General features: G+C 40.6%; 49 protein-coding genes (1 of these 49 running past the window's edge). 25 read left to right on the top strand and 24 right to left on the bottom strand.

Annotation, left to right across the window (positions count from 1 at the left end; all coding sequences use genetic code 11):
* Positions 1 to 230, top strand: partial view of an SUMF1/EgtB/PvdO family nonheme iron enzyme gene (locus H5162_RS13650; protein ID WP_182778774.1) — the 3' portion only. It extends 1,453 nt beyond the left edge of the window; the window shows 230 of its 1,683 coding nt (coding positions 1,454-1,683); the start codon falls outside the window, past its left edge; the stop codon is at positions 228 to 230.
* Between the two features lie 117 nt (positions 231 to 347).
* Here the strand turns inward: H5162_RS13650 and H5162_RS13645 are convergent, their stop codons facing one another.
* The 7 genes from H5162_RS13645 to H5162_RS13615 form a co-directional block, all read right to left on the bottom strand.
* On the bottom strand, positions 348 to 2,267 hold the full coding sequence (locus H5162_RS13645) for a transcriptional regulator (protein ID WP_182778772.1): 1,920 nt from the start codon (positions 2,265 to 2,267) through the stop codon (positions 348 to 350).
* Positions 2,268 to 2,613: 346 nt separating this feature from the next.
* A complete protein-coding gene (locus tag H5162_RS13640; RefSeq protein ID WP_145238356.1) occupies positions 2,614 to 3,492 on the bottom strand; it encodes a TraB/GumN family protein in 879 nt (292 codons plus the stop codon).
* Between the two features lie 46 nt (positions 3,493 to 3,538).
* Entirely contained in the window at positions 3,539 to 4,987 is a 1,449-nt protein-coding gene (locus H5162_RS13635) for a sensor histidine kinase KdpD (protein WP_182778771.1), read from the bottom strand.
* Entirely contained in the window at positions 4,968 to 5,642 is a 675-nt protein-coding gene (locus H5162_RS13630; RefSeq protein WP_182731675.1) for a response regulator transcription factor, read from the bottom strand. Before H5162_RS13630 ends, H5162_RS13635 begins: the two co-directional genes overlap by 20 nt.
* Before the next feature lie 59 nt (positions 5,643 to 5,701).
* Entirely contained in the window at positions 5,702 to 7,666 is a 1,965-nt protein-coding gene (locus tag H5162_RS13625; protein ID WP_145238365.1) for an LTA synthase family protein, read from the bottom strand.
* Positions 7,657 to 8,031, bottom strand: a complete 375-nt coding sequence (locus tag H5162_RS13620) for a diacylglycerol kinase (protein WP_145238368.1) — start codon at positions 8,029 to 8,031, stop codon at positions 7,657 to 7,659. Before H5162_RS13620 ends, H5162_RS13625 begins: the two co-directional genes overlap by 10 nt.
* Positions 8,024 to 9,691 (bottom strand): phosphoethanolamine transferase, encoded by a 1,668-nt coding sequence (locus H5162_RS13615; protein WP_182731676.1) that lies wholly within the window; start codon positions 9,689 to 9,691, stop codon positions 8,024 to 8,026. Before H5162_RS13615 ends, H5162_RS13620 begins: the two co-directional genes overlap by 8 nt.
* A gap of 566 nt (positions 9,692 to 10,257) precedes the next feature.
* Here H5162_RS13615 and ilvG point away from each other — a divergent pair.
* From ilvG to can, 7 genes are all read left to right on the top strand, one after another.
* Positions 10,258 to 11,907 carry an acetolactate synthase 2 catalytic subunit gene (gene ilvG / locus H5162_RS13610; RefSeq protein ID WP_182778770.1) on the top strand — a complete coding sequence of 550 codons (1,650 nt, stop codon included), beginning with the start codon at positions 10,258 to 10,260 and terminating at the stop codon, positions 11,905 to 11,907.
* Positions 11,904 to 12,146, top strand: a complete 243-nt coding sequence (ilvM, locus tag H5162_RS13605) for an acetolactate synthase 2 small subunit (RefSeq protein WP_182731677.1) — start codon at positions 11,904 to 11,906, stop codon at positions 12,144 to 12,146. Before ilvG ends, ilvM begins: the two co-directional genes overlap by 4 nt.
* A 114-nt stretch (positions 12,147 to 12,260) precedes the next feature.
* A complete protein-coding gene (gene ilvD, locus H5162_RS13600) occupies positions 12,261 to 14,117 on the top strand; it encodes a dihydroxy-acid dehydratase (RefSeq protein WP_182731678.1) in 1,857 nt (618 codons plus the stop codon).
* 2 nt (positions 14,118 to 14,119) lie between these two features.
* Positions 14,120 to 15,670 carry a threonine ammonia-lyase, biosynthetic gene (ilvA, locus tag H5162_RS13595; protein ID WP_182759975.1) on the top strand — a complete coding sequence of 517 codons (1,551 nt, stop codon included), beginning with the start codon at positions 14,120 to 14,122 and terminating at the stop codon, positions 15,668 to 15,670.
* Positions 15,671 to 15,859: 189 nt separating this feature from the next.
* Positions 15,860 to 16,894, top strand: a complete 1,035-nt coding sequence (locus H5162_RS13590) for an ABC transporter substrate-binding protein (RefSeq protein WP_404936213.1) — start codon at positions 15,860 to 15,862, stop codon at positions 16,892 to 16,894.
* Positions 16,895 to 16,926: 32 nt separating this feature from the next.
* The gene (locus tag H5162_RS13585; RefSeq protein WP_182778769.1) at positions 16,927 to 18,123 is read left to right on the top strand and encodes a methyltransferase; all 1,197 of its coding nucleotides are present in this window, start codon (positions 16,927 to 16,929) and stop codon (positions 18,121 to 18,123) included.
* Positions 18,120 to 18,779 carry a carbonate dehydratase gene (can, locus tag H5162_RS13580; RefSeq protein ID WP_182731681.1) on the top strand — a complete coding sequence of 220 codons (660 nt, stop codon included), beginning with the start codon at positions 18,120 to 18,122 and terminating at the stop codon, positions 18,777 to 18,779. Before H5162_RS13585 ends, can begins: the two co-directional genes overlap by 4 nt.
* A 124-nt stretch (positions 18,780 to 18,903) precedes the next feature.
* Here can and H5162_RS13575 read toward each other — a convergent pair whose 3' ends face one another.
* From H5162_RS13575 to ubiK, 4 genes are all read right to left on the bottom strand, one after another.
* The gene (locus H5162_RS13575; RefSeq protein WP_182778768.1) at positions 18,904 to 19,701 is read right to left on the bottom strand and encodes a helix-turn-helix domain-containing protein; all 798 of its coding nucleotides are present in this window, start codon (positions 19,699 to 19,701) and stop codon (positions 18,904 to 18,906) included.
* A gap of 14 nt (positions 19,702 to 19,715) precedes the next feature.
* A complete protein-coding gene (gene map / locus H5162_RS13570) occupies positions 19,716 to 20,501 on the bottom strand; it encodes a type I methionyl aminopeptidase (protein WP_145238400.1) in 786 nt (261 codons plus the stop codon).
* Positions 20,494 to 20,700, bottom strand: coding sequence for a ParD-like family protein (locus tag H5162_RS13565; protein WP_145238403.1), 207 nt, complete (start codon positions 20,698 to 20,700; stop codon positions 20,494 to 20,496). Before H5162_RS13565 ends, map begins: the two co-directional genes overlap by 8 nt.
* A gap of 112 nt (positions 20,701 to 20,812) precedes the next feature.
* Positions 20,813 to 21,085, bottom strand: a complete 273-nt coding sequence (gene ubiK, locus H5162_RS13560) for a ubiquinone biosynthesis accessory factor UbiK (RefSeq protein ID WP_145238407.1) — start codon at positions 21,083 to 21,085, stop codon at positions 20,813 to 20,815.
* Between the two features lie 113 nt (positions 21,086 to 21,198).
* Here ubiK and rep point away from each other — a divergent pair, with 113 nt between their 5' ends.
* Positions 21,199 to 23,217: a DNA helicase Rep gene (rep, locus tag H5162_RS13555; protein WP_145238754.1), complete on the top strand. Its 2,019-nt coding sequence runs from the start codon at positions 21,199 to 21,201 to the stop codon at positions 23,215 to 23,217.
* A 47-nt stretch (positions 23,218 to 23,264) separates the two neighbouring features.
* Here rep and H5162_RS13550 read toward each other — a convergent pair whose 3' ends face one another.
* From H5162_RS13550 to elbB, 3 genes are all read right to left on the bottom strand, one after another.
* Positions 23,265 to 25,838: a diguanylate cyclase domain-containing protein gene (locus tag H5162_RS13550; protein WP_404936310.1), complete on the bottom strand. Its 2,574-nt coding sequence runs from the start codon at positions 25,836 to 25,838 to the stop codon at positions 23,265 to 23,267.
* 193 nt (positions 25,839 to 26,031) lie between these two features.
* On the bottom strand, positions 26,032 to 26,424 hold the full coding sequence (locus H5162_RS13545; protein WP_145238413.1) for a cytochrome c5 family protein: 393 nt from the start codon (positions 26,422 to 26,424) through the stop codon (positions 26,032 to 26,034).
* A gap of 191 nt (positions 26,425 to 26,615) precedes the next feature.
* Positions 26,616 to 27,266, bottom strand: a complete 651-nt coding sequence (gene elbB, locus H5162_RS13540) for an isoprenoid biosynthesis glyoxalase ElbB (protein ID WP_182735055.1) — start codon at positions 27,264 to 27,266, stop codon at positions 26,616 to 26,618.
* Between the two features lie 567 nt (positions 27,267 to 27,833).
* Here elbB and polA point away from each other — a divergent pair.
* Positions 27,834 to 30,569 carry a DNA polymerase I gene (gene polA, locus H5162_RS13535; RefSeq protein ID WP_145238419.1) on the top strand — a complete coding sequence of 912 codons (2,736 nt, stop codon included), beginning with the start codon at positions 27,834 to 27,836 and terminating at the stop codon, positions 30,567 to 30,569.
* Between the two features lie 136 nt (positions 30,570 to 30,705).
* Here the strand turns inward: polA and H5162_RS13530 are convergent, their stop codons facing one another.
* Both H5162_RS13530 and H5162_RS13525 read right to left on the bottom strand, forming a co-directional pair.
* A complete protein-coding gene (locus H5162_RS13530; protein ID WP_182735057.1) occupies positions 30,706 to 31,515 on the bottom strand; it encodes a lipase secretion chaperone in 810 nt (269 codons plus the stop codon).
* Positions 31,516 to 31,518: 3 nt separating this feature from the next.
* Positions 31,519 to 32,439 (bottom strand): triacylglycerol lipase, encoded by a 921-nt coding sequence (locus tag H5162_RS13525; protein WP_182735058.1) that lies wholly within the window; start codon positions 32,437 to 32,439, stop codon positions 31,519 to 31,521.
* Positions 32,440 to 32,876: 437 nt separating this feature from the next.
* Between H5162_RS13525 and H5162_RS13520 the strand changes: the two genes are divergently transcribed.
* On the top strand, positions 32,877 to 33,464 hold the full coding sequence (locus tag H5162_RS13520) for a YceI family protein (protein ID WP_145238428.1): 588 nt from the start codon (positions 32,877 to 32,879) through the stop codon (positions 33,462 to 33,464).
* The gene (locus tag H5162_RS13515; protein ID WP_145238431.1) at positions 33,464 to 33,985 is read left to right on the top strand and encodes a DUF1285 domain-containing protein; all 522 of its coding nucleotides are present in this window, start codon (positions 33,464 to 33,466) and stop codon (positions 33,983 to 33,985) included. Before H5162_RS13520 ends, H5162_RS13515 begins: the two co-directional genes overlap by 1 nt.
* On the opposite strand, the gene yihA is transcribed toward H5162_RS13515, so the two are convergent.
* A complete protein-coding gene (gene yihA, locus H5162_RS13510) occupies positions 33,986 to 34,648 on the bottom strand; it encodes a ribosome biogenesis GTP-binding protein YihA/YsxC (RefSeq protein WP_145238434.1) in 663 nt (220 codons plus the stop codon).
* A gap of 295 nt (positions 34,649 to 34,943) precedes the next feature.
* Between yihA and H5162_RS13505 the strand changes: the two genes are divergently transcribed.
* From H5162_RS13505 to H5162_RS13495, 3 genes are all read left to right on the top strand, one after another.
* Positions 34,944 to 35,576, top strand: coding sequence for a cytochrome c (locus H5162_RS13505; protein ID WP_145238437.1), 633 nt, complete (start codon positions 34,944 to 34,946; stop codon positions 35,574 to 35,576).
* Between the two features lie 756 nt (positions 35,577 to 36,332).
* On the top strand, positions 36,333 to 36,917 hold the full coding sequence (gene yihI / locus H5162_RS13500) for a Der GTPase-activating protein YihI (RefSeq protein ID WP_145238440.1): 585 nt from the start codon (positions 36,333 to 36,335) through the stop codon (positions 36,915 to 36,917).
* Positions 36,917 to 37,429: a DUF2489 domain-containing protein gene (locus H5162_RS13495; RefSeq protein ID WP_220493612.1), complete on the top strand. Its 513-nt coding sequence runs from the start codon at positions 36,917 to 36,919 to the stop codon at positions 37,427 to 37,429. The genes yihI and H5162_RS13495 overlap by 1 nt, the downstream gene beginning before the upstream one ends.
* Before the next feature lie 61 nt (positions 37,430 to 37,490).
* Here the strand turns inward: H5162_RS13495 and hemN are convergent, their stop codons facing one another.
* Positions 37,491 to 38,864 (bottom strand): oxygen-independent coproporphyrinogen III oxidase, encoded by a 1,374-nt coding sequence (gene hemN / locus H5162_RS13490; protein ID WP_145238446.1) that lies wholly within the window; start codon positions 38,862 to 38,864, stop codon positions 37,491 to 37,493.
* A 110-nt stretch (positions 38,865 to 38,974) separates the two neighbouring features.
* Complete coding sequence (locus tag H5162_RS13485) at positions 38,975 to 41,005, bottom strand: methyl-accepting chemotaxis protein (protein ID WP_182778767.1); 2,031 nt, start codon at positions 41,003 to 41,005, stop codon at positions 38,975 to 38,977.
* 126 nt (positions 41,006 to 41,131) lie between these two features.
* Between H5162_RS13485 and H5162_RS13480 the strand changes: the two genes are divergently transcribed.
* A complete protein-coding gene (locus H5162_RS13480; protein ID WP_182735061.1) occupies positions 41,132 to 41,905 on the top strand; it encodes an NADP-binding protein in 774 nt (257 codons plus the stop codon).
* On the opposite strand, the gene hutH is transcribed toward H5162_RS13480, so the two are convergent.
* From hutH to hutC, 3 genes are all read right to left on the bottom strand, one after another.
* Positions 41,902 to 43,434, bottom strand: coding sequence for a histidine ammonia-lyase (gene hutH / locus H5162_RS13475; protein ID WP_145238455.1), 1,533 nt, complete (start codon positions 43,432 to 43,434; stop codon positions 41,902 to 41,904). The genes H5162_RS13480 and hutH overlap by 4 nt on opposite strands.
* A 2-nt stretch (positions 43,435 to 43,436) precedes the next feature.
* Complete coding sequence (gene hutU, locus H5162_RS13470; RefSeq protein ID WP_182778765.1) at positions 43,437 to 45,110, bottom strand: urocanate hydratase; 1,674 nt, start codon at positions 45,108 to 45,110, stop codon at positions 43,437 to 43,439.
* Between the two features lie 102 nt (positions 45,111 to 45,212).
* Positions 45,213 to 45,920, bottom strand: coding sequence for a histidine utilization repressor (gene hutC / locus H5162_RS13465; RefSeq protein WP_145238461.1), 708 nt, complete (start codon positions 45,918 to 45,920; stop codon positions 45,213 to 45,215).
* A gap of 109 nt (positions 45,921 to 46,029) precedes the next feature.
* Here hutC and hutI point away from each other — a divergent pair, with 109 nt between their 5' ends.
* Positions 46,030 to 47,277 carry an imidazolonepropionase gene (gene hutI, locus H5162_RS13460; RefSeq protein WP_182731683.1) on the top strand — a complete coding sequence of 416 codons (1,248 nt, stop codon included), beginning with the start codon at positions 46,030 to 46,032 and terminating at the stop codon, positions 47,275 to 47,277.
* Between the two features lie 130 nt (positions 47,278 to 47,407).
* A complete protein-coding gene (locus tag H5162_RS13455) occupies positions 47,408 to 49,063 on the top strand; it encodes a GGDEF domain-containing phosphodiesterase (RefSeq protein ID WP_182731700.1) in 1,656 nt (551 codons plus the stop codon).
* A gap of 7 nt (positions 49,064 to 49,070) precedes the next feature.
* On the opposite strand, the gene H5162_RS13450 is transcribed toward H5162_RS13455, so the two are convergent.
* Together H5162_RS13450 and rraA are read right to left on the bottom strand one after the other, a co-directional pair.
* Positions 49,071 to 50,117: a formimidoylglutamase gene (locus H5162_RS13450; RefSeq protein WP_182778763.1), complete on the bottom strand. Its 1,047-nt coding sequence runs from the start codon at positions 50,115 to 50,117 to the stop codon at positions 49,071 to 49,073.
* Between the two features lie 3 nt (positions 50,118 to 50,120).
* The gene (rraA, locus tag H5162_RS13445; RefSeq protein WP_145238473.1) at positions 50,121 to 50,618 is read right to left on the bottom strand and encodes a ribonuclease E activity regulator RraA; all 498 of its coding nucleotides are present in this window, start codon (positions 50,616 to 50,618) and stop codon (positions 50,121 to 50,123) included.
* Positions 50,619 to 50,836: 218 nt separating this feature from the next.
* Here rraA and H5162_RS13440 point away from each other — a divergent pair, with 218 nt between their 5' ends.
* From H5162_RS13440 to H5162_RS13410, 7 genes are all read left to right on the top strand, one after another.
* Positions 50,837 to 51,376, top strand: a complete 540-nt coding sequence (locus tag H5162_RS13440; RefSeq protein ID WP_145238476.1) for a phosphatase PAP2 family protein — start codon at positions 50,837 to 50,839, stop codon at positions 51,374 to 51,376.
* Positions 51,373 to 52,401: an MJ1255/VC2487 family glycosyltransferase gene (locus H5162_RS13435; RefSeq protein ID WP_182735064.1), complete on the top strand. Its 1,029-nt coding sequence runs from the start codon at positions 51,373 to 51,375 to the stop codon at positions 52,399 to 52,401. The genes H5162_RS13440 and H5162_RS13435 overlap by 4 nt, the downstream gene beginning before the upstream one ends.
* Positions 52,402 to 52,517: 116 nt before the next feature.
* Positions 52,518 to 54,398 (top strand): methyl-accepting chemotaxis protein, encoded by a 1,881-nt coding sequence (locus H5162_RS13430; RefSeq protein WP_182778761.1) that lies wholly within the window; start codon positions 52,518 to 52,520, stop codon positions 54,396 to 54,398.
* 189 nt (positions 54,399 to 54,587) lie between these two features.
* Positions 54,588 to 55,028, top strand: coding sequence for a hypothetical protein (locus H5162_RS13425; protein WP_182735065.1), 441 nt, complete (start codon positions 54,588 to 54,590; stop codon positions 55,026 to 55,028).
* Between the two features lie 372 nt (positions 55,029 to 55,400).
* Complete coding sequence (locus H5162_RS13420; protein ID WP_182735066.1) at positions 55,401 to 55,790, top strand: hypothetical protein; 390 nt, start codon at positions 55,401 to 55,403, stop codon at positions 55,788 to 55,790.
* Positions 55,791 to 55,934: 144 nt separating this feature from the next.
* The gene (locus H5162_RS13415; RefSeq protein WP_182735067.1) at positions 55,935 to 56,627 is read left to right on the top strand and encodes a hypothetical protein; all 693 of its coding nucleotides are present in this window, start codon (positions 55,935 to 55,937) and stop codon (positions 56,625 to 56,627) included.
* A gap of 446 nt (positions 56,628 to 57,073) precedes the next feature.
* Positions 57,074 to 57,328: a hypothetical protein gene (locus tag H5162_RS13410; RefSeq protein WP_182778759.1), complete on the top strand. Its 255-nt coding sequence runs from the start codon at positions 57,074 to 57,076 to the stop codon at positions 57,326 to 57,328.
* The last annotated feature ends 343 nt before the right edge of the window (positions 57,329 to 57,671 follow it).

Raw genomic sequence — 57,671 nt, 5'->3', positions numbered from 1 at the left:
TTTACCAACTTGAATATCGTGTTGCAGCCGAACGAGATACCAAAGGATTTGACGTCTATAGTAATGAAAAAAAATTGGCTGAAAACCCAGTACTTAAAACCGGCGGTTACGATAAATGGCAAATTCAGCAAGGCTCTCTGGTTAAGTTGAAACAAGGTAAGAATACACTAACCCTAAAATCTCGCGACAATAATTGGAAACTGAATTGGTTATCCTTGAAAGCGAGTTAATACCTAGTTAGAAAAAGCAAAAACTACTTGGGTAGCTTTTTAGCGTGGCTCTTGAAATATGCTTGCTACCCTTACTAGCTCGATAAAAAAGAGCAAAAAAATTTTTAAATAGCGTTTTTAAAGATTAAGCGTAAGTAATTTATCTTTATTATAACGTCGCCAATTCTCACCCGCATGCTCAGTAATATATTGAGAATAGAAGTCGTAATTTTCAGAGTCATTGTTATCACTACATAATAACAACGCAACATCCAAACTCAGGTTTCTGTCACCAGAAAGTTGCGCTTGTTCAAAGGTGCGTTTTGCTAAGCGATTAAAGTCCTTTGTTTGTTTACTGGCTTGGGCAAATAAAGTTTTTAGATAAGAGTTTTGTGGACTATCAATAGATGTAGTCGTTACAGATAAATTATCAATCAATGCCTTGGCTTCCGCCAAGCGATTTTCATCAAGGTAATATTGTAGCAAACTCTTGCGGCTACTTTGCGCAACCCAGTGGTCAGGCGTTAATTTGGTAAAGTCGAGTACTTGTTTAAAATGAGGTTCTTTGTCTGCTGGTGTTTGGGCAAAAATAGCATAATGAAAGGGGATTTTAGCAAAGTGATATGGTGGCAAGTTATACGCTTTCATTTTACGTTCAGCTTGTTGTAAATAAAGGTATTGGTCTGTTGCTTGCTTATTTTTATAAGCTAAAACTGAAAGGTAAGTGAGAGCATCTAATTCACGCAGTATATCGTTAACCTGCAGTGATAATTGCGCGGATTTGAGCAAACTTGCTTTCACCGCATTGTAGTTTTTATTTTGGTGATCTAACCAAGATTGAGCAAACCAGGCATCTGCTAGGCGCTTAGCATCATTAATCTTTTTGAATTGAGAAATTGCGCTGGCGAGTTTTTCTGAACTGAGCTCAAACAATTCTTTTCTTGTTAAAATTTCACTTTGTAGTAATAGGGCGTTACCTAATTGTTGTGTGTTTTGTGCTTCAATAGCAAAATTAGCAAGTTTATCAGCCATTACCATGGCTTTTTCAAACTCTTCCATTTGAATATAAAGCATCGCCAACTTGCCTAAGTTAATAAAGTCGTTAGGTTTGCTTTTATGGGCGATAGATAACTTAGCCAGCCTTATTTCAAGTGACTGTGGTGACATTAATAAGTCATAAATGTAATCTTGTGATAAGTGCTGTATTAGCTTGCTTATCACTGCTTGATTGGAAGAACCTGTTAATTGTCCGCGCCAGTCCGTAATAGGACCTTTCAAGATAAAATCTAGATAGGTGAGTGAATTATAGGTACGTACGTTGGCGGTTAGTATCAGTGGATGCTTATCAGCAAGCTTTGGATATTCACTCTCAATCGATGTTTCAAAGTGCAAAGGGCTTAGTTGGGGTAGTTCTGTAAAATCAAAAAATTCATCATCAGCGAGCTTTATAGTGTTGTTACTAAGGCTTTGAGTAAAAGGTATATAAGCAATGCCAATTGCAGCAGGTGCGGCGACTTTATCAGAACTATGTGGGAATAGGATTAAGATTGCTGTGGCGAAAACAACCAGTAAACTTGTGAGCAAAGCATAAAATCCCATAGGCTTTTTTTCTGCAGGGCCAACTTTAAATATATCGCTTGAGTTTATGTCAGACGTTGCGTTAGCACCGATTTTTTGTGTCAATGGCATAGTTGCTATTGGCTTAGCTTTAATTGTAGTAGTCGTAATGTTTACAGATCGAGGCTCAGTTATTACTGCTGTTTGTATTTGGCTTGTATTCAATTGCCATTGATAACCACGCTTAGGGAAAGTTTTAATCGCGCTATTACCAAAAACAGCTCTTAGATGGCTAATATTTTGAAATACAGCCTGTTCAGACACCACTTTATCGTGCCAAACCTTAGTTAAAATAGCATCTTTACTAAAAACTTGTGTGGAATCAGAAAGCAGTAACGCCAATAGCTTAGCTTCATTAGGACGAATATCAATATCGTCGCCATTTTTGCTGAGTATTAAGTTGTTACTGTCGAATTCAAAATCTAAAAAAGTATATCGCATTATTTAAAGTATTTAGTTTGCTGCTACTATAATCCAACATCATCTTAACCGACCTAATGTTTAAAGGGGAGTATTTATCAATAGCGTGATGACAAGATTAACAGTTACATCATCATCAGCCTCAACTTATCTATGTATTCAAATAAAAGCCTTACCCATTTTGAATAAGTGCATGATTTCGACATGTTGAATTCAGAAATGAAAAAAACGTTCCTACATTTATCAACCAAATAGTAAGGTCAGATATCAGCTACACAACCTTAGCAGAAAGACCTGTCTATCTGCTAAGGAAGTTATATTTACTAATACTTAACAAGTAGCAAAAATAAATTGAGTATCTCTCTATTTATAAGCGAGTTACGCTAAATCCCTGATCTTGAAATTGCTTTAACAAACCGTGTTGTTCTGGCAAATGCAGGGCGCCTACGGCGATAAATAGTTTTTCTTTACCGATGCGAGGCGTGAGCTCTCTAACCCAATTATTGTTACGTTCAATCAGCATTACTTGTTCGCTGATCTCACCGTAGTTGCTGTCGTCAAAGCTTTCATTGTAATACTTAGTTAAGGTCGCCATATCACCATTTTTCCATGCATTAACTAAGCTAATAAAGTAGGTTTCAACGTCGGCAAGCTGTTCAAACGTTTCTTCAATCATTTCGTTACTTAACAACGATAGATTATTAAACATCTCCATTTGATATTCGAGAGTTTCTAATTCGCCAACTGGTATATTGTTGGTTTTTGTATAGGCAAGTACTTGCTTATCAATGCCATATTGATCGGAAAAACCAATATTTTGAAATTCGATTTGCAACATAGTAACCATTACGGCCCATGGCGCCATATTGTTAAACATCGCAATATCAATTGATTTGTTGCTGAAGTATTGGTCAAGCTTCTTATAGTTTTGTTCCGAAAGCTCAGTTTGCAGTGTTTTGCCATTTTTTAGCATCATAAAAGGCATTGAGCGGCGCTGCATTTCCATCGGGCTAATTGCACTAACATTGACTTCAACAATTACTTTATCACTGGCATCAAGCGCGTCGGTTACTTTTTTAGGTAGTCCTTTCATGGTGGCATCACCGACATGCACAGTGCCAAACAAATATGATTTAACACCATTTTTTTCTAATTGCCACAACCCAGGTTCACTGTGGCTAGCAAAACTAATACACAGTAAAAGGGATAAAATAAAGTAACTGCTAATACGCTGAGTGAGGTTCATAATTGTCCTTATTGGTTGGGTATATATCCATATTAAACCAATACGCTTAATTGGGTAACGTTAAAATTAATGCTAAGCGAGAGTTTGGCTTGTTTTTTGCGCTGATGGTAAAGTTATTGAGATTACATAAACTGTTCACTATCGCTAGTCCCAAGCCGTGGCGTTGGTTATTCGTTCGTGAGCTATCAAGCTGGTAAAGGGGGGCAAAAATAGCCTCTAGTTGTTGTTCACTTAAAGGCTTAGCTAAAGCGTTACATAGCGTGATTTTGGTGTGATATTCAGTTTGTTCGACCTGTAAGTTGATAGGTTGGGTGCTAAGCCCATAAAACAATGCGTTATCGAGCAAGTTAGATAAAATGGTATGCAGGCAAAATCGATCAGCGGTGATCATCAGCTCAGTTGCAACATTTAGCAGTAAGCGCTGCTTAATATCGGCATGTTTAAACTGCAGTTCATTGCTTAATTGCGTAATAAAGTCACTTAAATTAACGCTTTCTAAATTGAGCTCTACAGCGCTACTACCAGCGCGCTGTAATAGCAGCAAGTTATTGACGATGGTTTTCATACGCTGAGATATAGCCAATATATCGCTGGTATATGTGGCGCTAATACGCTCATCATCAGGGTAGCGCAGTGCCACTTCTGACAAGCTGATCAGCTCAGAAATTGGCGTTTTCAATTCATGGGCGATGTCGCTGGTTAGGCGTTTTTCATTTTGATAGAGCTGTTGATTGGTGGTAATAAATTTATTCAGCTCATTACGAATAGGTTCAATTTCCTCTACCTGAAAGTCACTTTTGATAGTTTGTGAGGCGCCAGTGATATCGAGTAATTTTATTTGTTCATTTAAGTTGTTCAGTGGAAAGAGGCCACGATTAACGATTCGAGTGACTAAATAACGTACTCCAAAAACTGCGATAATGCAGGTCAGAATAAAAACCACATCAATAATCAGCAATACTTTATTTAATGATGAAATAGGGGCTGCGATAGTTAAAACCATGGTCTTAAAATGACCGCTGCCGCGTGCTGCTTCGTCTTCTTGCTGGGCAATGAAGTGGCTGATCATGGCGCGACCCTCTTCACCGTTAGGCAAAGTGTAATCAATAATTTTAAATTCGTTAATGGGGATAGCGAAATTGGGTAAATCAATATTTTGATATAGTTGCAATGAATCTGATTTTTCAAACGTCTGTTGTTCGTGCCATAGCTGATAAAATTCGCTGGCATTAGCCTGCTCATATTCAGACATAAATTCGCCAGCAAAATCAAACTCTAGTTTGCCATTATGATCTTTTACTAAGGTTTTTAAATAATTAGATTTATTAGATAACGATTGATGAAATTGGTTTTCAACCCAAGAATCAACGCTCAAATCGACAGTTAAAAAAATAGTAACCAGAATAATCGACAGTACGGCACTAATATTATTGACGAGTTTACGCTTGATAGAGTGACGTTTAGTTTTTGGCAACTCAGTTTTGAGAAGCAACATAACCAAATCCACGTTTATTCTTAATTGGTAGTTCGCCGCCTAGTAGTCGTACTTTTTTGCGGATCGCTGAAATATGTGCTTCTAGGGCATTTTTTGACAGCATATCAAATTGGCCGACCACGGCTTCGCTGATCATCTCAAGGCCTAATACCCGTTCTTTGGCACTAAATAAGCACTCAATGATTTTATATTCGTTGCGAGTAAGGTTTATGGGTTGCTGCTGATAATGCAGTGTTTTTAAGCTCAAATCTAACACGCATTCACCTACACAGAGTGTGTTTTGCTGGTTTTGTAATTGGCCTCGCCGAGACAACGCCAGTACTCTGGCATGTAATTCTTCAAACGAAAACGGTTTCGTTAGATAATCATCAGCACCTTTCATTAAGCCGTTTATTTTGTCTTGTGCTTCAGAGCGAGCGGATAGAATTAATACCCGAGCTTGACTCGAGCTGCTACGCAGTGCTTTGAGAATACTCATGCCATCAACACTTGGTAGCATTAAGTCGAGAATGATTAAATCATAGTCGCCACACAGTGCCATACTTAAACCTTGTGAACCATCACCGGTACCGTCCACGGTAAAACCGAGATTATTAAGGCCTACGTCTAGGCTGCGCCTAAGCGGTTCAGAATCTTCGATTACGAGTATTTTCATGATCTTAACTTAATTAAATAACACGGTTTGCCTTGCTGCTTTAGCAAGGCATCAGTGCGTTAATGATACCAACCATTTTGATAGGCTAAGTTACCTAAATTGGCATGTGCCAGTGCTTTTTTCACCAATTGTGGATCGTTGCTGGTGGGCACTAATTTATCTTGTGTGTATATATAAGTGGTTGCTGGTTTTTGTGGTTGTAAAATTACGACCTTATTACCTTGACCACTATTACCGGTTATGTAGGCAAAGTTTTTATCGTATTGCATCATTGCGCGTTGTTTGTTATCAGCGATTGGCTGCGCAAGATCGCGACCTATCATCGGATGTTCACCACTGGCTCCAATTAAGGATAATAATGTTGTCGGAATATCAAGTTGGCTGGCAAGCTGATGGTCACGCTTGGCATTGATACCCTTGCCAAAAATAACCGCAGGAATACGAAAGTGCTCAATCGGCACTAAACTTGCGCCCGATACGCGCGAATCATGATCGGCAATCACTATAAAGACGGTATCGTCCCAGTAACTTGATTGCTTTGCTTTTTCGATAAAGGTGCCTAATGCATAATCGGCATATTTTGCCGCATTATTGCGAGTTTGTTTTTGCTTATCGTATAAGGTGATTTTATTATCTGGAAACTCATAAGGGCTGTGATTAGAGCTGGAAAATACCAAGCTAAAAAAAGGTTTACCTTGTTGTTGTAACTTAGTCAGTTCAATATCCGCTTGGTTAAAGAGATCTTCATCAGAGGCGCCCCATGAGCCATTAAAATCAATATTGGCAAAGTCATTACTATCTACAATGTGTTGAAAGCCATTACCCAAAAAGAAGCTTTGCATATTATCAAAGTGACTTTCACCACCGTAAATAAATTGGGTGTGGTAATTTTGTTTACTTAAAAAGTCAGCAATGGTAAAAAAATCACGTTGCGATTTATCAAGCTTTACTACTGCGCGAGAAGGCGTCGGGGTAAAGCCAGTGATAACAGCTTCTATACCACGTACTGAGCGTGTGCCTGTGGCGTATAAATTATCAAACCCCCAACCTTGCTGATAGAGCTTGTCTATATTAGGAGTTAAAGGTAAACCGCCTAAAGTACCTACATAGCGAGCACCTAAACTTTCTTGTAAAATGATGACTAGATTTTTGGGTTTCCCTTGATACGCCGCTTGATGAAAGGTTTTGGTTGGAGCGCTGGCATCGTTAAAAACAGCTTGTTCATTTTGCATACTCGCGCGCACTAAGGCTAATAATTCCTCTTCTGGTATTGCACCATAAAAGTCTTGGCTTGATTTTTCGTTACCGAGTTGTTTAATTGCAAAGGCTACGCTATACAATGAGTTAAGGCTAAGATCATTAAGTAAATGATCGGTTGAAAATGCCACCATTGCAGGGTTTAACGGTCGATGACCTAGTGAGTTACGTGCACCTAGAACGGTTAAGCACAGTAGGCTAATCACCAATAAGGAGTGTTTTATGATTGGCAACTGACAGTGGCTACGCCATTGGCTGGTAAAAACTTTTGTAGCCAGTTTAACTCCGACGATCAAGAATAGTAAAGTGGCGAATACTTCTATTTTATACCCTGCAAAAATCATTCGAGAGACTTCTTTTGGGTATATTAAGTATTCAATAAATAAGCGGTTTGGACGTAAGTCATATTCATTAATAAAGGTCGGAGTGATTACTTCAAAGAAGATCAACAGAGCAGCCATTAGCAGTAAATAGTATTTAATAATGCCACGGATAAGGTGCTGTTTAGAGATTAATGTGCTGATAATAATCAACAACAATGCCGGCATTAAAATATAGCTTAAGGTAGCCGTATCAACGCGCAAGCCGCCAATAAAAATATTTAGCCAAGCATGAGAGCTAAATACTCGCTCACCTTGCCATACACTTAAGCTAAAACGAGCCAGGGTTAACATAGTTAGCGATAAGCTAAAAAATGTTAGCAATACCCAGTATGGACCGAGTTTATTTTTTAGTTGCGCAACACTAAATCTATCAGTTATGCCCATAAAATAGCCCACCAAATAAGTGTGCTTATTAGCATCGCTATAAATACACTGGCAGAGGCAATATCTTTAGCCAGCCCAGAGAGTTCATGATGTTCTGTACCAATACGATCAACTACTACTTCAATCGCAGTATTGACTAATTCAGCGAACAGTACAAACAGCAAGCTGGCAATTAAAATAAGTTTATCGCTGGTGGGAATATTCGCCAGCCATGCAAACACTCCAAGTAATAAAAATAGCGCGAGTTCTTGCTGAAATGCAGCTTCAAATCGCGTCATCCATTTTAAGCCATTAAAAGTATGGCGTAAGGTAAATAAAAGGCGTAGTAGTCCTTGACGTTTGAGTACCGTTTTCGAATTATTCATTATTGTTCTTCACTTTGTTATTGATTGTTTTACAGTTACTTACTAAATCTAAAGGTAGTTCATAAGTTTTACTTTTGATGCCTATTAGACTTATTAATGTATGAAAAATATTGTCGTGAGAAGCTGCTTGTTGTTGATCAACACTCTTCAAGCAACTTTCTGTAATGCGTTGATTACCTTTGGCAGCCCATATATACATTGGGACATGTGTTTGGCCACTAGGAGCAAAACTATAGGGAAAGCCATGTAAGTAGGCGCCGTTTTCGCCGAGCGACTCACCGTGATCTGAAATATATACAAAGGTTTTATCAATATTGTCAGGTAAGTTATTCAGTTCGGTTAACATTAATGAGTTTACGTAGTCGCTATACGCTATGGTGTTGTCATAAGTATTAACTAACTGCTCAGTGCTACAGTTTTGTATATCACTGCGGTCGCAGGTTGGTGTAAATTGCTTAAATTGATCTGGGTAGCGTTGAAAGTAAGTGGGTCCATGAGAGCCCATCATATGCAATACAATGACCGTATTGGCTTGGCTTAGATTAGCTAGTTTACGTTTAAGTGGTGCTAGTAACGCTTCGTCATAGCAATGCTGTTGTTCACAAAGTGCAGAGTTATCTACCTTGATGGTAATGTTAGTAACGCGATTACAGACATTTTTACAGCCACTGTTATTATCAATCCACAACACATCAGCGCCAGCGCTTTGGGCTATGTCGAGAATGTTTTGCTGGTTATCAGCTTCGTTACGTGAGAACTCAGCTTGGCTTTGTCGTGAGAACATACAAGGAACAGATACTGCTGTTGCGGTTCCACAGGACACTACATTGTTCAGGTACGTTACTTTGAAAGGTCGAGTGAAGCGGTTGGTGTCGCGTGTATAACCTTGGTAAGCAAAATTTTCAGCACGTGCTGTTTCACCGACTACGATAACGGTTACTTGCGTGTGTTGTGATGCACTTAATACTGGCGTTGGGTCTAAAATTTGAAATGGTTCGTCAGAGACCAGCCATTGATCGCGAATATATTTATAGCCACTGCTTAAGTATTGAAATGGAATTAACTCTTTTTTTAATAATTGATTATTACGTCCGGTGGCGGCGTAGTCAGCATAAAAGCTCAACACAATTACGGCGATTAGAGCAAAGCAGCTAAGTACGAGTTTACTGCGACTTACCAGCTCTTTGGTTAGCGGACTAAAACGAATATTGGTTTTAATTAAAACCAATAGCGGCACTAAGGCAAATAAACAAAAGAACATGATAAATTGCAAGTTCAGATAGCTTGCCGCTTCATGACCGTCAGTTTCAAAGGTGTTTTGAATCATCGAATAGTCAAATACCACTCCATAATTTAAAGTGCCGTAAAGAGCGGCACATGAGCTTAACAATAATATGTAATTAATTGGTTTGAGTAGCCAGCGGCTAGATAATAATGAAAAGAAAATAATTAGTAAGCAAAGTAACAGTAACGGTACTGAGAGTAAAAATAACCATGAAAAAGAGGGCAGTGTGGTGATTGCGTTGAATGCACCATGCATAAAAGGAATATTGATTATTAAGCAGTAATAACATGCCAATGCAATAATAAAAGTATTGGCGCTACAGGTAATGTAGAAGCGCTTTTTAAAACCTGAACTGAAAAATTGGCCTACCAACATAAATTGAGAACTCAATAATAATAATTTAATACCTGCATAGTAGAGTCCAAGACTTAAGAAACACTTAAGGATAGCTAGTCATTTCCTGAATTAGATGATTTAAAAGGAATGATTTATTGTGATTTCGTCAAAAATTAATCAAACCAGTAATTGGTTATAACGAGGTATGAAATATCAATAGTTCCATATATGAGGTAAATTAATCTATATAGGCTTTCATATTGAATTTTTATGCCTTTAAAGTCAGGTGGCGAGCGGTTTTTTAGATTGATTTTAAGGTTGACTTAGCTCTCCCATCGCGGTACTAATATAAAAAGACAGCGGGGGAGTTTATATTCCTTCGTAAACTAACAAATTTTGGTATTTATTACATGCTTACAAACGCACTAAACCTAGTCCTAATTAACGTCGTGGTGATTATTATTACCGCGGGGGCTACTTAGTGCTTTAAAAATACGTAAAGCATTATAAAAGCCCCCCGCACTTAACCAGTCGGGGGGCTTTTTAGTTTCAGGGTTTAGCAATAGTTAAGTATAGATATGTCACTGAGGAATGAGGATTATTTAATGACAGGCGCAGAGTTAACAATTGATTTATTAGCCAAACACGGCGTAAAAGAAGTATTTGGTTACCCTGGTGGGGCAATCATGCCAATTTACGATGCGCTGTATGGTGCGCCAATTAAGCATTATCTCACTCGTCATGAGCAAGGTGCAGGTTTTGCGGCGGTTGGTTTTGCTCGTAGCACGGGTAAACTTGGGGTGTGTTTTGCGACCTCAGGCCCTGGGGCTACTAACTTAATCACCGCGCTTGCTGATGCGATGATGGATTCAGTGCCATTACTTGCGATCACAGGCCAAGTACCAACTGCTGCCATAGGCTCTGATGCGTTTCAAGAGGTTGATGTATTAGGTATGTCATTATCCTGCACTAAGCACAGTTATATGGTTGAACGTCCTGAAGATTTAGCCGAAATACTGCAAGAAGCCATGCATTTAGCGCAATCAGGTCGTCCAGGCCCTGTGTTAGTAGATATACCAAAAGATATTCAAATGGCGCAAGTGCCTTTTCATCCTTGGCTTGCGGCTGATGATTACTTACCGGTGTTAGATTTAAAGCAAGTGGCTATTGCTAACCAACTATTAAGCGAAGCCAAGCGGCCTGTTGCCTATGTTGGCGGCGGTGTACAGGCGGCTGATGCGCAAGTACAGCTAATGCAATTTTTAGAAAAAACCCAAATGCCTGCGGTTTCAACGCTAAAAGCATTGGGCAGTGTATTACCTGATTACGAATATAACTTAGGTATGTTGGGCATGCATGGCGGCCAAGCTGCAAATTTAGCGGTACAAGAGTGTGATGTCCTCGTATGTATCGGTGCGCGCTTTGATGATCGTGTAACAGGTAATTTAGGCAAGTTTGCGGCTAAAGCAAAAGTGATCCATTTAGATATAGATGCTGCTGAAATTGGTAAGCGTAAACCAGCTAAAGCATCGTTAGTTGCTGATTTAAAAACCTCATTGCCGCAATTAGAGTGCTTTGTAACTGAACAAGCATGGCGTGATCATGCCAAAGAGATGATGATTGAACATGCATGGCGCTATGACTATCCGGGCGAAAAAGTATATGCCCCGTATTTATTAAGCCAACTAAGCCAGCGGATGCCAAGTACAGGCGTTGTGTGTTGTGATGTAGGCCAGCACCAAATGTGGGTGGCACAACATATGAAGTTTAGTCATCCAAGCAACCACTTAAGTAGTGGTGGTGCAGGCACTATGGGCTTTGGTTTACCTGCGGCCATTGGTGCGCAAGTAGCTCGACCAAATGATTTTGTGATCACTGTTTCTGGTGATGGTTCAATCATGATGAACATTCAAGAGTTAGCCACTATTCGTCGTAACAATTTACCGGTAAAAATATTAATTTTGGATAACCAACGTTTAGGTATGGTTCGTCAATGGCAAGAGTTATTTTTTGAAGGGCGTTATTCTGAAACTGATTTATCAGACAACCCTGATTTTGTGCAATTGGCTGCCGTATTTGGTATTGCTGGGCAAACGATCACCCACGCTAACCAAGTTGATGATGCAATTACAGCATTAGTAAATAGTAAAGGTCCTTATATAGTACATGCCTGTATCGACGATAAAGAAAATGTTTGGCCGCTAGTACCGCCAGGTGCCGCGAATGACGAAATGATGACGGAGAGTGGAAAATGAAACACAGTTTAACAGTCGCTTTAAAAAATCAAAGTATCGCCGTTGAGCGCTTTTTGCGTGTAGTTCGTCATCGTGGTTTTGATTTAACCCATTTTCAATTGAATATGGATGATGGTCAGTATTATGTGGCTATGACGGTCGACAGTGATAAGCCAATTCACTTATTAACCACGCAGCTCAATAAGCTGGTGGACGTTAAGCAAGTAACACTAGAAAATTTACAACAGCAAGCAATGTAGTTTGCTGTGAAAACTAAATCAACAGGGCTATTGGGTCTTTCCCTCTAGCAATAAAAATTTAAGAATGAGGATGTCAGTTACATATTAAAAGTAACTGCAAACACTGAGGTAACTATGGCTAAATTAAGAAGTGCAACAACAACTGAAGGTCGAAAGCGCGCAGGTGCTCGTGCATTATGGCGTGCAACAGGAATGACAGATAGCGATTTTGGCAAACCGATTATTGCGGTTGTAAACTCATTCACGCAATTTGTACCGGGTCATGTGCACCTTAACCAACTCAGTGAGCTTATGGCAGAAACCATTACTCAAGCGGGTGGTGTGCCAAAAGAATTTAATACTATCGCCATTGATGATGGTATTGCCATGGGCCACGGCGGTATGTTGTATTCATTACCATCGCGCGACTTAATTGCTGACTCAGTTGAATACATGGTAAATGGTCACTGCGCCGATGCAATGATATGTATTTCTAACTGCGACAAAATCACCCCAGGAATGATGCTGGCGGCACTTCGTTTAGATATTCCAGTAATCTTTGTGTCTGGTGGCCCAATGGAAGCAGGTAAAACTAAGCTTGCCAATATTGATATCAAACTAGATTTAGTTGATGCCATGGTAAAAGGTGCTGATGAATCAGTAAGTGATGCTGACTCAGAGCAAGTAGAGCGCTCAGCATGTCCTACGTGTGGCTCGTGTTCGGGCATGTTTACCGCCAACTCAATGAACTGTTTACTCGAAGCAATTGGCCTCGCACTACCAGGTAACGGCACTACACTTGCGACTCATAAAGATCGTAAACAACTGTATGTTGAAGCCGGTGCACGAATTGTTGATTTATGCCGTGAGTATTACCAAAAAGATAATAAAGATGTACTACCGCGCGCCATTGCTAATAAAACCGCGTTTATGAATGCCATGGTGGTTGATATTGCTATGGGTGGCTCGTCAAATACCGTATTGCATTTACTTGCAGCTGCGCAAGAAGCCGGGGTTGATTTTGATATGTCGCACATTGATGCGTTATCTCGTAAAACACCTTTCTTATGTAAAGTAGCGCCTGCAACCGCGCAATACCATATTGAAGATGTTCATCGTGCTGGTGGCATGATGGCAATAATTCGCGAGCTTGGCAAAGCTGGCTTAGTGGATCTGTCGGTAAATCATGTTGCTGGCATGACTATGGCAGAGCTAGTTAAAAAATGGGATGCCACTGATCCAAACAACGAAGCAGCGCAAAAGTTTTACCGAGCTGGACCTGCGGGCATTCGTACCACCAAAGCAATGAGCCAAGAATGTCGTTGGGATGAAGGCGATAATGACCGTGAACATGGTTGTATCCGTAGCGTTGAACATGCGTTTCGCCAAGATGGCGGCCTGGCGGTACTATCGGGTAATTTAGCTGTTGATGGTTGTATTGTGAAAAGCGCGGGTGTGGTTGATGAAATGCTACACTTTGAAGGCACCGCCGTGGTGTATGAATCACAAGACGATTCAGTTGAAGGCATTTTAAATGACGAAGTAAAAGCCGGTGACGTAGTCGTTATTCGCTACGAAGGACCGAAAGGCGGACCTGGCATGCAGGAAATGCTTTATCCAACCAGTTACTTAAAATCAAAAGGTTTGGCTGAGCAGTGCGCACTTATAACCGATGGTCGCTTCTCGGGCGGTACGTCAGGTTTATCAATTGGCCACGTTTCACCAGAAGCGGCCAGTGGCGGTGCCATTGCTTACGTTGAAAACGGCGATAAAATTATTATCGATATCGCTACCCGCGAAATCACGTTAGCGTTAACAGATGAAGAACTTGAAGCGCGTAAGCAAAAGCAACTTGCTCGTGGTAAACAAGCGTACAAACCACTCGATCGTGAACGTTATGTATCATCTGCGCTAAAAGCGTATGCGCTACTTGCAACCAGTGCTGATAAAGGCGCGGTGCGTGATTTAGCCAAACTGGAGGAGCTTAGTTAATTATGGTTTCTCAAGAGCTCGATTATTTTCGCGCTATTATCCAGGCTAATATGGAACCACTGGCAAAAGTTACTGAGGTTAGCGAAATGGCTGAACTCAGTGCTCGTCTTGGTAATCAAGTATGGCTAAAGCGCGAAGATCAGCAGCCAGTTTATTCGTTTAAACTGCGTGGTGCATACAACAAACTGGCTAAACTGCCAGCCGGTTCAGTGGTGATCACCGCCTCAGCTGGTAATCATGCTCAAGGGGTGGCGCTCAGTGCATCACACTTAGGGCATCAAGCAACGATTGTAATGCCAGTGACGACCCCTGAAATCAAAGTCAATGCGGTACGTGCGCTTGGTGGCGAAGTGGTTTTGCATGGTCATCATTTTGATGCTGCCAAAGCTTATGCACTGGAACTTACTGAGCAGCGCGACGGCATATTTGTTCCTCCATTTGATGATCCTGATGTGATTGTAGGGCAAGGCACGGTTGCACGTGAATTAATGCAGCAGCTTAATCAACTTGATGCGGTATTTATTCCAGTTGGTGGTGGTGGCTTACTTGCTGGTATGGCCGTGTATATAAAGTCATTGCGCCCAGATATCAAAGTAATCGGTGTAGAAGCTGATGAAAGTGCCTGTTTACAAGCGGCACTTGCAGCAGGCAAACCCGTCGAGCTTGAACGGGTTGGCAGTTTTGCCGATGGTGTTGCGGTAAAAATTATTGGTACCGAAACCTTTCGCTTAGCGCAAAAGTTTTGTGATGAAGTAGTCACTGTAACCGGTGATGAAATATGTGCGGCGATGCAAGATATTTTTGTTTCAACCCGTGCGATTGCTGAGCCATCAGGTGCGCTGGCAACGGCTGGGCTGAAAAAATGGTGTCAGCAAACAGGCCAAAAAGGGCTGCATTTAGCAGCTGTGTTATCTGGCGCAAACTTAAACTTTGACCGCTTACGTTATGTGGCTGAGCGTACTGCGCTGGGAGAGAAAAACGAAGCGTTGTTAGCAGTAACCATCAATGAAGAAAAAGGCAGCTTTAAACAGTTTTGCGCCTCATTAGGTGGTCGCGCTATTACTGAATTTAACTACCGTTACGCAGGCCCTGGTGAAGCGCAAATATTTGTTGGTGTTGCACTGCGCCAAGGTCAGCAAGAGTTAGATGAGCTCACAGCTGATTTAACCACCAATGGCTATCAATTTTGTGATTTATCAGATAACGAACTGGCTAAATTACATGTTCGTTATATGGTTGGTGGTAAAGCACCTGAGCAGATGCATGAGCGGTTATTACGCTTTGAATTTCCTGAATATCCAGGCGCACTGGCGCGCTTTTTAGATACTTTAGGCAGCAATTGGAATATTACTTTGTTTCATTATCGGAATCATGGTGGTTCGATGGGCAATGTATTAGCAGGGTTTGCGATTGAGCCTAGTCAGTATGAGATATTCAACGAGCATTTAAATCGCTTAGGTTACAGTGTGCAAGATGAAACACTGAATCCGTGTTTTACCCAATTTTTAACTACTCAACGTCCCATCGATAGGGTGAAAGCGGTTAATAATTAAAGATATATACCCAAACCACTTCAAGATACGAATTCTGTATCTTGAAGTGGTTTTAGTATAAGCAAGCACCTCAATTGAGGTGTTTTTTTGTCTCTTTGCAAACTTAAAGTCTTGGGTTAATCGAATATCTTATCTATAGTTATAGCAATATTAGCTAACTTATTAGATCACGATTTGTCATTTAAAGGACTGAAACTTAAGCTTTATGCCACTTTGCTTATACTCAGCGGGCAAAGTTTTGCGGCAGCGGATGTGACTTTACAACTAAAGTGGACGCATCAATTTCAATTTTCTGGTTACTATATGGCTCAGCAACAAGGCTTTTACAAAGCGGCAGGGCTAAACGTCACTATTTTACCGGCAGATCCTGATAACCCAGATACCTTCACTAAAGTGTTGGCGGGCCAAGCTCACTTCGGGGTCGGGCACTCAGGTATTTTACAGCAACGGATCGCTGGTAAACCCTTGGTGGCAATGGCTGCTATTTTACAATTTTCTCCTTATTGTTGGATGGTAAAAAAAAGCTCCGATATTTTTCATCCTCGGGATTTTGTCAATAAGCGTCTTAGCAGTATCAGCCGCAAAGAAAATGCCGAATTATTGGTAATGCTCGAACGCAGTGGTATCCAAACGAATAATTTACCTTCTTATGAAAGTGGTAACAGCAGTGCGGATTGGTTAGCTGGGAGTATTGATGCGATGCAAGTGTACGTGACTAATGAGCCGTATATTATGCGTGAGCAAGGCATTGACTATAGACTTATTTGCCCGCAGAAGTATGGAATTAATGTGTATAGCGATATTCTTTACACCACAGAGAATATGCTCGAACAACATCCGCAAACAGTTGAAGCATTTTATCAGGCCAGCTTAAAGGGCTGGCGCTATGCAATGATGCATATGGATGAAACAATTGCATTAACTCAACACCAATACGCACCCAATAAAAGTTTTTCTCAGCTTGCCTATGAAGCTGAAGTATTGAGTGATTATATTTTACCACCGGGCACTAATTTAGGATCTATGTCGATAGCGAAATGGCGGTTGATTGCTGACCTATACGGGATTGAGCAAGACGAATTTAATCAGGCGCAAGATGGCTTTATTTACCAGTATGTTGAACCTGAAAAAATTAAAATGTCGTGGATGCTTATTGCGGCAATTATAATTAGTTTGTTATCTATACCACTTTATTTACGCTTGATGTTCAGAAAAAGCGTATAATGCATAAATGAAATGACCATCGCTAAAATCACATGATCCTTGCTGAGCAGTTTACAGCCCTAGATAACTTATTACATAGTACTCGCCATTATTGGCAATGCACTGCATTCGATTTTGATCAGCTGCCATGGCCTGAATTAGAACAACCATTAACGCTGTTGAGCGATCAACAAGTTGCCGATCTCGATAGCAATCAAGATGCCTTGTATCAATTTTTTAGCCCGTATATTCCCGTAGTCAATAACTTAGCTACATTGTGTTACTTACCTCAAGCCTCCACTACGCGTAGCGAATATCCGTTTTGGATCAGCAATGGTATTAAAGGGCGCAAGTTTGCGCAGCTGCAAGATTTTGTTTGTGCGCTTGGCCAAGAATCACAATTACCTGTATTAGAATGGTGTGCGGGTAAAGGCCATTTAGGACGTATGCTGGCATTTAACCGTGCGCCGAGTGTGCACAGCATCGAATTGCAACAACATTTATGTGAGCAAGGCCAGCAAAGTGCTCAGCTACAAGGGTTAGCCATGCACTTTAGTCAAGCCGATGTGCTCAAAGATGATGTAACTGGGTATTTTCAACAAGCACAACATGCAGTGGCGCTGCATGCCTGCGGGGCATTACATCAGACGTTTATGAGTAACGCGGCTAGCGCGCAAACGCAAAAAATCAGTCTATCGCCGTGTTGCTATCACTTATTCACCCCGAATGATTATCAAGCTATGAGCGATGCCGGTAAGCGTAGCCAACTGCAGTTAACGCATCGTGATTTAAAATTAGCACTACAAGAAACGGTGACAGCGCCTTCTCGGGTAGATAAAGTTCGTAAAACTGAAGTGCAATGGCGATTGGGTTTTGATGCTTTGCGCAAAAGCCTCACTGGCGAACAAAACTACGTGAGTGTCCCCTCAGTTAATAAAGCTATTTTTTCAGATTCATTTAAAGCTTTTTGTGCATGGGCAGCAGATGAAAAGGCACTAGATATACCGCAAGGCATTGATTATGCATGCTTTTTAAGAAAAGGCAAAATGCGCAAAAAAGTCACTGAACGCATCGAACTGGTCCGTCATGTGTTTAGAAGAGCAATTGAGGTTTGGCTTGTGCTCGATCGTGCTTTATATTTGCAACAACAAGGTTACCAAGTCAGTGTGCAGACGTTTTGCGAAAAACAATTAACGCCACGTAATATCCTGATCCAAGCTACCGCCAAAGACAGAAAAGAGATGAAATGAGAAAGTTAAAAAACTTATTTGAAAATAATAAACGCTGGGCTGAACGAACGTGTAAAGATGATCCGGAATTTTTTAAAATCCTATCCATGCAACAAAACCCCGAGTATCTGTGGATTGGTTGTTCTGACTCTCGTGTACCTGCTAATGAAATTGTAGATCTAATGCCAGGTGAACTATTTGTTCATCGTAATGTAGCGAATGTAGTGGTGCATACCGATCATAACTGTTTGTCAGTGATGCAGTACGCTGTCGAAGTGTTGAAAGTAAAGCATATTATGGTTGTTGGCCACTATGGTTGTGGTGGGGTTCAGGCTGTACTTAACGATGCTAAATTTGGTTTAATTGATAACTGGCTTCGTCACGTCGGTGATGTAAAAGAGAAATACACCTCAAAGATTAATGCACTCGCTGAGAAAGACCGCCTCAATAGCCTGATTGAATTGAACGTGATAGAGCAAGTACGCAATGTATGCCGTACTAATATAGTCCAAGAAGCATGGCAACGTGGTCAGGAGTTGACTATTCATGGATGGGTTTATGGTCTTGCAAATGGTCACTTACACGACTTAGAGTCAGTAGTAACTTGTGCCGATGAAGTTGATGTTAACTATAAAAGTTCAGGGCTTAAAGTATTTGAACGTTACGTAGTAGAATAAGTACGTAACCTAAGCACTGCGCCCTATCTGGGCGGCGGCTACCTTCAATAATTGTAATCTTAGTTTTAAAGGCTAAGTCGATGTGCTTTTTTCATTTGGCTTTTTTATATGGTGAAAACACCCTCTATACTTTCGGTGTTTTTCGCTTGCGATATTGCAGTGGTGTTTCAAAAGTAGAATTATGAAAGGCATGACAAAAGTGAGCATGATCATAATAGCCACATTGTAAGGCTATATCTGTTATCGGTGTTTGGCTGTTAGCAAGTAGCGTGCGTGCGGCTTTTAGTCGGTAAAATTGCTGTAATTGAGTTGGACTAACCCCGGCTTCTTTTTTTAAGCGACGCTCAAGAGTACGTCGTGTCAGGCCAAGTTGTTTGCCTATACAGCTAGTGGAATTATTGAGTTGAATAAGCTGCTTGATCACTTTAATGGTATTGCTTTTTACGAGTTGATTGTTGATTGCTTGGCTGAGTAACCACTGCTCGAGTAAATACAGTTGGCTGGTTAGTGGACTGCTTTGCATTTGTTCAACACATGCTATTAAACTGTGATACCAGCTTGGGGTAAAATCTTCACCGAGTAGATAATTTTCTTCAGCTAACTCGTGTAGCGTTATACCTAATAAGTGATAAGCACCAGTAGGCGCAAAACGAATACTGACTAAATAATCCTGATTGCTGAAAGTTGTTGCCTGCGTTTGACGATTAAATGCGAAGGTAATAACGGGTGTCGCATTGCTAAAATCAATTGTTAGGCTTGCGCCTGCATCAGGGTAGAGCTTTTCTGTAAAGAACTGTGTTGTTTGTGTGGTTGTTGAACCTATTTTCCAATAACACTGCACCCAATCAGTTAAGCGTTGATCGGGTGCGAATTTTTGAAAGCTCAAATGGGGCAATGGATCATTTACTAATAAAATGGCCATGGTGTTAACCTGACTTATATCGTCGCAATGGCAATTTCTTCTTCGCGTAAAGTCAGTACTTCATAGCCGTCAGCGGTGACGACAATAGTGTGCTCCCACTGCGCAGAAAGCTTTTTATCACGAGTAACCACAGTCCAGCCATCCGGTTTAGTTTTTACTTTTGCCGCCCCTTGGTTGATCATCGGCTCAATGGTAAAGGTCATGCCTTCTTTAAGTTCAACGCCGGTATTGCGTTTACCATAATGTAAAACTTGCGGCTCTTCGTGCATTTGCTCACCAATACCATGTCCGCAGTATTCACGTACAACGCTATAGCCATTAGTATGGGCAAAATTAGCGATAGCGTTGCCAATATCGCCTAACCTCACTCCCGGTTTTACGAGCTTGATGCCTTGCCACATTGCTTGATAAGTTTTTTCGACTAAGCGCTTGGTCAACGGTGACACCTCACCAAGCATATACATTTTACTTGAATCGGCAATAAAGCCATTTTTCTCAAGGGTAATATCTAAATTGACGATATCGCCTGATTTTAATGCGCGTTTAGAGTCTGGAAAACCATGGCAGACTACTTCATTTACTGAGCTGTTTAACACATAAGGATAATCGTATTGGCCTTTGCTGGCAGGACGTGCAGCAAGTTCATCAACAATATAGCGCTCTACTAAATCATTGATCTCCATTGTGGTGATGCCGATTTTGACCTGTTGATCTAAATAGGCAAACACCTTTGCCAGTAGGCGACCAGACTCACGCATTAGCTCTATTTGTGCGGGAGTTTTAATAATTATTTCACTCATGCAAAGATTCTCCAGCTGTTACATCGGCTTGTGCAAGTTGCTGTTTGATTATTTCGGAGTAGGTCATGGTTGGATTAAGCTCAGCTAGCATGCCTATCTTTATCCAGTATTCAGATTGAGAGTTTATAGATCGTACCATAGTGGTACTGGCTTTGCGGATCTCTTCGTGCAGTTGATCGCTGATTTTTACGATACCCATAACAGTGCCTATATATAAAACGTATACGTATCGTATATAGGTGTTCGCGTGTATGCAAGGCGTAAAACAAATCAGGCAGCCGAAGCTGCCTGAAGTAATAACTAAAACGGTATTATTCGGGTTGCTCGCTTTGCTTATTACTACTGAGTTGTTGCTCAAGTAGTGCAACTTTCGCTTCTAATGCAACGAGCTTCTCGCGGGTGCGAATTAGTACTTGGCTTTGTACATCAAATTCTTCACGGCTGACAAAGTCCATCTCAGCAAGCTTATTTTGAATAGCTTGTTTGGTTTTCGCTTCAAACGTATCGGCAAGGTTTTTAACGCCTTGCGGCATGTTACTGGAAATCTGTTTGGCAATTTCTTCAAGTTTTGCTGGGTTGATCATGTCTGTCCCTTACTGTCGCGTAAATGATAATGGCTAATGTTACCTTATTGGCTAGGCGTATTGTAGTGATTACGTTAAAATTGCCCGTCTTTAATGCAATCTCTTTGGTCGATATGAAACTCAATCCTAAACAAGATGAAGCGGTAAAATATATTAGTGGTCCATGCCTAGTGCTGGCGGGGGCGGGATCAGGAAAAACTCGTGTAATTACTAATAAAATCGCTTACTTAGTACAAAAATGTGAGTATCAAGCACGTAATATTGCCGCGGTGACCTTTACTAATAAAGCGGCGAAAGAGATGCGCGAGCGAGTTTTTCAAACGTTAGGTAAAAAAGAGTCAAAAGGCTTGTGGGTATCTACCTTTCATACCTTAGGCCTTGAGATCATTAAAAAAGAACTAACAACGCTGGGTTTTAAACCTGGCTTTTCATTATTTGATGATCAAGATACCGGGCAATTAATTGCTGACTTAACTGAAGAAGAGCTAAAAAAAGACAAAGATTTACTCAATCTATTAAAAATGCAAATAGGCAGCTGGAAGAACGAGCTTATTTTACCAGAGCAAGCGATTCGCGAAGCGCGAGAGCCACAAAAAGCGCTATTTGCGCAATTGTATGCGCGTTATCAAACCCAGTTACGCGCCTATAATGCTTTGGATTTTGATGACTTGATCATGATCCCCACCTTATTACTGATCAATAATGCAACCTCGCGTGAGCGTTGGCAACAACGTTTCCGTTACCTGCTGGTGGATGAATATCAAGATACCAATACCAGTCAATATCAATTAGTTAAGTTGCTTGTGGGTGAGCGTGCGCGTTTTACCGTGGTAGGTGATGACGACCAATCAATCTATTCATGGCGCGGTGCTCGACCACAAAACTTAGTGTTATTAAGCAAAGACTTTCCAGGTTTACGGCTCATTAAGCTTGAGCAAAACTATCGCAGTGTGAAGCGTATTTTAAAAGCTGCTAATATCTTGATTGCCAATAACCCTCATGAATTTGATAAAAAACTGTTTAGTGAGTTAGAAAATGGCGAGCCGATCAAAGTGATTGGCTGTCGTGATGAAGAGCATGAATCAGAGCGGGTCGTCGCTGAGATCATCTCGCATAAATTTATGAAACGCACCAGTTATAAAGATTATGCTATTTTATACCGTGGTAATCACCAAGCGCGTGGCTTTGAAAAGTCGTTAATGAGTAACCGAATACCTTACAAGATCAGTGGCGGAATGTCGTTTTTCTCACGCTCTGAGATCAAAGATATAATGGCGTACTTGCGCTTATTGGTGAATCAAGATGACGACAATGCGTTTCTACGTATTGTGAATACTCCGCGCCGTGAAATAGGCACAGTTACGCTGGAAAAGTTGGGTACCCTAGCCAATGAAAAACATGCCAGTTTATTTGCCACCTGTTTTGATAATGACTTAGGTTATCGCTTAAAAGGTCGCGGTTTAAACTCGTTAGCGGGATTTGCACGTTGGGTGGTTGAGCTGTCAGATAATGCGGTACGTGGTGATACCCTTGAAGCGGTAAAAGATTTAGTCAGACAAATAAATTACGAAGCTTATTTATACGAGTCATCACCGAGTGCGAAAGCTGCAGAAATGCGCATGAAGAATGTTTCTGAGTTGTACCGTTGGATCACCGATATGCTCACAGGTGATGCGGATAATCCGCCGTTGACGCTTGCTGAAGTGGTGAGTAAGTTAACGTTGCGTGACATGTTAGAACGTAACGAAGAAGAAGATGAAGCCGATGCAGTGCAATTACTAACGCTGCATGCCTCTAAGGGCTTAGAGTATCCTTACGTATTTATGGTAGGCATGGAAGAGGGGTTATTACCGCATCAAGTAAGTATTGATGAAGAAAACGTTGATGAGGAACGTCGCTTAGCTTATGTGGGGATCACTCGTGCTCAGCAAGAGCTGACCATGACCTATGCGAAAATTCGTCGTCAATTTGGCGAAACATCACAAACAGAGTTGAGCCGCTTCATACAAGAGCTACCGCAAGATGATTTAGCATTTGAAAATAAAAAAGCGCCAAATACGCAAGCCGAACGAATGGAAAAGGGCCAAGCCAGAGTTGCTAATTTACGTGCTATGCTGAAAAAGCCTGAGTAGTTCATCTGAGCTGCGGATAATAAACTGGTTATCCGCGACGCATATCGTTAATTTAAAATTTGCTCGTTCGAAGAGTTAGCTGGGAGTGTTGCTGTAGAACTAATTGCATGCTGCCTACCAATAAATAGTGATAAACCATGGGTGTCTAGTAAGGCTCTATAATTTAATATTGAAGGGCCTTTCGCGATTACCTTTATTTGTTTTATCTTAGTTATTGCTAGTACACCTTGTAGTTGTAAATCAAAGCTTTGTTGTTGTAACACTCGTTTACTAAAGGTAGAGCTAAGTAATAAATAATCGAAATTAATATCGCATAGTAAATTAAGTTCGCAGCGATCTTTAGCAAAATCATTTAAGCCAATCGAATAGCCTTGTTTACTCAATACTTTTAAATTACTAATTTGTACCGCTGAGGCGTAACGGATCTCTTGTTCATTAAACAATAAACAAATTTGTTTCGTTATGTTGTGGTTTTGCATTGTTTGGCATAACGCCTGGAATTCAATTTTTTCCAGTAATAAGCCCGAGCAAGGGAATAACACCATCTGCAGTTGTGCCGTTTGGATTTGTTGACACGCTTTAGTTAATAACTGTAATTCCACTTCCAGCTGTTGTGCTTTATCAGCGGCAAACTTCTTTAATATTTCAAAACTAGTGCTACCAAGTACTGGGTGTTCACCAAATGCTTCAAGTAGCGACTCTGACTGATGCTGTTCATCAAGTGTAATAATTTCAGAGCAGCGAAAATGCATTGGTAAAGAGTCTAAGTGATGACTGGTTTCTAACTCATACGGGCTGGTGCCGGCACTAAGCAGTGGATGGTAAAACTCGAACCGGCTGCGACCGGCATTTTTTGCATAATACATGGCAGCATCAGCATCACGAATAATTTCATCCGTATGCTTGTAGTTTGTTTTCGAATAGGTAATACCGACACTGGCACCACTTTGTACACATATACCTTTCATGCAAAATGGTTTTTTCATTAGTTCAATTAATCGCTTAGCAACATCTTCGGCTTGTTGACGATCAGTTAAATGAGTTAATAAAATAACAAACTCATCGCCGCCTAAACGCGCAAGTAAATCGTGCTCCCTAATACATTGTGAGAAAGACTCACTGACGCTAATTAAAAACTGATCACCAGCTTGGTGACCAAGTTGATCGTTAATATCCTTAAACTTGTCTAAATCAATAAACAGCACAGCAAACTGTTGTTCAGGGTAACGTTGATAATGCTGTAGAGTTTTTTCTAATTGGGTTAAAAATAAACTGCGATTAGGCAAGCCAGTAAGTGGATCGTGGTGGGCATCATGATACAGCTGTTGCTCTATTTTTTTACGCTCTTCAATTTGCATTTGTAAATGCATATTGGTTTGGCGGATCTCTTTGGTTTTTTCAGCAACCCGAAACTCTAATTGTTGATGACTTTGTTTTAAGGCTTGAGCAGCCAAATGTGCTTGTAATACAGTCGCTATCTGATGTGATACAAAGGTAATTAATTCAAAGTCGTCTTGATTGAAAATATGCTTATGGTTGTAGGCTTGGCAAGTTATTAAGCCAATTACACCTTGCGCAGTTTTTAATGGTGCACCTAACCAGCTGGTTGCTGAGTTTGAGTCAGAGACTTGTCCAAGTCGCTCGACTTCGCCTGACTTGAGTAGTTTTTGTGCTCTAGTACAATCAATAAGCTGAGTTTGTTCGGTACGTAATACTAATTCGCTATAACCTTTGGCGAAAGGACGCGGTTGGGTATTATCTCTATATTCATCCACACAGTACGGAAAGTTTAACCAACCTGTTTCGCGATCATACAATGCAATGTATAAGTTTTCAGCGTAAGTTATTGATTTTATTATTTCATGTACTTGTTGATATACTTCATTGATATGCTTTGTTTGCGTCGCTAACTCTGAAATTTTAAACAAAATATGCTGGCGTTCGAGGGTTTTTTTATGTTGTTCTACTTCGAGGTTAAGCGCTTCATTGCTCTGTGTTAATGCACGAGTTCTTATTTTTACTTCAGACTCTAATAGTTCGCGTTTTTTTACTCGTTCGATAGCTGTTGATAAATAGAGCGACATTACTTCTAATAGCTCGATTTGTTGTTCAGAGTAGCTTTGTTGTTTATCGTAACTTTGTGCGACTAGCACTCCAATAATACTTTGCTCTCGGTATACCGGGACGCCTACCCAATGTTCTGCTGGTGTGCCAAGTAACTTAAATAACCCCTTGTTGGCAGCAGCCTGCATTTCATCACCTTGGAAGTAGGTGGTTTTACCTTGCTTAAACACATACCCAGTGACACCTTGGATAAAATTATTATCTTGATTAAGTGGCACAGATATACCATCTTTTTCATCAGCAAAGTAAGATAGTTCAAGGGTGTTACTAAATTGATTTAACAGCACCACGTAAAAACTTTTACTTGGCATATAATCTTGCAAAATATCATGAATCGCAGGGTAAAGTAGCGTTAATTCGGCAACAGAACTAGCTTGCTCTGATAATTGGATCAGGGCATTTTGTAAGTGGTGGGATTGCTTATACTTTTGGACTAGAGCTTTTAAACGATTATTTTTATGCTCCAGCTTATGTAGTAAAGCTGTTATATCTTCCAGTGACATTAAACCGATTTTTATTATTGTATATTTATTGGTCTTATATTTTCACTTTTTTGCTGAATCGTCAAGCGGACAATAGTATTAGAAAATGATAATAATAAATAGTGATAAAGGTAGGTTAATATTTATTTGTATAATAAAAAAGGCTGAAAAAATCAGCCCTTTATAAAAAAAAGTACAGAATTAAGTATTATTTTTTGCTCATGAAATCAATAGCTGCGCTTATTTCATCATCTGAGCAGTCCATGCATGTACCGCGTGGTGGCATTGCGTTAAAGCCATTAATTGCATGGTTTAATAGAGTGTCTGCGCCTTTAGCTAAGCGTGGAGCCCAGTCATCTGCTGATTTTGGTGCACCAAGTGCGCCAGTACCATGACATGCAAAGCACGCCGCTTGGTAAACTTGTTCACCGGTACGAGGACCTGTTGGCACTTCAGCAACTGCTGCTTTATCGCCTTCAAAGTAAACGGCACCTATAGGCGCGATACGTTTTTTGATCGCATCTTCAGTCATAGAGTTATCATATGGCTGTGCGTATGCGGTGGTTGCTAGCAATAATAATGCTGCTGATAGTTTTTTCATTTTGCCTTGCTCACTTCGATTTGAACGTGATCAATCACGATAGATGACGGAATTTAGAACGATTATAACGCTAAGCCGCAATTTATAAAACGCTACGATGTATTTTTCTTATGAAAAAACACTATTTTTTGCGTCAGCGCAACAAAGCACCTACTTTAGAATGACTGATTTGCGGTTTTTGTAGCATCTAATTAGCTCATTTTCAAAAGCGCAGCGACTAGTTTTTCAATACCTGCATCAGCATCTAAAATTGACTGCGCTAACATATAAGCTGGAGTGCTTACGAGTTTATGTTGCTCATCAATTACGATATCATCTACGGCACAATCAATGTGTTGAGCGCCTAAACTTTGTAGTGCGTTAGCAGTATCAACATCATTACCAATAGTGGTTTTTACGCCAGCACTGTAGATCAATGGGATCATTGCTGGAGCAATGCACATATAGCCTGCTGGTTTTTTGGCATTCGCAAATGCTTTAGCAGCACGGAGCATTTCAGGGTTTAATTGTGCTTGCGCACCATTGATCGCAAAATCACACAGGTTTTTAGCTGCGCCAAATCCACCAGGCACAATCAAAGCATCAAAGTCATTAGCATCTAATAGTGTTAACGCTTTGATATCGCCACGGGCAATGCGTGCCGCTTCGACTAATACGTTCCGGTTAGGGGTCATTTGTTCCCCATTCAGGTGATTGATCGTGTGCAATTGCTCAATATCAGGGGCAAAACACTGGTAGCTTGCTCCGGCTTTGGCAATATGTAATAACGTTAATACGGCTTCGTTGATTTCTGCACCGTCATAAACTCCACAACCTGCTAAAATTACAGCTATTTTTTTCATATACTATGCCCTTATTTATTATTCATAAAGTAAGTTTAGCATGACTTTTGCTGACTGTTATGGCCTTATTAAGATCATTTTGTGATCATCAATAATGATGAGTTAAAGATTATTTTTATTTGATCAATCCACTCGAGGCAGAGCAAAAACGCGCTATATGCTTTTTTTAAAGTTGGCTAATAGGAAAAAATTATAAAGGATCGCTATGATCTTTGATCCATTGTGGTAGAATGCTCGTCCGGTTATTTATAAGGAATGAATTAACCGTTTTTTAGTTGTAAAAAGCCACAATCAAGCAAAGCAATAAAATGTTTTTCCACATTGTGATAAAAATAATAAAAAAAGAACCTCGTATTATCTTTTTAAAACAAAACATACACTTAACTTGTTTCTAAGTAGTTTTAAATTACTTTGGAGGAATAGCTTGTGGGTGTTATCTACATAGTTATCCACAACTTACTCTTATTTAACGGTTTAAACAAAGCTTAATTCACAGTCGTTTTATGCGTGCCCTTATGGCATGCTTACAGATATTTCGTTTTCTCTTATTTAGGATCCAATTACATCATGGCTCAGATCCCTGAAAATCCACTTATTTTAGTCGATGGCTCTTCCTACTTATTCCGTGCATATCATTCACCACCGCATTTAACTAACTCAAAAGGTGAAGCAACAGGCGCTATTTACGGCGTTGTTAACATGATGAAAAGCCTGATCAAACAGTATGATCCAAGCCATATGGTGGTGGTTTTTGATGCTAAAGGTAAAACTTTCCGTAATGATATGTACAGTGAGTACAAAGCCAACCGCCCGCCAATGCCCGATGATTTGCGCACGCAAATAGCGCCACTGCACGATATTATTAGGGCGATGGGTTTTCCGCTTATTAGTATTGAGGGTGTTGAAGCTGATGACGTAATTGGTACATTCGCCCGTATTGCTTCAGAGCAGCAGCGCCATGTATTGATCTCAACCGGTGATAAAGACATGGCTCAGTTAGTGAATGAGCATGTCACTTTGATCAATACCATGACCGACAGTATTTCTGATCCAGACACTGTGGTTGAAAAATTTGGCGTTGGTCCTGAACTGATCATCGATTACTTAGCTTTGATGGGCGATAAAGTAGATAATATCCCAGGTGTCGATGGATGCGGCCCTAAAACGGCGGTTAAGTGGTTACAAAAATACGGATCATTACAAGGTGTGCTTGATCATGCCGGTGAGATCAAAGGTAAGATCGGCGAAAAGCTTGCCGCCGCAGTCGATCATTTACCGCTAAGTTATGAACTGGCTACCATTAAATGCGATGTTGAAGTTGAATCAGACTTAGATACCTTTAAATTGCAAGAGCCAAATCGCGATGAACTGATTGCCTTGTATGGCGAGTGTGAGTTCCGTCGCTGGTTAGCTGAGTTATTAGATAATCCAAAAGATGCAGACACTCACTTGGCTATCCCTAGTGAAGCGAATGAATTACCGCAAGTGGCTGATGCTCATTATGAAACAATCCTGACAACAGAGCAATTAGATACTTTAGTCGAGCAATTAAATGCCGCTGAACTATTTGCCTTTGATACTGAAACAACCAGCCTTGATTACATGCAAGCTAAACTTGTCGGGATGAGCTTTGCTGTTAAAGCTGGCGAAGCCGTGTATTTACCGGTTGCCCATGATTATCCTGGTGCGCCTGAACAGTTAAGTTTAGAGACGGTGATGGCGAAGATCGGGCCAATTTTAGCTGATGAAAACAAAGCTAAAGTTGGTCAAAATTTAAAATATGATAAGAGTGTATTGGCTAATGCCGGTTTTGAGCTAAAGGGTATTAAATTCGATACTATGCTTGAATCTTACGTATTTAATAGTGTTGGTACTCGCCATGATATGGACTCGTTGGCGCTAAAATATTTAGGCCATAAAAATATCAGTTTTGAAGACATTGCTGGTAAAGGTAAAAAGCAGCTGACATTTAATCAAATCGAACTTGATAAAGCGGCACCTTATGCCGCAGAAGATGCGGATATTACGCTTCGTTTACACCAAGTATTATGGCCGAAACTTGCAGCCGATGAAAAGCTTAAATCGGTATTTGAAGATATAGAGATGCCGCTTGTCAGCGTTATTTCAGATATTGAGCGCACCGGTGTTGCGATTGATAGCAAAATGCTTGCCGCGCACAGCCAGCGTTTGGGTGAGCGTTTAATTGAGCTGGAAAAAGAAGCGCATGAGATTGCTGGTGAACCATTTAACTTAAGCTCACCAAAGCAATTGCAAGTATTGTTGTTTGAAAAACTTGAACTGCCAGTTATTAAAAAAACGCCAAAAGGCGCACCTTCTACAGCTGAAGAAGTACTACAAGAGTTGGCTCACGATTACCCGCTGCCTAAAGTTATTATTGAGCACCGGGGTTTATCTAAGCTTAAATCAACCTACACTGATAAATTACCACTGATAGTTAATGAGCAAACGAAGCGTGTGCATACTTCTTATCATCAAGCGGTAACGGCAACTGGCCGATTAAGTTCAAGCGATCCTAATCTGCAAAATATTCCTATTCGTTCAGAAGAAGGACGCCGTATTCGTGAGGCTTTTATTGCTGCAGATGGCTATAAAATAGTGGCTGCCGATTACAGCCAAATCGAACTACGTATCATGGCGCACTTATCGCAAGATAAAGGCTTGTTAAATGCGTTTGCCAATGGTCTTGATGTACACAGTGCAACTGCTGCGGAAGTGTTTGGTGTTGAGTTAGAAGATGTAACCACGGATATGCGCCGTAAAGCTAAAGCGGTTAACTTTGGTTTAATTTATGGGATGTCAGCATTTGGTTTAGCACGTCAACTTGATGTACCGCGCCATGAAGCGCAACATTACATTGATAAGTATTTTGAACGTTTCCCTGGTGTGCTTGAGTACATGGAATCAACCCGTGAGAAAGCTGCCGAAAATGGCTATGTTGAAACTATTTTTGGTCGTCGCTTACATTTACCAGAGATCAACGCCCGTAATGGCGCGCGCCGTAAAGGAGCCGAACGTGCTGCGATTAATGCACCAATGCAAGGCACCGCTGCTGATATCATCAAAAAAGCCATGCTAACAGTCAACAAATGGGTGTATGAACAAGCACCGAATACGGTTAAATTACTGATGCAAGTACACGATGAATTGGTATTTGAAATCAAAACTGAGTGTGTTGAGCAATACACCGCAGAAATTTGCCAGTTAATGTCTGATGCTGCGAAATTAGATGTGCCATTAGTGGTTGAAGCTGATAGCGGAGATAATTGGCAACAAGCCCATTAATCACTGAGCTTTTTAAATCATATAAGCGCGGCTGCATTGAGTGAAGCCGCGCTTTTTTATGTCTGTGAATAGGGTAGTCAGTTTTTTAAAAGGTGGCCATTCGGCTACTTTCTTAACGCTATAATAGGTCACTCATTTAATGCAATGGATATAACACTAAAAACCGTCGCTTTTGATTTGTGGTTAAATGCTCATCAAGTAGCTGGGTAATTTTTTGCTCTGCTTGTTGTGGCTCATAGTGTTGTTTTAACTGTTTAATTTGTTGTTTGAGTTGCTCACTCAATGTTTGCCATTGCTGGCGCTGCTGCTCTAGAGCGATTAACCTTGTTGCCGCAGCATCGCCAAATTCCGCTGCCAGTTGATTGTAGTCTTGTTGTTGCAGGGCATCTTTTAGCTCAGTGTTTAAAGCTTTTAGATCGTTACTAGGTTTAAGTGCCTGGGTAATACGCTCAGGTTGTTCGCCCTCTAAATTAGATAACAATTGTTGCTTTAATTCATCACTAATATGGTTGTTCTGATTAATTTCAAGCTTGGCAATTGTATAGTGCTGCCACTCATTATCATCGTTAAATAAAAGAGTGATTTCAGCTGCATTGAAGTAGCGTTGTTGAAAAGCGATCATTGCAATTAATTGTTCGCTTAGCGGCAAATGAGCGAGTTGTTGCTGCAGCTCTGCCAGCGCTATTTTAAAGCTGAGGTAGCGATTAAATAGCTCACTATTGATTTCGCATGCAGCTAACTTTTCGCACTGTTCTAGAGCCTGCGAAGCACTAAACTCACCGGACTCTTGGCTAGCTAAAATAACGTGTTCAAAAATGCTATCGATTGCCATCGGTTGATCGACATGTGGTGGCGTTGCACTTGTAAGCTTATCGTCGCTGAGTAAAAAAATCATAGCGGTGCTAGTGATAGATATCACTAACACTAAAATGAGCAACTGCTTCATTGTTTATAAGCCTAATTTTTTCAAGCGATTAGCATGTTGACGGTAGACTGTCAGTGGATCGGTTGTAAATAAATGATGAAAGCCAATCAGTTGATTCACTTCATCAAGGTGATTCATGCGGTAATTATCTTTTAATACATAACCTAAATGGCTACTACAACGAGAGACTAAGCCATCGTCATCGCCTGGGATCAGTATTGCAGTGATCGCCAGTGCTGCATCTGATGGGTCAAATATATTTGTTAAAGTTCGAGTACCACTCCAAGAAAAGTAATATACGCCATTACTGGCATACATAGGTCCTTGCTGGCATTGCTCAGCAGGTAGGCCTTCTGGATATTTTTGATTAAAGGCCAGCGCGCCCTCAGTGGTTAAGCTCTCCAGTGCACCAAGCGCATCTTGTGGTAACTGACTATTGCCAGAGAGTAATGCGATTAACCCGCCAAATGCATCAAAGGCTGTTTTAGCTATACCTTCTAGCTTAGATCCAGGAGTCAGTCCTTGGCGCACCACATCAGCAACAGGGCTACCAAAATTAACACCGCCAACACTGGTCGCTGAGGCAACTAAGTCGGGGCGTAGTGAGGCAACATAGCGAATACTTTGCGCACCTTGACTATGACCAATGAGATTTACTTTTGTTGTACCAGTTAGTGCAATAATCTGTTCAACTTGCTGTAGTAACTGCTCGCCTCGTTGTTCAGAATTATTCAGCGAGGATACGGCCGTGACGAAAACCTGTGCGCCATCACGACTGAGGCTTGCTGGTACCCGATAAAAATAATCGACACCTAATACATCGTCAAAACCCATCAAGCCATGTGCTAATACAATTGGGTATTTAGTTTGGGTATAGCCTGCATTAGCGCTATTACTGAAGATAAATAGCAGGCAGCATAAGTATAGAGTGGTTATTTTTTTCATGATCAGTGCTCTTTTATTGTGTGTGTTTGATCACGCTTTGAACTGCTGTTTACAGACAAAGTGTGTGGAGTTTTTATTCTAATTAGTTAATAGAGCAAATTTTGAGCTGAAATTCAATGTTAATATTAAGTTAAATTAACATGCAATTTGTAGTATTAGTTATATGTTTATCAATTCGACTAGTTAGTACCTGTATTTAGTTTATTTATCATGGTTAGTTTGGTAAAGTCCGCGTCGTCCTCATCCTGTAGGACATCCTGTTGATGATGCACTCGAAAGAGTGCTCGTATTGATAGCTTCTCCCCAGTTTGCTATACCGACCCAGCATTAATTTGTTGGGTCGTTTTTTTGTCTCTGTTATTTATTATGCTATTGATTGCACTTCATAGAACAAGTGATACCATTGAATCTCATTTTCATTTTGAAAGGAATGCGTGATGGTTAAATCAATTGCGATATTAGGTCTTTCGTTATCAAGCCTATTAGTCTCTGGTGTTGCCTGTGCTGATTGGCAGGTTAACAATGATCAAAGCAAAGTAAGTTTTGTGTCTATTAAGTCAAATAGTATTGCTGAAGTGCATCACTTCAAAAATGTGTCAGGTAGTTTAGCTGAAGATGGCTCTTTCTCAGTTGATATTGATCTGAGCTCAGTTGAAACGATGATCCCTATCCGTAATGAACGCATGACCAAGTTGTTATTTGAAACAGCGAAGTTTCCAACCGCAACCATAACAGCTAATTTAAGCACGCAATTAAAAGCGCTTAAGCCTGGCCAACATGTATTTAAAGGTATTAGTGCTGAACTTGATTTTCATGGTGCTAAGAAAGAGATTACACTGGATGTTATAGCCAACTTGTCATCGCAAGGGGATATCAGCGTTTCATCAATGAGCCCAATTATCATAAATGGCGCAGACTTTGCTGTCATTGATGGCATTATGCAATTGCAAAAGTTAGCAGGTTTACCATCGATAGCAACGGCAGTACCTGTTAGTTTTTCATTAACGATGAACAAGCTTAAATAATGCACTCTTTGAATGAGCTTGCCACTGCACTTGAGCAGCCAAGCAAGCCATTTTCTCAATGGCAGCCGCAGCATTGTGGCGAGCTGCCAATTATCATCAATCAGCAAGGTGAGTGGTTATACGGTGGCAGTAAAATTACTCGTATCGCTATGGTTAAGCTGTTTGCCTCAGTTCTTTGCAAAGAGCAGGATACTTTTTACTTAAAAACACCAATCGAAAAAATAGCTATTACTGTCCATGATGCTCCCTTTATAATCGTAAATTGGCGCTTTGAAATGACAGAGCAAGGGCAAGTGTTATGTTGTGTGGATAATTTACAGCGAACTTGGCTAGTAACCTGCGAACAACCTTTAGTAGTACAAGATTATCAGGGCAATGATGTGCCGTATTTACAGTTACCGTATGGCTGTAGTGCTCGGGTATCAAGAAGTGTGTTTTATCAGTGGGCAGAAATAGCACAAGCTGATAAGCAAGGCTATTTCATTCAATCTGCGGGTCAGCGTTTTTATTTAAACGTGTGATTAAGCATCTGATTCAGGAGTTTGTTCAACATCAGTAGGTGGTATTGCAACAATTGGCCCTAGGAACCATTCATCTAATTTCTTAGCAACTTCAGGTAATCCTGTGCCTTTTAAAGATGAAAACGCGTGAACGGTAATATCACCCTCTAAGCTGCTTAACTCGCGACGAACTTGCAGCACCTGTGCTTTACGTGCACCTTGCTTTAGTTTGTCGGCTTTAGTTAATAGTGCCAATACTGGAATTTCACTACCAATTGCCCAATTAATTAAATCGCGGTCTAAATCTTTAAGAGGATGACGAATATCCATTAAGATCACGATACCTTTTAAACTTTGACGTTTTTGCAGGTATTCACCTAATGACTTTTGCCATTTCTTTTTCATTTCGATCGGTACCTTAGCAAAACCATAGCCAGGTAAATCGATTAGACGCATATCATCAACATCGGCTAATTCAAATGTGTTGATCAGTTGCGTACGGCCAGGGGTTTTACTAGTACGTGCCAGCTTTTGGTCAGTTAATGCATTTAGGGCGCTAGACTTACCGGCGTTGGAGCGGCCAGCAAAGGCAACTTCAATTCCCGTATCAGCAGGCAATTTAGTGATATCTGGAGCGCTGGTAACGAACGATGCAGTGTTATATTTGATACGAGATTTGAGCACAGGCTCTCCTAGAAACTTAATTAAGTATTACAGCGAGTAAACTTTACTTAATTAAAGTTCACTTAAGGGGCGCATTTTATACTATTACTACACTATTAAAAAGCGCATTTGGACTAAGATAACAGCCTAAAATCAACTAAAATGATATGGTCAAAGCTTAATCTAGGTCAAAACCCTATAATTTATAAGTTTAATATGAGTAGAAAACGTGCCAGAGAATTTATTATCGTGTAGAATATATAAATCACAACATCCATATTGTAGATGATACAGGGTCGGAAACAGAGAATTCACCATGAAAAAAATAGCACTATCTTTAACTATATTGCTTGGTGCGTTGTCAGCAAGCAACGCAACAGCATTTGATGGCGATGTAAACGCAGGTAAAGAAAAATCAGCAACGTGTGCGGCTTGTCACGGCCCAGACGGTAATGCGCCGGTTAATATCTACCCAAAACTTGCAGGCCAACACGCGGATTATATTTATAAGCAACTTACTGAATTGAAGTTAGGTATGACTTCAGGCGGTAAAGAGGGTCGTATGGATCCAGTCATGAGCGCGATGGCAATGCCATTGAACGATCAAGACATGAAAGATTTGGCTGCTTATTTTTCGTCACTTAACATGTCTGAAGGTGAGACACCTAAAGATATCGTTGACGTTGGCGCCATGCTTTATAAAGCAGGTGACGCAGAACGTGGTATTCCAGCATGCGCAGCATGTCATGGTCCACGTGGTAATGGCTCATCATTAGCTAAGTTTCCAAAAATTTCTTTTCAACATCCAGAATACATCAAGTCACAGCTTGAGAAATTCCGTGATGGTGTGCGTCATAATGATTTAAATGGCATGATGCAAGATATTGCCAAAAAGCTAACTGACAAAGATATCGAAGTGCTTTCTAAGTACTTAGGTGGACTACACTAAAGTAGTATAGATTAATTTTATTATTAATCCTAAAATCTATAGTGGTTACAAAAAGCAGCTCAGGCTGCTTTTTTTGTATTTTTTGTTTTGTCGATATTACCTCTTTCCTTGTAAGACATTGACCATATCCTGCTGTAAGCCAAATCCTATTTTTATTTTTGTTTTTATTATAACTCATTGTAATTTAATGTTTTGGTTATGTTGCAATTTGTATTGCGTAAGAAAAATTATATAAATTAGTTGTAACAAAATTATTAATGCGTAAATTAACCCCTGTCGCTGAAACAATAAGAACAAAATGGACTAAACTACACGGAAAGTAGTGTGACGTGATTATCGGGGATAAGACATCGGTTGATGTCACCGAAGGAATATTAAAAAAGAGTCAATGAAGACCGAGAATAATAAAATCTCACGGAAGTTTAAAATAAAAACAAAATGGAATGTTACACGGAAGGTAAAAATAATAACAACATGGAACAACAAAAATAATAACAATAATAAAGACTAAAAAGTCGAAGGGAGAAGTGTCCAGTTAAATGGCGCTCAGATTAGCAGGCGGTAGAGATGTTTTCTCTACCGCCTTTTTATTTGTCCTGTTACAATAGCCATTGTTTATACTTAAATGTATAGAAAGTGCGCAAGTAGTCGAGTTACCCAACCTCAATCCGCACAAACCGAATTCTTCTGGCAAGGCCAGCATCGCAACGCTAAAATGCGCGTTGCTCAAAACCTCTTAAGTGAGATGATCAAGATATGAGTAGAACTAAAAAGTCACGTAAAATCCCGTCTAACGGTCCTGTTCGTTTAAGCAAAGATAAGCTTAAAGAAATGCGTGCATTGAAAGAACAACGCGTTAAAAAGACCAAAGGTGCAAAGCCAGGTTCACGTAACTCGATAGACGCTTTACAGCCTGAGAGTAATAGTAATCAGCAACATAAAGATAAACGTGTTGGTAGTAAAAAACCAATCCCTTTAATTGCCGTTGCAGCTGAACCAGTTATTGAGCTTAAACGTAACTTGAAGCCACAAGTTGAACTGAAAAAAGTAGTTCAGCCTGAACTTTCACCAGAGCAAGAATTAGAAGCGCTAGAAAATGATGAGCGCTTATTGAAGCTGGTTGAGTTACATGAAAGTGGCCAGTTATTAACAGGTAAAGATGCTAAATACTTCAACAGCCGTATTGCACGTCATCAAGTGTTATGTGAATTGCTTGGTATTGAAGACGAAGCTGACGATTTTGATGATGAAGAGTTTAGCGAAGAAGCTAATAGTGACTTTGATCATTACTTGTCGAATGATTTAGCCAATGAATGGTTAGATGACGAGGACGATAAATAATGAACATAATGATCTTGGCTCTGAGTGTTGGCGCTGTGATCATTGCGGGGCTGGCATTTTATGCTGGCCAATTACTGTATAAACTCAGTGCGCAAAAAAAACTGATCGCGAAAGAGCAGGTAAAGCAGCAAGCTAAGTTAGCTAAGTCACGCTTAGAGCGAAATGCCAAGCTCGCAGACAGCATTCATTTAATCGCCCGTGCTATGCACCAAGAGCAATGTGAGTTCTCAGAAGGGAGTTTGCGTATTTGGGTGCTAATGTCGCAATACAGCTTTACGGATGACGAAGACCTTCCAGGGCGTTATCCAGGCATATTTGCGATGTATGAAGTGGTAAAAGAAATGCCAACTCATGACGCTCGTAAAAAATATTCGAAAAAAGAAATATTTAAACAAGACAGCGCTCGCTGGCGTGCTGAAGAAACTCATGCAGAGCAAATTAAAGCTGACTGTGAGAAAATCATTGAAGAGTTTAAAGCAGCCCCTGGTAGCGAAAACGTGGTGTTTAACTAATTTTATAGTATCAATAAAAAAGCAGACCTCGGTCTGCTTTTTTTATGCTTGTGCACTCAGATTAAATTACCCGAGAGAACCGAGTCGCGTTAATCTGTTTTTGTAAATGAGCATCAAAACACATACAAATGATACGAATAAACAAATTGCCGCGTGCTGTGACGGTTATTAAGTCTGCATTGATAGTTACCATGCCATCTGCTATTAGCGGCTCAAGAGCTTGCAGTGAGCTGGCAAAGTAATCTTTAAAGTCGAGTTGATAGCTATTAGCAATACTTTGCATATTCAGTTCAAAGTGGCAAATAAGCTGTTTTATCACATCAGCGCGAATAACGTCATCATTATCAAGTTTCATACCTTTGCTGATTGCACTGCCAAGCTGATTATCAATCGCGTGATAGTAATGCTTTAACTCTTTTTGATTTTGCAAAATAGCAGTGCCAATTTGTGAAATTGATGACACCCCTAAACCCAGTAAATCACAGTCACCATGAGTGGTGTAGCCTTGAAAATTACGATGTAATTGCTGACTATTTTGTGCAATAGCTAACTCATTACTGGTTTTTGCAAAGTGATCCATACCAATAAACTGATAACCTGCGTTACTCATTTGTTCTAAGGTATTCTTAAACATGGTGAGCTTATCGTGAGCGCTAGGTAAATCTGCATCCTTAATTTTTCGCTGAGCGGCAAAGCGATCCGGTAAGTGCGCGTAATTAAATACCGATACACGATCAGGACTAAGGGCAATTAATTGCTCAATAGTCTCTTTAAAGCTCTCAGGGGTTTGCAGTGGTAAGCCATAAATCATATCTGCATTGATTGATTTGAAGCCGAGTTCACGCGCTTCACCAATCAAACTTTTTACTGCATCAGCACTTTGTGGACGGTTAACGGCAAGCTGTACATCATCATTAAAGTCTTGAATGCCAAATGATACACGGTTAAAGCCAAGGCTACGCAAGTGGCTGAGCATGTCAGTTGCCAGTGAGCGAGGGTCTATTTCAATGCCACGCTCCGCATCGGGAGCAAACTTAAAGTGCAGCTCAAGTAGCGCGATTAAACGGCTCATTTGGCTGGTTGTTAAAAAAGTGGGCGTGCCACCGCCTAAATGCAGTTGCTGTACTTGATAGCTATCAAATAGCAGCGCTTGAGCGATGATTTCTTTTTCAAGATAATCTAGGTATAAGTCAGCTTTTGATTGATGGCGGGTTATTACTTTATTACAGCCACAGTAATAGCAAAGCTGACTGCAAAACGGAATGTGGATATATAAAGATAAGCTGCGACTGTTTGATGAGTTAATTGCACTGATCAAGTCTTGTTGTTGATAGCCATCATTAAACGACAATGCTGTGGGGTAGGAGGTGTATCTTGGTCCAGACACATTGTACTTATTTATTAAGCTTTGATCCCATTTGGGTAAATTAATCATCACGCGCACCTTTTATATCATTTTCGTTAGTATAAAAAGGATGCGTCGAGGGAATATTGATCTACAACAAAAAAGAGTGCCGAAGCACTCTTTTGCTTATCAATATTGGCTTACTTAAGCTTAAACTGATTAACGGTTTTATTTAGTAAGCTGGCAAGCTCGTTAAGGTCCCTGGCTTCATCAGCAAGCTCAAGGGCATGATCTGCAGTGCTGTTCACTAAGTGATTAATTGCCGCTAAACTATTATTTATATCTTCGGCAACCACCGTTTGTTGCTCGGTTGAGGTGGCAATATGATGACTTTGATCTTGTACTTTAGTCACTGAGTCAGCAATGTTTTGCAATGCATCTAGTACTTCTTGAGTTTGCGTAACCGAGCTTTGCGCGCGCTCTTGTCCTTGTTGCATCATAGTTGAAGCTTGCTGTGCAATTTGCTGTAAGCGTGAGATCATGTTGCGAATATCATCAGTTGACTCTTGTGTGCGACTGGCCAACGAGCGAACTTCATCGGCTACGACCGCAAAGCCACGGCCTTGCTCACCAGCACGGGCGGCTTCAATTGCAGCGTTCAGCGCCAGCAAATTGGTTTGCTCGGCAATGGAGTTAATTACATCAACTACGGCGCCGATGTTACCACTTTCTTGCTCTAAGCCTGCGACCACTTTAGCGGCTTCGCCAATATGGTCAGCTAAGGCGGTCATCACGCTTTGTGCATTTTGCGAGCGAGTGGCGCCATCTGCGGTGATCTGTTGGACTTCCTCAGCTGCATTGTTGGTGTGTTGTGCATTACGGGAGATCTCCATAACTGTGGTCGCCATTTCGGTTACTGCAGCGCTAACACTATCAACTTGTTGTTTCTCTTGTTGAATTTCGTCATTAGTTTGTTGCGAAACCGATTTTAATTGTGCCGCCGCATCGGTAAGTTGTTCAGCCTGTGCTGCGGTATTAAGCATCATAACGCGTAATTTATCGATAAAGGTATTCATATGAAGAGCTAACTGGCCAACTTCATCTTTGCTATCAATAGTAATTTTTTGGGTTAAATCGCCATCTCCAGAAGCAATATCGCGCATAATATGGGTTAAGGTGATGATCGGTTGTGAGATCATCTGTGTGGCCCATAAAATCATTGCCATGATGATTAATAAAATAATAACGACCGAGCTGGTGGTGGTCATGACCGCGTCATTTACTGGCTCATCAATCATAGTGCGTGGCACTAAAATACCCACGTACCAGTTTAAATAAGGATGCTCTAATTGTAAGCGGTTATAAACCACAAAGTATTCTTGTCCTCGTAAGGTTACTTTGGCATCACCAGCGACGTTATTTTTCATTTGCTGGTTGAGCGCACTGAAGCCTTGCGTGTCGCTAAATTGTTTTTCAAGTACTTCTAAGCCTTCTTTACCGTTAGGGCCTTCATCGGTGATTGAAAGTTTATGGTTAGTACGTTTTGAGAAATGCACCACTTTTTGGTCGCCATCGAGTAAAAAGCCAAAACCTTGACCGTTAAAACGAATATCTTCGACCATTTTATTGATTTTATTCAGTTGTAAATCGACGCCACCAAAACCAATTAGTTCGCGTTGCTTATTATAAACAGGCTGTTGCACAACCGCAGAGGCATTACCTGTGGTTAAATCAACTGAAATGGGCCCGACATATAAACGGTTAATTTTTAATGCATCTTGCCACCAACCACGTTTATAAGCGTAATACGGCTGGCCATTATAGTGGGTAGTACGTTCATGCTCTTTAAAATATTCACCTGTTTTGGCGGAGGCAAAAAATGCCGAGAGAATATTTTCATCATTGCCACTAATGCGTATAAAGTCTTGATTTACTTCGTCGTAGCCTGGCGCGCCTTGGAGTGTTTGGTCGCGTTTATCCCATGCGTCAAACCAGTTAACGAGATGAGGATTATTCACAAAAGTTTCTACAACTTTGCCATATTGAGCAAAATAGCTCTGCATTGACAGCTGTTCGCTTTGTAAGTAGCTGTATGCTTCACGTTCAATACTTTGACGAGACAAGGCGGCGATATGGTTCACAAAGTAAGCCGAGGCAATAAGTAACAGCACACTGATAGTGCCACCAATTAATAACAGGATTTTTTTTCGTAATGATAGATTTCGTAACATAAGTGCACACATTCTTATTATTTAGTAGAGTAAGCACTCTTATCTAATCATATCTTTATCTTAATCGCTATTGTGTGCGATGAGAGAAGTGAACAAATTTCTATTTAATTGTAAGGGTGATGTTACGTGGCGGGTAAAAATAAAGACCAATTAATAGTATTGGGCGCAGGTTGGTTGGGTCAGCCATTGTGCTTACAACAGCTCGCAAAAGGTTGGGATGTTCAAGGCACCCATCGCAGCGCAGAGCATCAACATGCTTTTCAGCGCCAGTTAGTATTTGCAGATCAGCAATTAGCTCATCAACTAGATTTACATAATGCGTGGTGGGTGTGTGCTATACCACCACGTAGTCGCCACGCTGATAGCCATTATTTAGCCACGTTAAAATTAGCCATTGAACTGGCAGGCACCATGAATGCAAAAGGCTTTTTGTTGTGTTCATCAACGGCTGTGTATGCTCAAGATAATCTAACCTATACAGAGCAAAGTGAGATTAAAGTAAGCACTGCACGCCAACAGCCATTAATTGATGCTGAGCAACTGGTATTAAATGCGGGTGGAAAAGTACTTAGACTCGGTGGTTTAATTGGGCCAGAGCGAGAGCCTGGGCGTTTTGTGGCAGGCAAAGAACTACAAAGTTCGAGCAACCAAACCGTTAATATGGTGCAGCAACAAGATGTTATTAATGCGATTGTTACTGTGTTGGAGAATTGGCAAGTTGCAGCGTCAATTTACAATGTAGTCAACCCAGCTCATCCAACCAAAGCAGATTACTATCAGCAAAAATGCCAGCAATACGGAACAACCCCCCCTACATTTACGAGTGACGAAAGCGCCGAACGCATCATTGATGGTTCGGCTATTGAATCACTTGGTTTTAACTATCAGTTTGCTATTTAAAACGACGGTAATACGCCTTTAGGTAATAAATTACACAACTCACCTTGCTGTAATAATAAATTAGCTGCTTCGATATCTGGGCCAAAATAACGGTCTTTATCGTAGTAGCTCACTTTTGTGCGCAGTGTTGCTTTAGCTTGTTCAACTTTGGCTGATGCCTGCAATGGCTTTCTAAATTCTAACCCTTGCGCAGATGCCAACCATTCAATTGCCAGTACGCCTTGCGTGTTATCAGCCATTTCTTGCAGACGACGTGCTGCAAAAGTTGCCATAGAAACATGATCTTCTTGGTTAGCTGAAGTTGGTAAGCTATCCACAGAAGCAGGATGCGCCAATGATTTATTTTCAGACGCTAATGCTGCTGCGGTTACTTGTGCAATCATAAAGCCTGAATTAACGCCGCCGTTTTCAACTAAGAAAGGTGGCAACTTTGATAAGTTTGAATCAATGAGTAACGCAATACGACGCTCAGCTAGTGCACCAATTTCGGCAATCGCTAATGCTAAATTGTCGGCTGCCATAGCCACAGGCTCGGCGTGGAAGTTACCTCCCGAAATAATATCGCCTACATCAGCAAATACTAATGGGTTGTCGGTTACACCATTAGATTCACACAACAACACTTCGGCTGCTTGGCGAATTTGCGTTAAACACGCACCAAGTACTTGTGGCTGACAGCGTAGGCAATACGGGTCTTGTACTTTTTCACAATCCACATGAGCTTCGCTGATCTGTGAATGTTCACCGAGCATATCGCGAAACATTGCCGCGGTATCGATTTGACCAAGTTGGCCACGAATTTCATGAATACGTGCATCAAATGGCGAGCGACTTCCCATTGCTGCTTCAATACTAATTGAGCCAATCGCGCAGCTTTGTGCATATAAATCCTCAGCCCGAAATAGCCCTTGAAGCGCAAATGCGGTAGAGGCTTGAGTGCCATTTAACAAAGCCAAGCCTTCTTTAGCTGCCAGTGTTAATGGCTCAAGACCGGCTATTTTAAGACCGTCAGCAGCGCTAATGAGTTTACCTTGATAGCGCATTTCGCCTTCGCCGAGCAGTGGTAAACACATATGTGAAAGTGGCGCTAAATCGCCAGATGCACCTACCGAGCCTTTTTTTGGCACGCATGGATAGACTTGTGCAGCAAGTAACTGCATAAAGAATTCGATCACTTTTAGGCGAATGCCAGAAAAGCCACGTGATAATGAATTAATTTTCAATACCATCATCAATCGTACTGTGCTGTCATCCATATAAGCACCGATGCCCGCAGCATGGGAAAGTACAATGGATCGCTGGAGTAACTCTAATTCATGTTCAGCAATTTTAGTATTGGCGAGTAAGCCAAAACCGGTATTAATGCCATAAACCGTTCTGTGTTGATCAATCACGTCTTGCACGGTTTGTGCACTGGCTGCTATTTTTATCTCGCTATCTTTGGCGAGCGTTAACGTCACTGGTGATAAATTAATTTGGCGCAGTGTTGCTAAATCGAGCTTTCCAGGTGTTAGGGTGAGTTTAAACATGATTATTCCTTATTTAACATTGGCAGGTCGAGGCCTTGCTCGGTCGCACAATTAATTGCAATATCGTAACCTGCATCCGCGTGGCGCATAACGCCCGTTGCAGGATCATTCCATAATACGCGGCCAACCCGCGCAGCTCCTTCGTCGGTGCCATCAGCAACAATGACTACGCCAGAATGTTGGCTAAAGCCCATACCTACACCACCACCATGATGAAGTGACACCCATGTTGCACCTCCTGCGGTATTCAGTAATGCATTAAGTAATGGCCAATCTGATACTGCATCTGAGCCGTCTTTCATTGCTTCGGTTTCACGGTTTGGACTCGCAACTGAGCCTGAGTCTAAATGGTCACGGCCGATCACAATCGGTGCTTTAAGCTCACCATTTTTGACCATCTCATTAAACGCCAGCGCTAAACGAGCGCGGTCTTTTAAGCCAACCCAGCAAATACGAGCAGGTAAGCCCTGGAATTGAATACGTTCACGAGCCATATCAAGCCAGTTATGTAAGTGTTTGTCGTCAGGAATAAGCTCTTTCACTTTTGCGTCGGTTTTATAAATATCTTCAGGATCGCCTGATAATGCCACCCAACGGAATGGACCAATTCCTTCGCAAAATAATGGACGAATATAAGCTGGCACAAAACCTGGGAAATCAAAGGCATTTGTTACGCCTTCGTCAAATGCCATTTGACGAATGTTATTGCCGTAGTCAGTTGTTGCAGCACCAGCTTGTTGTAGTGCTAACATTGCGTTGACTTGCACAGCCATCGATTGCTTAGCTGCTTTGACAACCGCTTGTGGATCTTGTTCACGCATTTTAGCCGCGTGTTGCATGCTCCAACCTTGCGGTAAATAGCCATTCAACGGGTCGTGAGCAGAGGTTTGATCGGTCACTACATCGGGAGTAATAGCTCGGTTAACAAGCTCACTAAATACATCAGCGGCATTACCAAGTAAGCCGACTGACAGCGCTTCGCCTTTGCCACACGCCTCGTTGATAAGCTCCAGTGCATGATCTAAATCGGTTGCTTTAACATCCACATAGCGGGTTTTGATCCGAAAATCGATACGCGTTTCATCGCATTCAACTACGAGTGCGCTAAATCCCGCCATGGTTGCCGCAAGTGGCTGCGCGCCGCCCATACCGCCTAAGCCACCGGTTAGCACCCACTTTCCAGCAGCGTCACCATTAAAATGTTGTTTTGCCATCGCTACAAAGGTTTCGTAGGTACCTTGTACTATGCCTTGTGATCCAATGTAGATCCATGATCCCGCAGTCATTTGCCCATACATCATCAAACCAAGTTTATCGAGCTCGTTAAAATGCTCCCAATTAGCCCAGTGAGGTACTAAGTTTGAGTTGGCAATTAATACTCGCGGTGCATTACTGTGAGTTTTAAATACCCCAACAGGTTTGCCTGATTGTACGAGTAGCGTTTCGTCGTCTTCGAGTCTGTCGAGAGTTTCGATGATTTTATCAAAGCAAGGCCAATCACGCGCTGCACGACCAATCCCACCGTACACAACTAAAGCATGTGGATGTTCGGCTACTTCAGGATCTAAATTATTCATTAACATGCGCTTAGCTGCTTCGGTGAGCCAGCTCTTAGCGCTGATTTTATCGCCGTGTGGGGCGCGGATAACGCGAGATTCATCAAGTCTGTTGTTCATAGATTACTCCTGTTGTATATACAAGCTTATTGGTTTCAAAAAATACGCTGTGAAGCGCATCATTTTGATTTTTATATTCTTTCTAATGTTATTTTTTACATATTACTTTTTAAAAGTTAAATGTCCGCCTAAGCGATACTTACTACCCGGTGATACTAAACGGGCAAAACTAACAATCCCAGATGATGACCAAGTACGCCTAATCACCTGTAAGCATGGCTCTTCATGGTATAAATTAAGCCATTGGCACATTTCGCTGTTAGGCATTATTGCTTCTACCGTATGGCGCGCTTCCGTTAATGGTGCGACGCTCGATAAATATTCGTGCGGAGTTAACGCAGTAAAATCTTGTTGAAGGTAGCTTGTTGCTAGTGCAGGGTTAACAAAGCGCTCCTCAACTTGCAGTGGCTGTTCGTTTTCGTTATGCACTAATACACTGCGATACACCACGCTATCTACTTCAACACCCAGTGCAATCGCAATTGGCGCAACGGCGCTGATAGATTCAAGCACTAATACTGTACAGCTATAATTGCCGTTACGGGCCTTGACTTCATCTGCTATATTTTTGATTTCAAGCAATGATGATTGCGATTTAAAACTGGCAACGAACGTGCCTAAACCTTGACTACGAGTCAGTATACCCGCTTCGGTGAGCTCGCTTAATGCTCGGCGCGCAGTCATTCGACTAACACTAAATTGTTCTGCTAATTCATTTTCAGAAGCCACACGTTGGTTTTCAAGCCATGCGCCGCTGCGGATATTATCAACAATAAATTGCTTTATTTGTGCGAACTTAGGTGTCGTCATTTGAATTATTATGGTCTTTTAAATTTGTTATTAACTATAAGATGGCATATTTACCTTGTATATACAAGATGACTTGTTAGACTGATAAAAAATAATTTTCGGAGTTAATATGACAACAATCACTGCAAATGATCCGGCTAATGACTGGGATTTATTGATCACAGATGCCAATATCGCAACTATGGATTGCAGTATTGCAGCCCCTTATGGCGCCATCGAAAATGCAGCATTGGCTATCCGCAAAGGTGTCATTGTGTGGTTGGGTAAACAAGCCGATTTACCTAAATTCGACGTATTAGCAACGCCGATGCTTTCAGCAAAAGGGCAGTGGCTAACACCTGGTTTAATTGATTGTCATACCCACTTAGTGTTTGCCGGCTCAAGAGCTGAAGAGTTTGAACAGCGTTTACAAGGTGTTAGTTACGAGCAAATAGCAGCGCAAGGTGGGGGGATCGCTAGTACGGTAGCAGCAACACGAGCTGCGGATCATGAGGCTTTATTTGTGCTCGCGAAGGATCGTCTCAATGCCCTCTATGCCGAGGGAGTGAGTACCGTTGAGATCAAATCTGGTTACGGACTTGATTGCGAAAATGAAGTTAAAATCCTCGAAGTGGCACGTTTGTTAGGTGAAAATCACCCGATTGATGTAAAAACGACATTTTTGGGGGCGCATGCCCTACCTTTGGAATATAAAGGTCGCAGTGATGAGTATATCGATCTGGTTTGTAATGAGATGCTTGAGCAAGTGGTCACTGCAAATTTAGCCGATGCTGTCGATGTGTTTTGCGAAAATGTTGGTTTTAGTAATGAGCAAACTCGCCGAGTTTTTAATGCCGCAAAAAAACATAATTTGCCAGTGAAATGTCATGCTGAACAGCTTTCAAATCAGCAAGGAGCACAATTAGTCGCTGAATTTAATGGGTTATCTGCTGATCATATTGAACATTTAGATGAAGCTGGAGTAAAGGCCATGGCTGCAGCAGGCACTGTAGCGGTATTATTACCCGGGGCATTTTATTTTTTACGCGAAACCAAACAGCCGCCAATTGAGCTATTAAAGCAGTATCAAGTACCAATAGCGATTTCGACAGACTTTAATCCAGGTACATCACCCTTGTGTTCTTTGCAATTAATGATGAATATGGGGTGTACTTTATTTCGCTTAACTCCTGAAGAAACTCTCGCCGGAGTTACGCGTAATGCCGCAAAAGCATTGGGTTTAACTGATCGCGGAGTGTTAAAAGTCGGCATGCGTGCCGATATAGCTCATTGGCAAATATCCCACCCAGCACAATTAAGTTATCAATTTGGCGTGAATAAACTGTTAAATCTGTGGATTTTGGGTAGACTAAATTAGTCTGTTGTAATGTTGTACTCAAAAAATGATTTTAATTGCGCTATTAACAAATACGGGACTTGAATATTCTGCAGGGAGCGCTTTTTTAAACAATATATTGACGCCTACTTTTTTAGCCGGCGCTATTTTTATGGCGATGATCTGTGCCTTGTGCGTGGTTAAAAAGCCATTACTGCGCTTTAGCTATCTCAGCAATGGGGTACTTGGGTTGGCAGTATTAAGTGGCGGCTTTAACTTTTTGGAGTTACTATTTGCACTGAGTATTGGTTTGCATTTATGGCTGGCATTTTCGCAAAATAAGTGGACTATGCTCACTTTGAGCTGTTGCTCAGCACTCGTATTTACGGTGTGCTTAGCGGCTCATTTACTACTTGAGTTACCTCTTTATTTAATTGTACTGGCGAGCATTGTACTGGCGATGTCTGGCTATTTTGATGATGAAGAACTTGTTGCTGAGGCTGATGACGCAGCGCATATAAATCACTTTATGGAGCCTGCGCCGTTATTAAATCTTCCCGATATTAAGCAGTTACGCCAAGGCTATTACGACTGGCGTAAAAACAATCAACAACGAGCTGCGTTGGTGGTTATCCGGTTGGAGGGGTTTGCTCAGGTTAATCAGCATATTGGCCGAGACTTTGGGGATTTACTATTAGCGCAGTCTGCAAACCGTATTAAGCAGCTACTGCTTATTGAAGAAGTGATTAATTTAGCTGGGGAACAAAAATTAGCTCACCTTGGTGGCCTAAATTTTGCGTTTATATGTAATTTAGCGCAGCAAAAACATCTACATGAGCAATTAATCAATCAAATACTAGGGGCCACCTTGAAGCCGTTTAATGTGGCTAATTGCACTATTAAAGTCAATGCACGGGCCAGTTTCGTTGATTGCGATGAACAAGAAAATAGCTTTGATAATTTAATTTCGTTTGCTTACCTCGCTTTAGATAGCCACCCAAAACAACAAGTGGTGGTGTACCATCAACAAATGAGAATAGAGCAATTAGAACAGCAAGCGCGTTTGAAAGAATTAGCAAATATCGATTTTTCTAGCGAACTTGAATTGTATTTCCAACCCATCATTTGCAATCACGATGAAAAAATTGAATTTTTAGAGTTGTTACTGCGTTGGCAACATCCCAGACAAGGGATTTTATCGGCTAATCGATTTATTGATGATATACGTGTTGCAGGGCTTGCTTATCCATTAGCCACATTTGTTATTGAACGCGCCGCAGAGCTTGCAATGGCACTGCGCATGGAAGGCATAACGATGCCTTTGAGTATAAATTTATTTGGCTCTGAAATGCTAAATGAAGAATTTATCGAATTCCTTGATCACATTTTTATCGAACATCAACTACAAGCTGGCGATTTAATTGTCGAGTGTCCACTTAATCTGTTTATGAGTTTAGATGAGCAAGGTAAAGCAATGGTCGCACGCATCAATAGCATTGGTATTAAAGTCTGTGTGGATGGCCTTGGTGATAGCCCTATTTGGCTTGCTAAGTTACCAAATTTAGCCGTTGCATATGTAAAAATAGCGCCTTCATTAACAGCTGATTTCAGTCATCAAAGCCATGTTCGTAGTTTGATAAGTGGTATGGTTGATATGCATAACCAACAAAATGCGAAGGTAATTTGCGAAGGGGTAGAAACACTGGAGCAGCTTAATTTTGTAAAAAGTTTAAACGCCTATGCCGCGCAGGGTTATTACTATAGTCATCCACTTAGCAGTGTTGGCATGATCTCTTGGTTAAAACAATGGCAAATAGAGCATCCGTAATCGTTTTTTAGTTTGCTTTGGCTTGTAAATAAGCATTCACGAGAGCTGTGATTATTTGCCCTGCATCGCTCATTCCGGCCTGTATACCACATGGATGTTGGTTGGGGGCTGCTTCACATAAATGCAAGTATTGGCTGTTTACTTGACTGGCAGCTAAATGCACAAAGTGTTCGGCATCGCTAACACTAAAACCACAATTGGTATACGCACTGACGGGCATTAATGAAATGCTATCAAGATCCACTTCAACCCCAAGTGGTGCATCAATTAGATTATATAGTGCCTGCTGGCATGCTTCAGTTAAGGTTTTTTCGCGCCTAACTTGCAGCGCTTGGTAGCTATCATAACTAAATTGGGCAGCAGCTAAAGCATCAATAATTGCTTGATTGTTTTTCAGCTCGTGCATGCCAATAACATGATAATTATTTAAGTGTTGCTCGTTATATGCATAGCGAAAACCATTACCACTATGGCGGCCTTCACAGTCACGGAAATCGGCATGAGGGTCAAAGTTGATCGCGTTTATTGGGCGCTGTTTATGCTTGCTTAATGCGCGAATAATACCAAGGCAGTTATTATGGCCACCGCCAATAACGATTGGCTCTAACCCTGCAGTAAAAATTAAGCTCAGCACTTGCTCAACACGTTGATCAAGTTGGGCGCATAACTGGCGTAATTGTGTTAGTTGCTGAGGATTCTGGTTTGATAAATCGCGCGCCGCAAGAGTCAAATCGCTGATCGCGACTTCGCCTAATAACAAAACTTTTTCGTTCGCTAAAAATTGGTTATCAGGTTGATTTAAAAAGCGCTTAAGAAATGCTTGCCAGCCATCTTCGGCACCACCATTGCCTAAGTTGGCGCGTGGCCCGATATCTTCGCAAATACCTAGTAATACATACTTAATACCAAATTGCGCGGCATCGTGCATGGCTTGTAAAGGATCAACACCAGTGTCAAGTAGGGCTATTGACTGCCATGCTTTTCTTTCATTAGCGCGACTGCTACACCAAGGTTTTACAGTCGCTTCATCATAGATATGTAGGTGGTTTGACACTCGTTATTCTTCTACGATTTCCAGTTCAAGTTCTTCACCAGATAATACAATACCGGTGCTATCTGCATAGATAAAGTCGTCATCAAAGAATGATACACCAGCGAAGTTAACGCCAATGCCGTCTTCACCAGCCCCGGTGCTGTCTGCTGCAACAGGGATTGAAGCAATTGCTTGAATACCTAAATCAAGCTCTTCAAGTTCATCAACATGACGTACTGCACCGTATACCACAATGCCTTGCCAGTTATTTTCTACAGCTAGTTCAGCAAGCTCGATGTCGATTAATGCGCGACGAGTTGAACCACCCCCATCAATTAATAATACACATTCTTCGCCGTCTTGAGAGAGTATGTCGCGGATCAGTTCATTATTTTCAAAACATTTGACGGTTTTAATACGGCCACTAAAATTGTGGCGACCACCAAAGTTAATAAACATAGGTTCGAGCACATCGACCACATCGGCAAAGTGATCGCATAAATCTGAAGTGCTGTAATCCATTTTTCTATCCTTTCTAAAGATACGTGAGCTGATGTTCAGTATACCTTTCTTAAATGCAATAACAACGACTTAATAACAGTAAATTGCGCTCTTTTTAAACAATTATTGCGCTAAAACAGGAAAAGCAATATTAGTGTCTTAAAAGCGTCACTCAATTGTTATTTTCACCGCCTAAGCTGAATTTGTGTACAGAGTTTGCACAATTAAAGGAGCAAGTAATGAGTGAGAACAACATGCTAAAAAAAGTTGTCCAACTGGACCAAAGTTTGTTTTTGATGCTATTTAATGGCAATGCCCCAAAATGGTTAAAAAATTCAGCTTTAGGTTTCTCAAAAACAGGCAATGGAGGGCTTTATGTATTAATCGCTGTTGGTTTTGGCTGGCTTAGCAGTGAAGCTGAATTACGGCTTATGGCGATGACTCTATTGCTGGGCTTTTTAATTGAGCGACCCATTTATTACGTGGCTAAAAATAGTTTTGCCAGAATTCGGCCATGTGATTGTTTAGTAAAAGGCGCTTACATTACGCCCAGTGATAAATTTAGTTTACCGTCAGGGCACAGTGCTGGCGCATTTTTAGTGGCCGTTATCTTAGCGCAGTATTTCCCGCAATTCGCAGAGTTATGTTTTTTGTGGGCAACTGGGGTCGCAGCATCGCGGGTGTTACTTGGGGTACATTTTCCTGTTGATGTAGTGCTTGGTGCATTGATGGGGGGAAGCTGTGGTTTATTGGCAATCTTGATAGTGGCTACCTTATGAAAATACTTTATGGCATTCAAGGAACTGGTAATGGTCATATAACCCGAGCACGGGTGATGGCGAATGCGTTTAAGCAAATGGGGATTGCTGTAGATTATGTGTTTTCAGGGCGAGCCCAGCAGAATTACTTTGATATGGACGAGTTTACTAATTATCGCAGCTTTCGGGGGTTATCTTTTACTACTCAAAATGGTCAAGTCAATAGTTACCAAACAGTGAAAAATAGCCGTATATGCAGATTACTAAAAGATATTAAACAGTTAGATGTATCGGGTTATGATTTTGTGTTTAATGACTTTGAACCGATCACCGCATGGGCAGCAAAACGCCAAGCAGTGCCAGTCATAGGCATGAGTCATCAAGCTGCATTTTTATCACCCAAAGTACCAATGTTTGGGCATAGTTTGCTGCGCCGCTCATTCATAAAATATTATGCTCCTGCTGATACCTACTTAGGCGTGCATTGGCAACCATTTGCGCAAAATATCATTCCTCCTTTTATTGCTCATCATCAGCATGATAATCCAGTCAATGTTGACAATAAAGTATTGGTATATTTACCTTTTGAAGAACTGCGAAGTGTGATTGATTACTTACAAGAGTTTCCTGAAAAAGAATTCTATTGTTACCACCCGCAAGCACAAAATAGTTCAACCGCGAATATTCATCTACGAGCCCCTTCACGTGGTGGCTTTTTAAATGATTTAGCTAATGCCAGTGGTGTGATCGCAAATGCGGGTTTTGAGCTCTCTAGCGAAGCACTAAAATTAGGTAAAAAACTGTTATTGAAACCATTGTCAGGGCAGTTTGAACAAGACGCCAATGCACAAACATTATTAGCAATGAAAGCCGCGCACGTAATGAATTACTTAAACCCCAATGCGTTGGATGATTGGCTCAATAGTACCTCACAAAAACAGATTAATTTTCCAAGTGATCCAAAGCCATTAGTTGAGTGGTTAGCTGCAAGACAGTGGCATAACACACAGGAATTACATCAAAATTTGTGGTCTTCGGTAGGCTAAATTTAAAATCAACTGATTTTTTAAAACACTGTAGTAAAAAACAATAATAATGTAAGCCAATTGTTAGTTATTTAACTATACTATCTTGCAGTGATTTATTTTATAGGCTGTTGTTAATGAGTTTACTCCAAAATTTGACTATTAAACGTCGTTTACAAGTCAATGCATTAGTTGTTGGTCTCGCTATGGTCGTTATGTTGTGCGTCATTATTTATGAGGCACGCATTATGCTAAAACTAAATGAAACGATTCAGTATGCTGAAAAACTCGATATACATGAACTGTCAATGCGCAAGTACGAAAAAGACTTTTTGTTTTATAAACAAGAAAGCAGCTTAGAGTTATTCGATCAAGAATATGAACAGTTGCAGATTAAAATTAAAAAATTGGCTCAATTATCAGCCGAGCTTGATATTGCCACTGTGCAAGTAGAGCAATTTGCAGTACTTGCTAAGCAGTATAATGATGATTTTCAAAAGGTTGTGCAATTACAGAAGAAAATAGGCTTACACCCCAAAGATGCGCTTTATGGCGAACTGCGAGACGCAGTACATAAAGTGGAAACGTTGTTAGACAAACAAGATAACTATCATTTACTCACTTTGATGTTACAGCTTAGACGCTCTGAAAAAGATTTTATGCTGCGTTTTGACCTAAAATATTTAACTCGTTTTGAAGACGGTGTATCGGAGCTTGAGCGCCAAATTCGCAACGAAAACTTAGCTTCAAGTGACCAGTCAGAGCTGTTACGTTTACTTGCTATTTATAAAAGTAAGTTTAAATCGTTAGTTGATGAGCAAGTTGCATTAGGTCTGGATTTAGGTTCAGGTGCACTTGGTAAAATGAGAGACAGCGTTAAACAAAGTGATGATTTAGTTACTTTAATTACAACTGCAACTCAGCAGCAAGTTGAGTCTACTGCTGCAAAAACGCAAATGCTCGCAATAATAATTTTTATTGTTGCCAGCTTGCTGGTGATGATCTTGGTGTACTTTACAAGTCGTTCGATTATCGTCCCAATTGAACGGGTGTATCACACCATCAATGAAATTCGTCGAAATAATAATTTAAGACTTGTTATAGAACACAGTGGTAAAGATGAAGTAACCACCATGACAATTGATTTTAATAGTCTTATAAGTGACTTCAAAAAACTCATTTACGAAGTAAATACAGCTTTAACGACTTTAAATATTGCTACCGATCACTTATCGGAGAGCACCGCAGCAACGAGCTCGGGTATGCAAGAGCAGTTGCATGAAGCTGATATGGTTGCAACCGCCGCGACGGAAATGCAAGCCACCATTCAAGACATTTCTCATAATACCGAGGCCGCAGCCAAAAAAGCAGAATCAACTAATCAAAGTGCTCAACAGGGGCGCAAAGAAGTTGAAGCAACGGTTAAGCAGATCAATCAATTATCCGATTCACTGGGTAATGCCTCTACCGTAGTATCACAGCTTGAAAAAGACGGTGAAACTATTGGCTCAGTATTGGATGTTATTCGTGGTATCGCTGAACAAACTAATTTACTAGCACTCAATGCCGCAATCGAAGCTGCGCGCGCCGGAGAGCAAGGCCGAGGCTTTGCTGTTGTTGCTGATGAAGTGCGTTCACTTGCACAGCGTACTCAAGAGTCAACCAAAGAGATTGAGAGTATTATCTCGATTTTACAAGGGCGTACTCAAGAAGTCGTAAGCATAATGCAACGATGCCGAACACAAGGCGGCGAAAGCGCAGCACAAGCAACAAAGGCGGGTGAACTACTGAACTCTATTACCGAAGATGTGCAAACTATTATGGAAATGAGCACGCATATTGCCACCGCAATTGACGAGCAAAGCCAAGTTGCTTCTGAGGTGAATAAAAACGTCGTGCGTATTCGTGATATCGCCGAAGATGCCTCAGCTCATTCATCAAGAAATGCACAAACTAGCGAAGAAGTATCAGAGCAAGCTAGGGTACTTTACGCCGCGATAGATAAGTTTAAGGTTTAAAAACAGAAGCTAGGTTCTAGGGTTTAGGCTCTAGGAGTTAGCTGAGCTTTAAGCGCTAAGCCATAAGTTTTAAGCAGCCCTGAGTTGTTTGAAAGTTATGGCTTTTTTGTTTTCACACTTTTTTATTTTTAGGTTAAAGGTTACTCTCAGTTTTATTTCTCGACGATAAACCAGTTAATTGGAGCCTCTTTGCTAAAGTGTAATCAGTGTGCGGCTAAAAAAGATTTCAAAATACATTTTTGGATGTCAAAAATAGACATGGTTGGGTTTATCTTTCTCAGCCTTTGTTTATCTATACCCATTGGGATTGTGGCTTTCTTAGCTGAGGAGTCGCAAAGTTTTGCTCGCTTTATTGCTTTTGCCGTTCTAATTTTTGCCGCAATTAAAAAACACAAAAAAGTGGTTGCACTTTTAATCGTTGAGCTTGTTATTGACTGGGCTCTTGATAAGGCTGGAATGTATGAGTTTAACTTAATGGTTGCAACAGCATTTATCCTCACATTCATAAAAATTGGCAGTAAGGTTTATGGATTCTTTTTTCAATGTGTGAATTATAAGTTTGATTTAGACATCTTTTGTCCAAAGTGTAATAAAACATATAAAAAAGTTAGGCTACCAGAGAGCAAGTAATAGCTAACTTAAAGTAAATAGGCAAGGGCGATATCAATCTTTTTACTCTAAAGTGCAGTGCTTTAAATAATAGAAAAGTTATGATTATTTGTAGTGGCTCATATCTTATCTTACAGTTTCGATAAATAGACTTGGACTTCATCTAACTGGCATTTATGAGCAAAAGCGGACGCCGGTAAAAGTTAAACTTAGTCCTGTTTTTTGAGTAGGATCCTAATTTTGTCTGATAACATTATTAACCGCCGTTTTGATGCAAAATAACAAGCTTTGAATTTTAGCTATTTTAATTACTTGTTTACAAAGGTAATTATTGGTGGAATTATAAGAGTATATAATATAAACCGTTTTGGTGTGTTATAAGCACGGATGGATATGAGAGCACTTTATTTACTTTTATTTTTAGTTTCTATCAATGTAAGTGCTGATGCTTACTTTCCCAGCTGCTTTGAGTCCTCTACTTTTGAGAGGAATGGTAAAAAGCTATTTATTACACCAGATGATTTGTTAAACCGTCCTAATTGGGGCTTAGGTGATGGCGAACCACCAATATCAATTGGTAGTGCAACAGAAAAAGTTATGTCATTTCTTCGTGATAAATACAGTGTTGAAGAAGTGATTTTTGCATTTGTTCACCTAAAGAGCCAAGTTTGTTCAATAGACCAGGAAATGCAAATAGTTTGGTTTTACGTTTTCGCTGCTGACTCACCAATTAGTCTTGTTGGTATCTCAATGACTGGACGATTGATTGAGGCCGTAGAATGACATTTTGGAAATATGCTTCTAACAAACCAAGTCATCGGAAAATCACTCACTGGCTGCGCTAAAACGTTCGTGTGTTTTCCGCTGCTTGTGGCATTATATTTCATGAGAATTTTGCTTTCATCTATGCTATCAAAGGGGTTATATATGGATCTTGAAAAACAAATCAAAGTATTTAAAGATTTAGGCTACGAATTCGCAGAAGGTGTAACTAAAGAGCTAATTCTTCGTGATGTATATGAAATGACATGGGAAGAAGAAACGGAAAAACATATTGAAGAGAACCCTTTTTCAATTCTATATTATTTCTATGGATGGAGAGATTCTGCTGTAAAAGGACGCAATTATACAGATGATTGTATTTGGTTCGATTTAGAGTTCTTTGATTCTAGATCTGAATATAAATGGTTTATGGAAAGAATGGGAGTTATTACCCATGGTGATATGATTTTTTCAGATATAACAATAGATACAGATTCAGATGATTGGGAATGGATTGATTTTAAAGTTAACGGTATACCTAAGCGATGGAAATTGGAGAAAACGGGCATAATACCAGATCATTTTGTAGAACGTTTTTCATCTTTAAATAAAGAATTAGGTTTTTCGCGACAGTTTACCTATTACGATAATGGCGGGCAACAATGGGTCATTGATTATGCTAACAAATCAGAACAAAAAGAATTTAATGAAAAAACAGGTTTAAATAGAGAGTGGCTAGGTGAAGGAAATCATTTTAAAGCTCTTCCAGAAAGCCATGATGAAGTACCATCTAAAACTCTACAGCAAAAATTTGTGAGTATATATTCAAAGTTAGCTAGTAGATTTCAAAGTCAATAACAAAAGAAATATAACACATATGAGCCTTAACTCTGTCAATAGGCACTAGTGTTCTTTTTGACCGTCAATTCTAAATCAATAAATAAATTTGTTTACTTCGTCTGACGATGTGGCTGTTAAGGCAGTAGCTTAAGGCAGACACATATAAGCGCAACGTAATAGCCTTCACGTTATTAGCGCAGCATTTGCTTATTTTCCTCTTAAGCGCAGCGCCTCTTAACCGCTTTGTAAATAATTCACTAAATTTTTTGCACAAAGAGAAGGGAATGAACAGTAAATGAGGGAAACTTAGCGCTTAGTATTGGCATATTTAAATAATCGATAATCTAACACGAATATTACTAAGCGATTGAATCAAAATAGCAACTCCGCTATGGTTAAACCATCAATAACAATAAATTAAAAACGAGTTATCCTACAGGCTCGTTAGGATTACGAGAGTATCAATGAAACTTTTAAGCTGGATTTTACTGATATTATTTATATTATCTTATGGTGGTTCTGCATTATTTTGTTCAGGTTTTGTTGATATTATTGAGCCAAATTTTGGTGAATGTTTTAACAGTGGTGTTTCATATTTTGATTATTTTTCAAAAGGTCAGTCTCCTCTTGAAATGTTAGGTGTAAAACTAATTGCGGCATGCTTAGTAATATCATTTGTTATTGGTTTTATTTATCATAAGTTTAAAGTCAGAAAGTAACCCTAACATATATGAGCCTTAACTCAGTCAATAGGCAATAGTATTACCTTTGACGGTTTAAATTCGGTAACGGCCAACTTAAAATCAATAAACAAATTTGTTTACATCGTCTGTCGATGCAGCTGTAAGTAGCTTACGGCAATCAGACTATTTTAGGGCTTATTAAAACCTAAAACCTAGTTACCTAGAGTCTTTTCGTTACGCTTCGCTACACTCAACCAGAACCACATAGTTAACTTTAACGCCGAGCTGCGCTAACTTTCACCTTGAACCTTTTAACTCGCTAACTATACTCTCGCAAACTCGCAAACTCTCAAACTCGCAAACTCCCAAACTCGCAAAC

Source organism: Pseudoalteromonas sp. SR41-8, assembly GCF_014163915.1.
Classification (GTDB): Bacteria; Pseudomonadota; Gammaproteobacteria; order Enterobacterales; family Alteromonadaceae; genus Pseudoalteromonas; species Pseudoalteromonas rhizosphaerae.
Note: the sequence above shows the minus strand (reverse complement) of the source record. Positions and strands in the feature narration are given on the sequence as shown.

What these genes read in the sequence shown, in the direction of transcription:
- H5162_RS13435 (WP_182735064.1), top strand. Translation starts at nt 51,373, where the DNA reads ATGAAAATACTTTATGGCATTCAAGGAACTGGTAATGGTCATATAACC.
- H5162_RS13515 (WP_145238431.1), top strand. Translation starts at nt 33,464, where the DNA reads ATGCACTCTTTGAATGAGCTTGCCACTGCACTTGAGCAGCCAAGCAAG.
- H5162_RS13575 (WP_182778768.1), bottom strand. Translation starts at nt 19,701, where the DNA reads ATGGCCATTTTATTAGTAAATGATCCATTGCCCCATTTGAGCTTTCAA.
- rraA (WP_145238473.1), bottom strand. Translation starts at nt 50,618, where the DNA reads ATGGATTACAGCACTTCAGATTTATGCGATCACTTTGCCGATGTGGTC.
- ubiK (WP_145238407.1), bottom strand. Translation starts at nt 21,085, where the DNA reads ATGATCAACCCAGCAAAACTTGAAGAAATTGCCAAACAGATTTCCAGT.
- H5162_RS13410 (WP_182778759.1), top strand. Translation starts at nt 57,074, where the DNA reads ATGAAACTTTTAAGCTGGATTTTACTGATATTATTTATATTATCTTAT.
- hemN (WP_145238446.1), bottom strand. Translation starts at nt 38,864, where the DNA reads ATGATTAATTTACCCAAATGGGATCAAAGCTTAATAAATAAGTACAAT.
- H5162_RS13530 (WP_182735057.1), bottom strand. Translation starts at nt 31,515, where the DNA reads ATGAAGCAGTTGCTCATTTTAGTGTTAGTGATATCTATCACTAGCACC.
- H5162_RS13505 (WP_145238437.1), top strand. Translation starts at nt 34,944, where the DNA reads ATGAAAAAAATAGCACTATCTTTAACTATATTGCTTGGTGCGTTGTCA.
- hutI (WP_182731683.1), top strand. Translation starts at nt 46,030, where the DNA reads ATGACAACAATCACTGCAAATGATCCGGCTAATGACTGGGATTTATTG.
- ilvM (WP_182731677.1), top strand. Translation starts at nt 11,904, where the DNA reads ATGAAACACAGTTTAACAGTCGCTTTAAAAAATCAAAGTATCGCCGTT.
- ilvD (WP_182731678.1), top strand. Translation starts at nt 12,261, where the DNA reads ATGGCTAAATTAAGAAGTGCAACAACAACTGAAGGTCGAAAGCGCGCA.
- elbB (WP_182735055.1), bottom strand. Translation starts at nt 27,266, where the DNA reads ATGAAAAAAATAGCTGTAATTTTAGCAGGTTGTGGAGTTTATGACGGT.
- hutU (WP_182778765.1), bottom strand. Translation starts at nt 45,110, where the DNA reads ATGAACAACAGACTTGATGAATCTCGCGTTATCCGCGCCCCACACGGC.
- polA (WP_145238419.1), top strand. Translation starts at nt 27,834, where the DNA reads ATGGCTCAGATCCCTGAAAATCCACTTATTTTAGTCGATGGCTCTTCC.
- H5162_RS13620 (WP_145238368.1), bottom strand. Translation starts at nt 8,031, where the DNA reads ATGAATAATTCGAAAACGGTACTCAAACGTCAAGGACTACTACGCCTT.
- H5162_RS13615 (WP_182731676.1), bottom strand. Translation starts at nt 9,691, where the DNA reads ATGTTGGTAGGCCAATTTTTCAGTTCAGGTTTTAAAAAGCGCTTCTAC.
- yihI (WP_145238440.1), top strand. Translation starts at nt 36,333, where the DNA reads ATGAGTAGAACTAAAAAGTCACGTAAAATCCCGTCTAACGGTCCTGTT.
- H5162_RS13565 (WP_145238403.1), bottom strand. Translation starts at nt 20,700, where the DNA reads ATGGGTATCGTAAAAATCAGCGATCAACTGCACGAAGAGATCCGCAAA.
- H5162_RS13440 (WP_145238476.1), top strand. Translation starts at nt 50,837, where the DNA reads ATGAGTGAGAACAACATGCTAAAAAAAGTTGTCCAACTGGACCAAAGT.
- H5162_RS13525 (WP_182735058.1), bottom strand. Translation starts at nt 32,439, where the DNA reads ATGAAAAAAATAACCACTCTATACTTATGCTGCCTGCTATTTATCTTC.
- H5162_RS13430 (WP_182778761.1), top strand. Translation starts at nt 52,518, where the DNA reads ATGAGTTTACTCCAAAATTTGACTATTAAACGTCGTTTACAAGTCAAT.
- H5162_RS13520 (WP_145238428.1), top strand. Translation starts at nt 32,877, where the DNA reads ATGGTTAAATCAATTGCGATATTAGGTCTTTCGTTATCAAGCCTATTA.
- H5162_RS13585 (WP_182778769.1), top strand. Translation starts at nt 16,927, where the DNA reads ATGATCCTTGCTGAGCAGTTTACAGCCCTAGATAACTTATTACATAGT.
- H5162_RS13420 (WP_182735066.1), top strand. Translation starts at nt 55,401, where the DNA reads ATGAGAGCACTTTATTTACTTTTATTTTTAGTTTCTATCAATGTAAGT.
- H5162_RS13630 (WP_182731675.1), bottom strand. Translation starts at nt 5,642, where the DNA reads ATGAAAATACTCGTAATCGAAGATTCTGAACCGCTTAGGCGCAGCCTA.
- H5162_RS13485 (WP_182778767.1), bottom strand. Translation starts at nt 41,005, where the DNA reads ATGTTACGAAATCTATCATTACGAAAAAAAATCCTGTTATTAATTGGT.
- H5162_RS13640 (WP_145238356.1), bottom strand. Translation starts at nt 3,492, where the DNA reads ATGAACCTCACTCAGCGTATTAGCAGTTACTTTATTTTATCCCTTTTA.
- ilvG (WP_182778770.1), top strand. Translation starts at nt 10,258, where the DNA reads ATGACAGGCGCAGAGTTAACAATTGATTTATTAGCCAAACACGGCGTA.
- H5162_RS13645 (WP_182778772.1), bottom strand. Translation starts at nt 2,267, where the DNA reads ATGCGATATACTTTTTTAGATTTTGAATTCGACAGTAACAACTTAATA.
- H5162_RS13455 (WP_182731700.1), top strand. Translation starts at nt 47,408, where the DNA reads ATGGCGATGATCTGTGCCTTGTGCGTGGTTAAAAAGCCATTACTGCGC.
- H5162_RS13415 (WP_182735067.1), top strand. Translation starts at nt 55,935, where the DNA reads ATGGATCTTGAAAAACAAATCAAAGTATTTAAAGATTTAGGCTACGAA.
- H5162_RS13495 (WP_220493612.1), top strand. Translation starts at nt 36,917, where the DNA reads ATGAACATAATGATCTTGGCTCTGAGTGTTGGCGCTGTGATCATTGCG.
- H5162_RS13635 (WP_182778771.1), bottom strand. Translation starts at nt 4,987, where the DNA reads ATGTTGCTTCTCAAAACTGAGTTGCCAAAAACTAAACGTCACTCTATC.
- H5162_RS13625 (WP_145238365.1), bottom strand. Translation starts at nt 7,666, where the DNA reads ATGGGCATAACTGATAGATTTAGTGTTGCGCAACTAAAAAATAAACTC.
- ilvA (WP_182759975.1), top strand. Translation starts at nt 14,120, where the DNA reads ATGGTTTCTCAAGAGCTCGATTATTTTCGCGCTATTATCCAGGCTAAT.
- can (WP_182731681.1), top strand. Translation starts at nt 18,120, where the DNA reads ATGAGAAAGTTAAAAAACTTATTTGAAAATAATAAACGCTGGGCTGAA.
- H5162_RS13545 (WP_145238413.1), bottom strand. Translation starts at nt 26,424, where the DNA reads ATGAAAAAACTATCAGCAGCATTATTATTGCTAGCAACCACCGCATAC.
- hutH (WP_145238455.1), bottom strand. Translation starts at nt 43,434, where the DNA reads ATGTTTAAACTCACCCTAACACCTGGAAAGCTCGATTTAGCAACACTG.
- map (WP_145238400.1), bottom strand. Translation starts at nt 20,501, where the DNA reads ATGAGTGAAATAATTATTAAAACTCCCGCACAAATAGAGCTAATGCGT.
- hutC (WP_145238461.1), bottom strand. Translation starts at nt 45,920, where the DNA reads ATGACGACACCTAAGTTCGCACAAATAAAGCAATTTATTGTTGATAAT.
- rep (WP_145238754.1), top strand. Translation starts at nt 21,199, where the DNA reads ATGAAACTCAATCCTAAACAAGATGAAGCGGTAAAATATATTAGTGGT.